This window comes from Cohnella terricola, assembly GCF_007786475.1.
In the GTDB taxonomy this organism is placed as follows: domain Bacteria; phylum Bacillota; class Bacilli; order Paenibacillales; family Paenibacillaceae; genus Cohnella; species Cohnella terricola.
On sequence record NZ_VNJJ01000008.1, the window covers coordinates 1 to 55,453 of the forward strand.

59 protein-coding genes, 15 tRNA genes, 2 rRNA genes and 3 pseudogenes (1 of these 79 cut by a window edge) are annotated in these 55,453 nt (G+C 48.5%); 65 read left to right on the forward strand and 14 right to left on the reverse strand.

Annotation, left to right across the window (positions count from 1 at the left end):
* From FPZ45_RS14775 to FPZ45_RS14965, 37 genes are all read left to right on the forward strand, one after another.
* Window positions 1-87, forward strand: a 23S ribosomal RNA gene (locus FPZ45_RS14775); the annotation flags it as partial.
* A 104-nt stretch (window positions 88-191) separates the two neighbouring features.
* Window positions 192-308: ribosomal RNA gene (gene rrf / locus FPZ45_RS14780) — 5S ribosomal RNA — on the forward strand.
* Between the two features lie 23 nt (window positions 309-331).
* A tRNA-Asn gene (locus FPZ45_RS14785) sits at window positions 332-407 on the forward strand.
* Window positions 408-410: 3 nt separating this feature from the next.
* A tRNA-Ser gene (locus FPZ45_RS14790) sits at window positions 411-502 on the forward strand.
* An 18-nt stretch (window positions 503-520) separates the two neighbouring features.
* Window positions 521-595, forward strand: a tRNA-Glu gene (locus FPZ45_RS14795).
* A 101-nt stretch (window positions 596-696) separates the two neighbouring features.
* Window positions 697-773: transfer RNA gene (locus FPZ45_RS14800), tRNA-Met, on the forward strand.
* Between the two features lie 34 nt (window positions 774-807).
* Window positions 808-884: transfer RNA gene (locus FPZ45_RS14805), tRNA-Asp, on the forward strand.
* Window positions 885-966: 82 nt separating this feature from the next.
* Window positions 967-1,042 (forward strand) — tRNA-Phe (locus FPZ45_RS14810).
* A gap of 20 nt (window positions 1,043-1,062) precedes the next feature.
* Window positions 1,063-1,138: transfer RNA gene (locus FPZ45_RS14815), tRNA-Thr, on the forward strand.
* A 19-nt stretch (window positions 1,139-1,157) separates the two neighbouring features.
* Window positions 1,158-1,241 (forward strand) — tRNA-Tyr (locus tag FPZ45_RS14820).
* A gap of 16 nt (window positions 1,242-1,257) precedes the next feature.
* Window positions 1,258-1,331, forward strand: a tRNA-Trp gene (locus FPZ45_RS14825).
* 23 nt (window positions 1,332-1,354) lie between these two features.
* Window positions 1,355-1,430: transfer RNA gene (locus tag FPZ45_RS14830), tRNA-His, on the forward strand.
* Window positions 1,431-1,452: 22 nt separating this feature from the next.
* A tRNA-Gln gene (locus FPZ45_RS14835) sits at window positions 1,453-1,527 on the forward strand.
* A 7-nt stretch (window positions 1,528-1,534) separates the two neighbouring features.
* A tRNA-Gly gene (locus FPZ45_RS14840) sits at window positions 1,535-1,609 on the forward strand.
* A 16-nt stretch (window positions 1,610-1,625) separates the two neighbouring features.
* Window positions 1,626-1,699 (forward strand) — tRNA-Cys (locus FPZ45_RS14845).
* A 15-nt stretch (window positions 1,700-1,714) separates the two neighbouring features.
* A tRNA-Arg gene (locus FPZ45_RS14850) sits at window positions 1,715-1,791 on the forward strand.
* A gap of 18 nt (window positions 1,792-1,809) precedes the next feature.
* Window positions 1,810-1,894 (forward strand) — tRNA-Leu (locus tag FPZ45_RS14855).
* A gap of 134 nt (window positions 1,895-2,028) precedes the next feature.
* On the forward strand, window positions 2,029-2,514 hold the full coding sequence (locus FPZ45_RS14860) for an RrF2 family transcriptional regulator (protein ID WP_144703235.1): 486 nt from the start codon (window positions 2,029-2,031) through the stop codon (window positions 2,512-2,514).
* Between the two features lie 65 nt (window positions 2,515-2,579).
* Window positions 2,580-3,287, forward strand: coding sequence for a DsbA family oxidoreductase (locus FPZ45_RS14865; RefSeq protein ID WP_186438409.1), 708 nt, complete (start codon window positions 2,580-2,582; stop codon window positions 3,285-3,287).
* A gap of 131 nt (window positions 3,288-3,418) precedes the next feature.
* Window positions 3,419-4,336, forward strand: a complete 918-nt coding sequence (locus FPZ45_RS14875) for an NAD(P)/FAD-dependent oxidoreductase (protein WP_144703241.1) — start codon at window positions 3,419-3,421, stop codon at window positions 4,334-4,336.
* Window positions 4,333-5,769, forward strand: a complete 1,437-nt coding sequence (locus FPZ45_RS14880) for an MDR family MFS transporter (RefSeq protein ID WP_144703244.1) — start codon at window positions 4,333-4,335, stop codon at window positions 5,767-5,769. The genes FPZ45_RS14875 and FPZ45_RS14880 overlap by 4 nt, the downstream gene beginning before the upstream one ends.
* Before the next feature lie 56 nt (window positions 5,770-5,825).
* Window positions 5,826-6,716, forward strand: a complete 891-nt coding sequence (locus tag FPZ45_RS14885; protein WP_144703247.1) for a class I SAM-dependent methyltransferase — start codon at window positions 5,826-5,828, stop codon at window positions 6,714-6,716.
* Between the two features lie 88 nt (window positions 6,717-6,804).
* The gene (locus FPZ45_RS14890; RefSeq protein ID WP_144703250.1) at window positions 6,805-7,428 is read left to right on the forward strand and encodes a carbohydrate-binding family 9-like protein; all 624 of its coding nucleotides are present in this window, start codon (window positions 6,805-6,807) and stop codon (window positions 7,426-7,428) included.
* Window positions 7,429-7,755: 327 nt separating this feature from the next.
* Window positions 7,756-8,337: a beta-class carbonic anhydrase gene (locus FPZ45_RS14900; protein WP_144703832.1), complete on the forward strand. Its 582-nt coding sequence runs from the start codon at window positions 7,756-7,758 to the stop codon at window positions 8,335-8,337.
* A gap of 188 nt (window positions 8,338-8,525) precedes the next feature.
* Window positions 8,526-10,298 (forward strand): glycoside hydrolase family 2 protein, encoded by a 1,773-nt coding sequence (locus FPZ45_RS14905; protein WP_144703253.1) that lies wholly within the window; start codon window positions 8,526-8,528, stop codon window positions 10,296-10,298.
* Window positions 10,299-10,444: 146 nt separating this feature from the next.
* Entirely contained in the window at window positions 10,445-11,380 is a 936-nt protein-coding gene (locus FPZ45_RS14910) for a carbohydrate ABC transporter permease (RefSeq protein WP_144703256.1), read from the forward strand.
* Window positions 11,381-11,395: 15 nt separating this feature from the next.
* Window positions 11,396-12,229 (forward strand): carbohydrate ABC transporter permease, encoded by an 834-nt coding sequence (locus FPZ45_RS14915; RefSeq protein ID WP_144703260.1) that lies wholly within the window; start codon window positions 11,396-11,398, stop codon window positions 12,227-12,229.
* Between the two features lie 103 nt (window positions 12,230-12,332).
* Window positions 12,333-13,706: an ABC transporter substrate-binding protein gene (locus tag FPZ45_RS14920; RefSeq protein ID WP_144703263.1), complete on the forward strand. Its 1,374-nt coding sequence runs from the start codon at window positions 12,333-12,335 to the stop codon at window positions 13,704-13,706.
* 80 nt (window positions 13,707-13,786) lie between these two features.
* On the forward strand, window positions 13,787-15,559 hold the full coding sequence (locus tag FPZ45_RS14925) for a cache domain-containing sensor histidine kinase (protein ID WP_144703266.1): 1,773 nt from the start codon (window positions 13,787-13,789) through the stop codon (window positions 15,557-15,559).
* Window positions 15,534-17,120, forward strand: coding sequence for a response regulator transcription factor (locus tag FPZ45_RS14930; protein WP_144703269.1), 1,587 nt, complete (start codon window positions 15,534-15,536; stop codon window positions 17,118-17,120). Before FPZ45_RS14925 ends, FPZ45_RS14930 begins: the two co-directional genes overlap by 26 nt.
* 173 nt (window positions 17,121-17,293) lie before the next feature.
* Window positions 17,294-17,593 carry a LiaF transmembrane domain-containing protein gene (locus FPZ45_RS14935; RefSeq protein WP_144703272.1) on the forward strand — a complete coding sequence of 100 codons (300 nt, stop codon included), beginning with the start codon at window positions 17,294-17,296 and terminating at the stop codon, window positions 17,591-17,593.
* A gap of 44 nt (window positions 17,594-17,637) precedes the next feature.
* Window positions 17,638-18,303 carry a PspA/IM30 family protein gene (locus tag FPZ45_RS14940; RefSeq protein ID WP_144703275.1) on the forward strand — a complete coding sequence of 222 codons (666 nt, stop codon included), beginning with the start codon at window positions 17,638-17,640 and terminating at the stop codon, window positions 18,301-18,303.
* A 6-nt stretch (window positions 18,304-18,309) separates the two neighbouring features.
* Window positions 18,310-18,807: a PspC domain-containing protein gene (locus tag FPZ45_RS14945; RefSeq protein WP_144703277.1), complete on the forward strand. Its 498-nt coding sequence runs from the start codon at window positions 18,310-18,312 to the stop codon at window positions 18,805-18,807.
* 4 nt (window positions 18,808-18,811) lie between these two features.
* Window positions 18,812-19,492 carry a PspA/IM30 family protein gene (locus FPZ45_RS14950; RefSeq protein WP_144703280.1) on the forward strand — a complete coding sequence of 227 codons (681 nt, stop codon included), beginning with the start codon at window positions 18,812-18,814 and terminating at the stop codon, window positions 19,490-19,492.
* Window positions 19,493-19,634: 142 nt separating this feature from the next.
* On the forward strand, window positions 19,635-20,273 hold the full coding sequence (gene liaF / locus FPZ45_RS14955; protein WP_144703283.1) for a cell wall-active antibiotics response protein LiaF: 639 nt from the start codon (window positions 19,635-19,637) through the stop codon (window positions 20,271-20,273).
* Window positions 20,274-20,295: 22 nt separating this feature from the next.
* On the forward strand, window positions 20,296-21,339 hold the full coding sequence (locus tag FPZ45_RS14960; protein WP_144703286.1) for a sensor histidine kinase: 1,044 nt from the start codon (window positions 20,296-20,298) through the stop codon (window positions 21,337-21,339).
* Between the two features lie 4 nt (window positions 21,340-21,343).
* Entirely contained in the window at window positions 21,344-22,000 is a 657-nt protein-coding gene (locus FPZ45_RS14965) for a response regulator (protein WP_144703289.1), read from the forward strand.
* Here the strand turns inward: FPZ45_RS14965 and FPZ45_RS14970 are convergent.
* A complete protein-coding gene (locus tag FPZ45_RS14970) occupies window positions 21,997-22,332 on the reverse strand; it encodes a hypothetical protein (RefSeq protein WP_144703292.1) in 336 nt (111 codons plus the stop codon). The two genes, FPZ45_RS14965 and FPZ45_RS14970, sit on opposite strands and share 4 nt — an antisense overlap.
* Window positions 22,333-22,527: 195 nt before the next feature.
* Between FPZ45_RS14970 and zwf the strand changes: the two genes are divergently transcribed.
* Both zwf and FPZ45_RS14980 read left to right on the forward strand, forming a co-directional pair.
* Window positions 22,528-24,081 (forward strand): glucose-6-phosphate dehydrogenase, encoded by a 1,554-nt coding sequence (gene zwf, locus FPZ45_RS14975; protein ID WP_144703295.1) that lies wholly within the window; start codon window positions 22,528-22,530, stop codon window positions 24,079-24,081.
* A gap of 20 nt (window positions 24,082-24,101) precedes the next feature.
* A complete protein-coding gene (locus FPZ45_RS14980) occupies window positions 24,102-24,725 on the forward strand; it encodes a cyclase family protein (protein WP_144703298.1) in 624 nt (207 codons plus the stop codon).
* A gap of 88 nt (window positions 24,726-24,813) precedes the next feature.
* Here the strand turns inward: FPZ45_RS14980 and FPZ45_RS14985 are convergent, their stop codons facing one another.
* Window positions 24,814-25,062 (reverse strand): hypothetical protein, encoded by a 249-nt coding sequence (locus tag FPZ45_RS14985; protein WP_144703301.1) that lies wholly within the window; start codon window positions 25,060-25,062, stop codon window positions 24,814-24,816.
* 66 nt (window positions 25,063-25,128) lie between these two features.
* Here FPZ45_RS14985 and FPZ45_RS14990 point away from each other — a divergent pair, with 66 nt between their 5' ends.
* The 6 genes from FPZ45_RS14990 (at window position 25,129) to FPZ45_RS15015 (ending at window position 31,744) form a co-directional block, all read left to right on the forward strand.
* Entirely contained in the window at window positions 25,129-25,752 is a 624-nt protein-coding gene (locus FPZ45_RS14990; RefSeq protein ID WP_144703303.1) for a YhbD family protein, read from the forward strand.
* A gap of 12 nt (window positions 25,753-25,764) precedes the next feature.
* A complete protein-coding gene (locus FPZ45_RS14995; RefSeq protein WP_144703306.1) occupies window positions 25,765-26,451 on the forward strand; it encodes a hypothetical protein in 687 nt (228 codons plus the stop codon).
* Complete coding sequence (locus FPZ45_RS15000; protein WP_144703309.1) at window positions 26,444-27,115, forward strand: hypothetical protein; 672 nt, start codon at window positions 26,444-26,446, stop codon at window positions 27,113-27,115. The genes FPZ45_RS14995 and FPZ45_RS15000 overlap by 8 nt, the downstream gene beginning before the upstream one ends.
* Window positions 27,116-27,161: 46 nt before the next feature.
* Window positions 27,162-28,709 (forward strand): MDR family MFS transporter, encoded by a 1,548-nt coding sequence (locus FPZ45_RS15005; RefSeq protein WP_144703312.1) that lies wholly within the window; start codon window positions 27,162-27,164, stop codon window positions 28,707-28,709.
* 150 nt (window positions 28,710-28,859) lie between these two features.
* Window positions 28,860-30,446 (forward strand): peptide chain release factor 3, encoded by a 1,587-nt coding sequence (locus FPZ45_RS15010; RefSeq protein WP_144703314.1) that lies wholly within the window; start codon window positions 28,860-28,862, stop codon window positions 30,444-30,446.
* 95 nt (window positions 30,447-30,541) lie between these two features.
* Entirely contained in the window at window positions 30,542-31,744 is a 1,203-nt protein-coding gene (locus FPZ45_RS15015) for an alpha-D-ribose 1-methylphosphonate 5-triphosphate diphosphatase (protein ID WP_246120459.1), read from the forward strand.
* On the opposite strand, the gene sspI is transcribed toward FPZ45_RS15015, so the two are convergent.
* The gene (gene sspI / locus FPZ45_RS15020) at window positions 31,741-31,956 is read right to left on the reverse strand and encodes a small acid-soluble spore protein SspI (RefSeq protein ID WP_144703317.1); all 216 of its coding nucleotides are present in this window, start codon (window positions 31,954-31,956) and stop codon (window positions 31,741-31,743) included. The genes FPZ45_RS15015 and sspI overlap by 4 nt on opposite strands.
* Window positions 31,957-32,074: 118 nt before the next feature.
* Here sspI and FPZ45_RS15025 point away from each other — a divergent pair, with 118 nt between their 5' ends.
* The 3 genes from FPZ45_RS15025 (at window position 32,075) to FPZ45_RS15035 (ending at window position 33,896) form a co-directional block, all read left to right on the forward strand.
* Window positions 32,075-32,755, forward strand: coding sequence for a potassium channel family protein (locus FPZ45_RS15025; RefSeq protein WP_144703319.1), 681 nt, complete (start codon window positions 32,075-32,077; stop codon window positions 32,753-32,755).
* Window positions 32,742-33,557, forward strand: coding sequence for a TrmH family RNA methyltransferase (locus FPZ45_RS15030; protein ID WP_144703322.1), 816 nt, complete (start codon window positions 32,742-32,744; stop codon window positions 33,555-33,557). Before FPZ45_RS15025 ends, FPZ45_RS15030 begins: the two co-directional genes overlap by 14 nt.
* 123 nt (window positions 33,558-33,680) lie before the next feature.
* The gene (locus FPZ45_RS15035) at window positions 33,681-33,896 is read left to right on the forward strand and encodes an LOG family protein (RefSeq protein ID WP_342780063.1); all 216 of its coding nucleotides are present in this window, start codon (window positions 33,681-33,683) and stop codon (window positions 33,894-33,896) included.
* A gap of 66 nt (window positions 33,897-33,962) precedes the next feature.
* Here FPZ45_RS15035 and FPZ45_RS25365 read toward each other — a convergent pair whose 3' ends face one another.
* Window positions 33,963-34,124: a hypothetical protein gene (locus FPZ45_RS25365; RefSeq protein ID WP_186438410.1), complete on the reverse strand. Its 162-nt coding sequence runs from the start codon at window positions 34,122-34,124 to the stop codon at window positions 33,963-33,965.
* Window positions 34,125-34,219: 95 nt separating this feature from the next.
* A pseudogene (locus FPZ45_RS15040) lies at window positions 34,220-34,600 on the reverse strand (kanamycin nucleotidyltransferase C-terminal domain-containing protein); the annotation flags it as partial.
* A gap of 95 nt (window positions 34,601-34,695) precedes the next feature.
* On the opposite strand from FPZ45_RS15040, the pseudogene FPZ45_RS25765 reads away from it, so the two are divergent.
* Window positions 34,696-35,217 (forward strand): annotated as a pseudogene (locus FPZ45_RS25765) (IS3 family transposase); the annotation flags it as partial.
* 297 nt (window positions 35,218-35,514) lie between these two features.
* Here the strand turns inward: FPZ45_RS25765 and FPZ45_RS15055 are convergent.
* Entirely contained in the window at window positions 35,515-35,916 is a 402-nt protein-coding gene (locus FPZ45_RS15055; protein ID WP_144703334.1) for a winged helix-turn-helix transcriptional regulator, read from the reverse strand.
* 166 nt (window positions 35,917-36,082) lie between these two features.
* On the opposite strand from FPZ45_RS15055, the gene FPZ45_RS15060 reads away from it, so the two are divergent.
* Window positions 36,083-36,973: an NmrA/HSCARG family protein gene (locus FPZ45_RS15060; RefSeq protein WP_144703336.1), complete on the forward strand. Its 891-nt coding sequence runs from the start codon at window positions 36,083-36,085 to the stop codon at window positions 36,971-36,973.
* A gap of 409 nt (window positions 36,974-37,382) precedes the next feature.
* Here the strand turns inward: FPZ45_RS15060 and FPZ45_RS15065 are convergent, their stop codons facing one another.
* Window positions 37,383-37,613 (reverse strand): hypothetical protein, encoded by a 231-nt coding sequence (locus FPZ45_RS15065; protein ID WP_144703340.1) that lies wholly within the window; start codon window positions 37,611-37,613, stop codon window positions 37,383-37,385.
* Between FPZ45_RS15065 and FPZ45_RS26040 the strand changes: the two genes are divergently transcribed.
* The gene (locus tag FPZ45_RS26040) at window positions 37,602-37,925 is read left to right on the forward strand and encodes an SDR family NAD(P)-dependent oxidoreductase (RefSeq protein ID WP_144703838.1); all 324 of its coding nucleotides are present in this window, start codon (window positions 37,602-37,604) and stop codon (window positions 37,923-37,925) included. The two genes, FPZ45_RS15065 and FPZ45_RS26040, sit on opposite strands and share 12 nt — an antisense overlap.
* 294 nt (window positions 37,926-38,219) lie before the next feature.
* Here FPZ45_RS26040 and FPZ45_RS15075 read toward each other — a convergent pair whose 3' ends face one another.
* Both FPZ45_RS15075 and FPZ45_RS15080 read right to left on the reverse strand, forming a co-directional pair.
* Entirely contained in the window at window positions 38,220-38,714 is a 495-nt protein-coding gene (locus tag FPZ45_RS15075; RefSeq protein ID WP_246120470.1) for a GNAT family N-acetyltransferase, read from the reverse strand.
* 161 nt (window positions 38,715-38,875) lie between these two features.
* Entirely contained in the window at window positions 38,876-39,445 is a 570-nt protein-coding gene (locus FPZ45_RS15080) for a hypothetical protein (RefSeq protein WP_144703346.1), read from the reverse strand.
* Window positions 39,446-39,612: 167 nt separating this feature from the next.
* Between FPZ45_RS15080 and FPZ45_RS15085 the strand changes: the two genes are divergently transcribed.
* The 5 genes from FPZ45_RS15085 (at window position 39,613) to FPZ45_RS15100 (ending at window position 42,696) form a co-directional block, all read left to right on the forward strand.
* Entirely contained in the window at window positions 39,613-40,245 is a 633-nt protein-coding gene (locus FPZ45_RS15085; RefSeq protein ID WP_144703349.1) for a TetR/AcrR family transcriptional regulator, read from the forward strand.
* 157 nt (window positions 40,246-40,402) lie between these two features.
* Complete coding sequence (locus FPZ45_RS15090; RefSeq protein ID WP_144703352.1) at window positions 40,403-40,948, forward strand: glutathione peroxidase; 546 nt, start codon at window positions 40,403-40,405, stop codon at window positions 40,946-40,948.
* A gap of 520 nt (window positions 40,949-41,468) precedes the next feature.
* Window positions 41,469-41,909, forward strand: coding sequence for a helix-turn-helix transcriptional regulator (locus tag FPZ45_RS26045; RefSeq protein ID WP_425457005.1), 441 nt, complete (start codon window positions 41,469-41,471; stop codon window positions 41,907-41,909).
* Window positions 41,830-42,048 (forward strand): hypothetical protein, encoded by a 219-nt coding sequence (locus FPZ45_RS26050; protein ID WP_425457008.1) that lies wholly within the window; start codon window positions 41,830-41,832, stop codon window positions 42,046-42,048. Before FPZ45_RS26045 ends, FPZ45_RS26050 begins: the two co-directional genes overlap by 80 nt.
* Window positions 42,049-42,165: 117 nt before the next feature.
* Complete coding sequence (locus tag FPZ45_RS15100; protein ID WP_144703355.1) at window positions 42,166-42,696, forward strand: dihydrofolate reductase family protein; 531 nt, start codon at window positions 42,166-42,168, stop codon at window positions 42,694-42,696.
* A 189-nt stretch (window positions 42,697-42,885) separates the two neighbouring features.
* On the opposite strand, the gene FPZ45_RS15105 is transcribed toward FPZ45_RS15100, so the two are convergent.
* The gene (locus FPZ45_RS15105) at window positions 42,886-43,557 is read right to left on the reverse strand and encodes a DUF899 domain-containing protein (RefSeq protein WP_144703359.1); all 672 of its coding nucleotides are present in this window, start codon (window positions 43,555-43,557) and stop codon (window positions 42,886-42,888) included.
* 123 nt (window positions 43,558-43,680) lie between these two features.
* On the opposite strand from FPZ45_RS15105, the gene FPZ45_RS15110 reads away from it, so the two are divergent.
* The 3 genes from FPZ45_RS15110 (at window position 43,681) to FPZ45_RS15120 (ending at window position 45,497) form a co-directional block, all read left to right on the forward strand.
* A complete protein-coding gene (locus tag FPZ45_RS15110; RefSeq protein WP_144703362.1) occupies window positions 43,681-44,142 on the forward strand; it encodes a winged helix-turn-helix transcriptional regulator in 462 nt (153 codons plus the stop codon).
* Between the two features lie 180 nt (window positions 44,143-44,322).
* A complete protein-coding gene (locus FPZ45_RS15115) occupies window positions 44,323-44,742 on the forward strand; it encodes a MarR family winged helix-turn-helix transcriptional regulator (protein WP_246120461.1) in 420 nt (139 codons plus the stop codon).
* Window positions 44,743-44,876: 134 nt separating this feature from the next.
* Window positions 44,877-45,497 (forward strand): hypothetical protein, encoded by a 621-nt coding sequence (locus FPZ45_RS15120; RefSeq protein WP_144703365.1) that lies wholly within the window; start codon window positions 44,877-44,879, stop codon window positions 45,495-45,497.
* Between the two features lie 373 nt (window positions 45,498-45,870).
* Here the strand turns inward: FPZ45_RS15120 and FPZ45_RS15125 are convergent, their stop codons facing one another.
* The gene (locus FPZ45_RS15125; RefSeq protein ID WP_144703368.1) at window positions 45,871-48,204 is read right to left on the reverse strand and encodes an MMPL family transporter; all 2,334 of its coding nucleotides are present in this window, start codon (window positions 48,202-48,204) and stop codon (window positions 45,871-45,873) included.
* 77 nt (window positions 48,205-48,281) lie between these two features.
* Entirely contained in the window at window positions 48,282-48,395 is a 114-nt protein-coding gene (locus FPZ45_RS15130) for a ketopantoate reductase family protein (RefSeq protein ID WP_144703371.1), read from the reverse strand.
* Between the two features lie 208 nt (window positions 48,396-48,603).
* Between FPZ45_RS15130 and FPZ45_RS15135 the strand changes: the two genes are divergently transcribed.
* The 4 genes and pseudogenes from FPZ45_RS15135 (at window position 48,604) to FPZ45_RS15150 (ending at window position 52,105) form a co-directional block, all read left to right on the forward strand.
* Entirely contained in the window at window positions 48,604-49,161 is a 558-nt protein-coding gene (locus FPZ45_RS15135; RefSeq protein WP_342780059.1) for a TetR/AcrR family transcriptional regulator, read from the forward strand.
* Between the two features lie 81 nt (window positions 49,162-49,242).
* Window positions 49,243-49,386 (forward strand): annotated as a pseudogene (locus FPZ45_RS15140) (winged helix-turn-helix transcriptional regulator); the annotation flags it as partial.
* A 32-nt stretch (window positions 49,387-49,418) separates the two neighbouring features.
* Window positions 49,419-50,384, forward strand: coding sequence for a quinone oxidoreductase family protein (locus FPZ45_RS15145; protein ID WP_144703380.1), 966 nt, complete (start codon window positions 49,419-49,421; stop codon window positions 50,382-50,384).
* A gap of 161 nt (window positions 50,385-50,545) precedes the next feature.
* Window positions 50,546-52,105: an SAM-dependent methyltransferase gene (locus FPZ45_RS15150; protein ID WP_144703383.1), complete on the forward strand. Its 1,560-nt coding sequence runs from the start codon at window positions 50,546-50,548 to the stop codon at window positions 52,103-52,105.
* A gap of 50 nt (window positions 52,106-52,155) precedes the next feature.
* On the opposite strand, the gene FPZ45_RS15155 is transcribed toward FPZ45_RS15150, so the two are convergent.
* On the reverse strand, window positions 52,156-52,809 hold the full coding sequence (locus FPZ45_RS15155; protein ID WP_144703386.1) for an N-acyl homoserine lactonase family protein: 654 nt from the start codon (window positions 52,807-52,809) through the stop codon (window positions 52,156-52,158).
* 163 nt (window positions 52,810-52,972) lie between these two features.
* Here FPZ45_RS15155 and FPZ45_RS15160 point away from each other — a divergent pair, with 163 nt between their 5' ends.
* Together FPZ45_RS15160 and FPZ45_RS15165 are read left to right on the forward strand one after the other, a co-directional pair.
* A complete protein-coding gene (locus tag FPZ45_RS15160; protein WP_144703389.1) occupies window positions 52,973-53,569 on the forward strand; it encodes a hypothetical protein in 597 nt (198 codons plus the stop codon).
* A gap of 236 nt (window positions 53,570-53,805) precedes the next feature.
* Window positions 53,806-54,771 (forward strand): stalk domain-containing protein, encoded by a 966-nt coding sequence (locus FPZ45_RS15165; RefSeq protein WP_144703392.1) that lies wholly within the window; start codon window positions 53,806-53,808, stop codon window positions 54,769-54,771.
* A gap of 39 nt (window positions 54,772-54,810) precedes the next feature.
* On the opposite strand, the gene FPZ45_RS15170 is transcribed toward FPZ45_RS15165, so the two are convergent.
* A protein-coding gene (locus FPZ45_RS15170) for a class I adenylate-forming enzyme family protein (RefSeq protein WP_222430781.1) crosses the window boundary here: on the reverse strand, window positions 54,811-55,453 show its end. Its footprint extends 947 nt past the window's final position; 643 of the gene's 1,590 nt are visible here — the last part of the coding sequence; the start codon falls outside the window, past its right edge; the stop codon is at window positions 54,811-54,813.

Sequence of the window (55,453 nt, forward strand, 5' to 3'; positions counted from 1 at the left end):
TGGAAGAACACCAGGTTGATAGGCTCGGGGTGGAAGCGCGGCAACGTGTGGAGCTGACGAGTACTAATCGGTCGAGGGCTTATCCTAACAGGTTGGCCTAGTAACACAATGATACTTCACCTTTCTTTCGCTCCACACTTTTGTTTCGTATCCGGTTTTCAAGGCGCAAGTCCTTGAAATGAATGATCTGGTCTGGTGATGACGGCGGAGGGGTTCCACGCGTACCCATCCCGAACACGACCGTTAAGCCCTCCAGCGCCAATGGTACTTGGACCGCAGGGTCCTGGGAGAGTAGGACGTCGCCAGGCTGGATCACAAGTTTTGCTTACATTCCCTGATAGCTCAGTTGGTAGAGCACTCGACTGTTAATCGAGTTGTCACAGGTTCGAGTCCTGTTCGGGGAGCCATTTGGAGAGGTGTCCGAGTTGGTCGAAGGAGCACGATTGGAAATCGTGTAGGCGTCTAAAGCGTCTCGAGGGTTCGAATCCCTCTCTCTCCGCCATAGTTCCCTAGTAAGCAAGGCCCCTTGGTCAAGCGGTTAAGACACCTCCCTTTCACGGAGGTAACAGGGGTTCGAATCCCCTAGGGGTCACCAACTTCATAACGAAGTGTTTCCAGAAATTGAGGGTTGCAATACATAAGCGATATGAGTTATGATAAGAAATGTCGCTTTGATAGCAACTAACTCAACAACGACGCGGGGTGGAGCAGCCCGGTAGCTCGTCGGGCTCATAACCCGAAGGCCGCAGGTTCAAATCCTGCCCCCGCAACCAAACATTCATCTCGGCTCTTTACCGAGTATAACGCGGAGCCGTGGTGTAGAGGCCTAACATGCCTGCCTGTCACGCAGGAGACCGCGGGTTCGAATCCCGTCGGCTCCGCCACTCTATCCCCAAAAAGTGACGAAAACCTTCGAAGTTAATTCCGATTACTTTTCGGGGGCCCCGGACACAGGGGTGTCAGTAAGGCTCGATAGCTCAGCTGGTAGAGCAGAGGACTGAAAATCCTCGTGTCGGCGGTTCGATTCCGTCTCGAGCCACCATCAAGACAATTATAAAGTACGCCGACTTAGCTCAATTGGTAGAGCAACTGACTTGTAATCAGTAGGTTGGGGGTTCAAGTCCTCTAGTCGGCACCATTTCAGTACTCCTGATCGTGGAGGATTAGCGAAGTGGCCAAACGCGGGAGACTGTAAATCTCTTCCTTCGGGTTCGGTGGTTCAAATCCATCATCCTCCACCAGTTTTCTACTCGATATAGGGGCATAGTTTAAGGGTAGAACAGCGGTCTCCAAAACCGTTAGTGTGGGTTCAATTCCTGCTGCCCCTGCCAAACAGTTTTACAATGCGATCGTGGCGGTCGTGGCGAAGTGGTTAACGCATCGGTTTGTGGATCCGACATTCGGGGGTTCAATTCCCCTCGTCCGCCCCATTTTTTCAACAAGAAAGTTTGTTGGGGATTAGCCAAGCGGTAAGGCAACGGACTTTGACTCCGTCACTCCAAGGTTCGAATCCTTGATCCCCAGCCATTTTCATGCGGAAATAGCTCAGTGGTAGAGCATCTCGTTGCCAACGAGAAGGTCGCGGGTTCGAGCCCCGTTTTCCGCTCCATCTATATCTTGACTGTGGCGCCATAGCCAAGTGGTAAGGCAGAGCTCTGCAAAAGCTTTACCCCCAGTTCGAGTCTGGGTGGCGCCTCCAAAAACCTTGCAATATGCGCCCTTAGCTCAGCTGGATAGAGCGTTTGACTACGAATCAAAAGGCCAGGAGTTCGAATCTCTTAGGGCGCGCCAGTAAGATAAATTGAATATGCCGGTGTGGCGGAATGGCAGACGCGTTCGACTCAAAATCGAATGGGAGACCCCCGTGGAGGTTCGAGTCCTCTCACCGGTACCACTTAAACACAATGGTTCATTAGAGAAGTCTCTAATGGGCTTTTTTATATTTTGTAATTGCAAATCGGAGTTGAATCGCTTATTATGGATAACATAGGTCTACAATAAAGCTTATTTTGAGAAGGAGGGGAAAACATGCAGTTCTCCAAAAGCACGGATTATGCGCTGCACGCCTTGATTCATCTTGGACACTCGGAGCGTTGCAACAACGTCGGAATCAAGGAATTATCCGGGGCACTTGGTGTTTCCGAAAGTTACTTATCCAAAATCATGTCCAAGCTGAGGCAGGATGGAATCGTACGTGCTGTGCCAGGGGTGAAAGGCGGTTACGAGCTTGCACGGCCTGCGGATCAGATTACGTTTCTTGATGTGATTCAAGTAATTGAAGGAAGACAGCAGCTATTCGAATGCTCGAATTCGAGTTCGCGGCAGCATCTGTTGTTAGCGGAAGAGGGGGCTGCACAAGGAGATCAGGAACGTCCGGGAAAAAACGAATGTTTGGTTGAGAAAGTGATGAACGGCGCGGAACAGCATCTGTATCAATACTTGCGGGAACATACGGTTCAGTCGATATTGAATGAGGCGTTTAAGCGTTGCAAGCATGAGGCAAACAAGAAGTAATACACTTCTTGCGCTACAATTATGGATATCATAGATCTATGGAGTTATCACTGGAGGGATTGACGATGAGAATTGATGTTTGGTCGGATTTTGGATGTCCCTTTTGCGTGATAGGCAAAAGAAAACTTGAGAATGCACTGAGCATGTTTACGATGAAGGATAAAGTAGAAGTTGTATATCGCAGTTATCAACTCGATCCTAATGCAGCGAACAGAACGCTTAGTAACGAACAACTTGCTCGGGAAAAGGGAATGAATGTCGAGCAATTAAAAGCCAAGCAAGATCAAGTAGCCAATATGATTAAAAAAGAAGCCGGGCTCGATGTCAGTTATGATCAAGTAGTTATTGCTAATACTTTTGATGTTCATCGTTTGGTTCATTTTGCTGCTAAAGTGGGAAAAGGAGCGGAGTTAACAGATCGCCTTTTTCGCGCTTACCTTTCGCAAAGCATGAATATCGCCGACCGCAACGTACTTGTATCCTTGGGCAGCGAGGCAGGGCTGAATGAACAGGATGTAGCGGAAATGCTTAAATCTGATGCGTATAAAGATTCGGTTAATGATGACCTCGCCGAGGCAAGAGAGTTGAATATTGCAAGCGTCCCGACCTTCGTGTTCAATAACAAATACATGATTTCAGGTGCTCAGTCCGAGGAAGTTTTTTTAAGTGCTCTGAACTCGATCTGGGATGAAGAAAACAAGTTACAAAAAATAGAATTTCAAAATCAATCACAAGATGATGGTAGCTGCACTGACGGGGTTTGCAATGTTTAATTTAGTTAGCCAGCAGCTATTCGAGTGCTCGAAATCGAGTTCGCGGCAGCATCGGTTGTTAGCGGAAGAGGGGCTACACTTCTTGCGCTTTAATTATGGATATCATAGATCTATGGAGGTGCATATCAACAATGGAAAAACAACTTTTTGATGTGGTCATTATTGGCGGCGGTCCGGCTGGGTTGAACGCTGCCCTGGTGCTTGGGAGAGCAAGGAAAAAGGTGGCGGTGATTGATGAAGGCCGTCCGCGCAATGCGGTAACTCGCGAGGTTCATGGGTTTCTTACCCGCGACGGGATCAGCCCGAGAGAGTTTCGGCGAATTGCGAAGGAAGAGATAAGCGGCTATCCCTCCGTATCGTTCGTACCGGATACGGCGGTATCGATCGCAGGAACAGACGGCCGGTTTCAGATTGAGACAGAGCAAGGACAAACGATTGCGAGCAAAAAAGTATTGTTTGCCGTCGGCATGAAGGATAGGCCGCTCGACATTCAGGGACTGGCGGAGGTATATGGGAAAAGCGCCTTTGTCTGCCCGTATTGCGACGGCTGGGAGTTAAGGGATCAGCCGCTTGTCATCATCAATAAAGGCGCTGAGCTAATGCATTTCGCTCCGGTCATATCCGGATGGACAAACCGTTTTACCGTCTGCACGAATGGCCCCGATGAACTGACGGATTCCCAGCGTGAAGAGCTTCGGCGGAATCAAGTGCCTCTGTTCGACTCGCCGATCAGGCAGATCGACTCTAGCGACGGAATCGTTCGGCAAGTCGTTCTTGAAGACGGAACGATCATTCCAGCCAGGGGGATCTTTTTCAAACCGGAACTGGTCACGGGATCGGACTTACCGCGAACGCTCGGCTGCCAGCTTACGGAATGGGGGACGGTCGTCGTCGATGAATTCGGGAAAACGAACGTTCCGGGCGTCTATAGCGCCGGAGATGCGGCATCGCGAATGCATCAGGCCATAGCTGCGGCTTCGGCGGGCGCATTTGTCGCCGTGGTCATCAACAATCAACTAAACACAGAGGCTTGGGGGAGAAACGGATGAGTCGTGTAAGCGATATGAAACGCGGTCCGATCATGTTTGCCCTGATTATCGGCATGTTCGTCGCCGCTTTGAACGAAACGTTAATGGGCAATGCCCTACCCGAATTGATGAAATCATTTGACGTTTCTGCGGCAACGGCCCAGTGGCTTTCCACCGCCTACATGCTTGTCGTTGGCGTGCTTGTACCGGTGACGGCCATTCTGCAACAATGGTTTACGACTCGGCAAATTTTCCTGTCGGCGATGAGTCTGTTCTTCATCGGTACGGTCACTTCGGCGGTGTCGCCGGAATTCGGCGTGCTGCTGGTCGGACGGATTATTCAGGCGATCGGAACCGGCATGCTGCTGCCGCTGGTCATGAACGTCATCATGACCATTTATCCGCCGGAAAAGCGGGGAGGAGCAATGGGAATGTTAGGGCTTGTCGTCATGTTCGCGCCGGCGATTGGCCCGACGATATCGGGTTTAATCGTTGACGGGCTTTCGTGGCGTTGGCTGTTTTACCTTGTCATACCGTTTGCGCTGCTCTCCATTATTATAGGAGCCGCTGTCTTGAAAAATGTGTCGGAAGTCACCAAACCGAAAGTAGACTTCTTATCCATCGTGTTGTCGACGATCGGCTTTGGCGGAATCGTCTATGGGTTCAGCAGTGCCGGCGAACGCGGTTGGTCGGAGCCGGCAGTCATCTGGACTATCGTAGCGGGCGGGGTTTCCTTGATGCTGTTCGTCTGGAGGCAGCTATTGTTAAAGCAGCCTGTCATGGATTTACGGGCGTTTCGGTATCCGACATTTGCGCTTGTCGCGGTGCTGCTGTTTGTGCTCATGATGACATTTTTCTCATCGGCCATCATGCTTCCGATGTTTATGCAAGGCGTGCTCTTGGTAACGGCATTCAAGTCCGGTTTGATTCTCCTTCCCGGCGGGATTGTGAACGGGTTCATGGCCCCGATCTCAGGCAAGCTATTTGACAAGTTTGGGCCTCGCGTTCTGGTCATTCCAGGTCTGATCATTGCCGTCATCTCGTTGTGGCAATTCACCCGATTCAACGAGGGGACGAGTACCGGCTTCCTCGTCGCCGTTCACATCGCGCTGATGATCGGCATCGCGCTAGTCATGATGCCCGCACAGACAGCTGGGCTCAACCAGCTGCCAAGCCATCTGCACCCACACGGGACAGCAATCTTGAACACGTTGCAGCAAGTGTCCGGCGCAATCGGTACTGCCCTATACATCAGTATTATGTCGGGCGGACAGAAGCATTACTTGAGCGGAGCGAGCGATCCTCAGGCTCCGGCGGAAATCGCCAAAGGACTCGCAGCCGGGATCAACAACGCATTCTGGTTCGGCGTCATCATCGCGCTTGTAGCGCTCGTACTCGGTCTCTTTCTACGTAAAGGGAAATCGCCGGAGCATGAAAAACAGGCGGCAGGGTGAATCAGGATATTCCTTTAGGGGGAACCATAAATCATAAGGAATGGTGGGGAATACTCATGAACGATTTTTTTAATGCGGCCTTATGGGAAAAGGCGTGGAAAGACGAGTCCGATTTAAAAATCGGCAGGATGAAGAAAAATGGAATCGATCCTGCCAGATCTTTCGACCATAAGGCTAAGACCTTCAACGAACAATCGTTTAGCGAAGAGGGAAGAAAACGAACTAAACGAATCATGAATTGGCTGGAAGGACAGGGCGTGCAATTCGAGAACAGCTCCATTTTGGATATCGGCGCCGCATCGGGCGTGTTCTCGGTACCGTTCGCGGAGCGAGGGGCTCGTGTAACCGCCGTAGAGACTTCTCCCCCGCTGATCGAATTGCTGGAAGAAAATATCTCGGAATTCGCCGAAGGCCAGGTGAAAGTTGTACCCGCGCCGTTTGAAGATATCGACGTTGAGGTTAAAGGTTGGAATCAGGCCTTCGATCTCGTCTTTGCCTCGATGAGTCCGGTCGTTCACGATTGGGAGAGCGTGGAGAAGGTGCTCCGGTGCGCCCGCAAGTTCTGCTATATCAGTATGCCGGTTGTTCAAAATGAGCACAGCCTAGTGAAAGAGATTTGGCCGCTCGTCACCGGTGAACCTTACCATTCTAAACCTACGGAAATGGGATATCTGCTGCATCTGCTGTATCTTAAAGGCTATGCATACGAATCGCTGATCACGCAGGAAGGGAAAACGAAGGAGGTCTCCAGAGAAACGGCATTGCAGGAAGCGATGACTTGGCTTGGCCATCACCGACTGCCTGTTGATGAGCGGAATCGGGACATCATTGCCGACTATTTGGAGCAAGCCAATCCGTCCGGCCAAGTCGTCATCCAGGAGGGAGGACGTTATGGCAAAGTACTGATTCGATTGAAAGATCAGAACATGTATACGAGAGAGATTTGAGTCCGGTGGCGGGGCCGCTAGAAGCGGACAGAAACTAACGGTATAATCGTTTTATTGTTAGATTCTCGTATGCGATTGGGAGGCTTATATGTCAACGCTTCAGGAAATCGGAATTTATACGTGCGAATACGTTAATGATGCGGAGAGCGCGTGGCAGCGTATCGCGTCCGCAGATTTAGTGGACGTCGTGACCGGCGACGCCGTCCGGGAGGAAACCAAGGTTAAAGCTTGCTGGGATGACCGTGCCTTGTACGTAAGGTTCGAATGCGTAGACACTTACGCGATCACGCAATTTACGAACCGCAAAGACCCGTTGTGGGAGCAGGACGTCGTGGAGATGTTCATCGACGAAGAGGGCGATTGCAAACGGTACATGGAGCTTGTCGTCAGCCCGAACGTGGTGCTCTGCGATCTGATGATCGACCATCAAGACGACAGCAATCCGCTAAGTTTCAAGACCGATAAAGAGTGGGAAGTGCAAGGCTTCGAACAAACGATCGAGACCGAAGGGGAGCGGCGGATATACACGTTCAAGATTCCGTTCTCGAACTTCGCTAAGGCTCCCGAAGCCGGGACGGAATGGAGAATCAATTTCTTCCGCATCGACGAAGAACCGGACGGAACCCGTCACTATCAGGCATGGTCGCCGACGGGTGCCGTCAACTACCATATCGCTGACCGGTTCGGCAGGCTGGCATTCAGGAAAGCGTAGAAGGCAGGGCCAATACCCTCGCCTTCGGGGATTCCGTGAATACACTAATCCTAACGTATGATTCACGGACGAAGGAGGGTTGAGACATGGCTATTTTTCTTCCGTTTCCTCCTTGGACGATCCCGCAGGGACCGCCATTTATCCCGCCTATTCCGCCGGTTCCCGCCGTTCCTCCCGCGCCGCCTGCTCCACCTGCGCCTCCGCGCGGCCGAGCGAATAGCTCGCGTTAACATCGATTTCTTCTATTGTTTCGATTATCGAATCGGATTAATATAGAAACACAGATCGGAATTATATTTTATTATCTGAAGGGTGATCATGACCGCGATGTCCGTCGTTTCTGAGTTGTTACAGTACAATCGTCAATTCGTCGAGAACAAAGGGTACGAGGAGTACTTGACCGATAAGTATCCCGATAAGCAAATCGCCATACTGACCTGTATGGACACCCGGCTCGTCGAACTTCTGCCTAAAGCGTTAAATCTTCGGAACGGGGACGCTAAAATCATAAAAAACGCCGGAGCGATCCTGACCCAGCCTTTCGGCAGCGCCATGCGCAGCATTCTTATCGCCATCTACGAGATGGGGGTCAAGGAAGTATTCGTGATCGGCCACCATGGCTGCGGCATGACCGGTCTCAATGCGGATGGCATCATCGAGAAGATCAAAGCCCAAGGCATTCCGGATATCGTTCTTGAAACGCTGAACAAGTCCGGAATCAGAATGGAACGATTCCTTAAAGGATTCCAAACGGTCGAAGAGGGAATCATGCAAAGCGTGGAGATCATTCGCAACCATCCCTTGCTGCCCAAGACGATTCCGGTTCACGCCTTCGTCATGCATCCGGATACGGGCGAGATGGAATTGCTGTCGGAAGGCTATGAATATTTGAAGCAACGAGATGGGTAATGAGGAGACGCGGAAAATCCAAAGGCGATCAGCAGACAATGAGTTCTGCCGGCCGCTTTTGGATTTTTTTGCGTTGAGGGTCAAAACTTTTTCGAAAATGGTCAAATCTATTGCTTACGAGGATCGAAACAAAACGATGTAATGAATAGAGTGCTCATTTTATTTTGACTCAGCGAGGTGACTGGATCATGAATCCTGCAAAAAACTACGATGATGCGATTCACAACCAATCTTATGAAGCGCGATATTTAACGAAAAGAATTACGAACGAGAGCATGATTTATGACGCAGGTCGAACGAAAGAATCGCTGAACGGCTATTGGAGCTTCGGCATCGACCAATACGATACTTGCCTTCGGGCGAGATGGTTCGAAGAGAATTACGTGGACAAAGACGGACGTTACAATCCGATGGATTTCAGCTTCGATGAATGGGAGAAGATGCCCGTCCCGTCCTGCTGGAACGTGCAAAAGGAGAAATACTTCCTCTATGAAGGGAGCGCGGTCTACACTCGGACGTTCTTGTATCAAAACCACGGAGAAGAGCGGGTCTATATCAAGTTCGGAGCGGTCAATTACGATGCCAAGGTGTTCCTGAACAAAGAATATTTAGGCTGTCACAAAGGCGGATCTACGCCTTTTTATGTGGAGGTCACCGGGCTGTTGAAGGAACAGAACCGGATTCTCGTCGTGGCTAACAACACGCGCAACAAGGATCACGTCCCGACCGACAACACGGATTGGTTTAATTACGGCGGCATTTACCGCGACGTGGAAATCATTCGCTTGCCGGCAACGTTTATTAAAGATTTCACGATCGCGCTTGTTCCCGACGGCGGCTTTGATAAGATCCGGATCGGGCTAGCGATCGAAGGAGCCGAGAAGAACGGCACGGCCAATCTGAAGATCGGCGGACTCTCGATCGATCATACGGTCGAAATCCGCGATGGCTTGGGATCTGCCGTAATCGAGGTGCGCCCCGAACTATGGAGTCCGGACAATCCGAAACTATACGAAGCAAGCATCGAATTCGGCGAAGACATCATCCGCGAGAAGATCGGCTTTAGGGAAATTCGCGTCGACGGGCAAGAAATCTTACTCAACGGCAAGCCGATCTATCTCAAAGGCATAAGCGCGCATGAAGAAAGCGTGAAGAACGGGAAAGCCGTATCCGATGCCGAGATCGTCGAGAACATCAAGCTGGCGAAAGAAATGAACTGTAACTACATGCGGTTGGCGCATTACCCTCATACGGAACGGGCAGCACAAATCGCGGACGAAATGGGCATTCTTCTGTGGGAAGAGATTCCCGTCTATTGGTCGATTAATTTTCAAAATCAGAAGACGTACCGTGACGCGGAGAATCAACTGACCGAATTGATCCGCCGGGACCGCAACCGGGCGAGCGTCATCGTATGGGCGGTCGGGAACGAAAATCCGGACACGGATGCCCGGGTCGCATTTATGAGCGCGCTGGCGCGCAAGGCCAAAGAGCTCGATCCGACTCGTCTCGTATCCGCGGCGTGCATGCTGGATCATGTTAATCATATGATCGACGATCGGCTCGCGGATGAATTGGATATCATCGGAGCGAATGAATATTACGGTTGGTACCAACCGAATTTCGATAATCTGGTCAAGCTGTTCGAGAACAGCAAGCCGATTAAACCCGTCATTATTACGGAATTCGGAGCAGATGCGAAAGCGGGACATCGAGGCACTGTCGACGAAAAGGGTACGGAGGACTGTCAACACGAGATTTACAGGAAACAAGTCGAGGTCTTCAATCGAATCCCCTACGTGAAAGGTACGAGTCCTTGGATCTTGTACGATTTCCGTTGCCCGCGTAGACTGCACCCGATCACGCAAAATTATTACAATACGAAGGGCCTTCTCTCTGAAGACAAGTCTTACAAGAAACTGGCCTTCTACGTGATGCAGCATTTCTATGAAGGAAGATAGAAAAGACGGGGAGCAAGTTCCCCGCCTTTTTTATTTCTTAAAAAAGTAAAAATATTTTCAAACCGGTCATTTTCAGCCCTTATTGCTTCATCCGATCTCCGGTACGATTCAGATAAGGAACAATATCTTTGATTGGGGTGCAAGCTATGGACAACACAATCACGAAGACGGAAAAGAGCAAGCGAACGTCCGGCGTTCGTTCATCCATGAGACGAAGGGAGACCCTGTCAGGATATATATTTATCGGACCGATGTTAATCGGCTTATTGGTGATTACGATCATTCCGACCGTGTTAACGTTTATTCTCAGCTTTGCGGATTGGAGCTTTATCGCGGGAATCGATAAGATCAAATTCACGGGAATCAAGAACTTTACCCGGCTATTCAACGATGACGTATTCCTTATTTCCTTAAAAAACAACATCTATTTGTTGCTGGTCGTTCCCATCCAATTGATCATCTCACTGGTTTTGGCAGTCATTATCGATAAACTGGTTTATTTGAAAAGCTTCTTCAAAATTATTTTTTTCCTGCCCTATATATCGAGCATCGTTGCCGTGGCGATTTGCTTTCAGTTGCTTTTCCAGCCTTCCTACGGGCCTATCAATCAATTTCTGCGCGCGATCGGCGTAAACAATCCCCCGACATGGCTCGCGGATATCCATTATGCGCTGCCGTCCGTAATGGTCATTATGGTGTGGGTCGGGATCGGGTTCTGCCTGATCGTCTATATGGCCGCTCTGCAGGCGATCCCGAAAGATCTGTACGAATCGGCGGACATCGACGGAGCGGGAACTTGGACAAGATTCGCCAAAATCACGTTTCCGATGGTATCGCCAACGACGTTCTTTCTTCTCGTCACGGGTTTTATCAGCTCTTTCAAAGCCTTCGATATTATCAAAGTGTTGACCGAAGGCCGTCCGGCTTACTCGACTTCTGTCGTGACCTATTATCTCTACACGACCGCGTTCGAAAATCTTAAAACCGGATACGCGTCGTCCATGGCATTGATATTATTCGGATTCGTTCTGCTCATTACGCTCTTCCAAATGTACGGACAAAAGAAATGGGTTAATTATTAATCATCGGGGTGACTTATGGATAAACGTAAAACGGTAAGCAGGACAATCGCCACGATCCTGATGTTGGCGGCGGGGGTGGCTTTTGTCCTGCCTTTCATATGGATGATATCGGCTTCTTTCAAACCGGAGATCGACGTGTTCAAGTATCCGATCGAATGGATTCCGAAACATTGGAACGTCTACGAGAATTACCGGGAGGTATGGGTCGGGGAACATCCCTTCGCGATCTATTACTGGAACACGATTAAAGTCAGCGTGATTACGACGATAATCTCCGTTGCCGTGTCCAGCATGGCCGCCTACGGGTTTTCGCATGTCGACTTCAAAGGAAGGAACGCCATGTTCCTGTTGGTGCTCATGACGTTTATGGTGCCGAGCTATTCCATTATCGTTCCTCAATTCATGATTTTCCGCTGGCTGCAATTGTTCGATAGCCATCTGGGTCTCATCCTGATCGGATCGTTCAGCGCGCTCGGGACGTTTATGCTTCGCCAGTTTTTCCTGGGCATCCATAAGGATTATCTGGAGGCCGCTAAGCTGGACGGAGCGGGACACGCTAGAATATTCATGCAAATTACGATACCCTTGGTGAAGCCGGCATTGGCGACTTATGCGATCCTTCGGTTTATCTGGACCTGGAACGATTACGCGAACCCTTTGATATTCCTTCGCAGCGACCGTCTTTCGACGATCCAGCTCGGAATCCAGAAGTTCGCCTCGGAAAGCGGGGCATATTACTCCCTCATTATGGCGGGAACCGTCTCGGCCATTTTGCCGCTTATCGTGATTTTCATCATCGGACAGAAACAGGTGATCGAAGGGATTGCGATGGGCGGCGTAAAAGGGTAAAAATTTTTCCGAATAAGTAAAAATAGAAACTCCGAAGCCTCTATAAGAAAATGGTAAGTTTAGATTGCAAAAACAAAGAGCATCCAAATCGGGAGGTTATTCTATGAAGAAAAAATGGTTGTCGGTCGTCGCGGCAGCAACGCTCGCAACGAGTCTGTTGGCCGGTTGCTCCGGCAAATCGGAAAACAATTCGCCTTCATCTTCGTCAAGCCCGGATAGCAGCGTCGCGCCTAGCTCGAGCGAAGCTCCGGCGGCGAAAGATCCCGTTACGATCAAATTTCTAGGATGGGAGAAGCCGTCCGTCTATCAACCGGCGATCGATGCTTTTCAGCAGGCGAATCCCGATATTAAAGTCGAGTACGTCCCGGTCGTCGAGAACGATTCGAATGAAACCATTAAGAAAATCGATTTGATGTATGCTTCCGGAGACAACTTCGACGTATTTACCCTCAACTCCGCGCCGACATTCGCGCAAAGAGCGGCCAACGGAATGTTGGAACCGCTTGACGATTATTTGGCCAAGGAAGGCGTTAAATACGAGGACGAGTACAAAGCGGAGCAACAAAAATTAGACGGGAAACGTTACTCCCTGCCGGGCAAATTCGGCCCTTGGTTCATCTTGATGAACAAATCCGCTTTGGATGCGGCGAACTTGCCGGTTCCGACAAGCTGGACGTGGGACGAATTCAGAGACTACGCCAAGCAGCTGACGCAGGGCGAAGGAGCCAATAAGACGTACGGCGCTCACTTCCATTCGTGGAAAGATTACTTCCTGCTGAAAATGTACAGCGCTTCCAGCGATCAAGGTATTATGAAAGACGACGGTTCCACGCTGAACGACGATAACCCGTTGATGAAACAATCTTTGGAACTTCGTTATGAGATGGAGCACGCGGATAAGTCTTCGACGCCTTACCAAGACGTCATCACGCAAAAAATTCCTTATCGCGATCAATATTTCCAAGGAAAAGGGATTATGCTGCCTACCGGCCCTTGGATGATCTCCGAAGCGGGCGGCACGGAGAAAATCCCGGCAACGTTCGTGTCCGCGTTCGCGCCGTGGCCGACAAACAATAAAGGCGACGAAATGTACTCCTACGGCGGCGCCGATCCGCTCGTCATATCCACTAAATCGAAACATAAGGAAGAATCGTATAGATTCTTGCGTTACTTGTCTACGGAAGGCATGGCGCTGACCAAGCAATTGTCCGCCTGGAAGAAAGCCGATCTGAACAAAGAAGTCGACGAAATCGTTTCCGCGACTCTCTCGCCGGACATGATCGACAAAGCCTCGCTGATCAACACACTCAGCGCGACCAAACTGCCCGTACCGCCGATTACCGTGTCCTATGCGGGAGATATCGAAAACGCGTACATTGCGGAAGTCGATAAGTATATGCTAGGCGATTCCGATATCGACACGGCTTTAGCTAGCATCAAGAAAAATCTCCAGAAGATTATTGATGCAAACAAGTAATTGGAATCTTATAATGAAAAAGAGGATGCCCGGCGCGGCATCCCCTTTTTGCATTACCGCCCGCAAAGGAGTTAAAGGCCATGCGATTTCCATTGTTCAGTTGGAGACAGAAGCTGATTCTAACTTCGTTGTTATGCCTCGTTCTTCCGTCGGTCATTACTCTGATCATTACGGGAATCTATACGAAAGACGAGCTGAGGAACAAGGCGGTTACGAAGGCGGGACAATCGCTCGAAGTGGCCGAGCTGTACGAATCCAATATTATGAAAGACATGATCAACGCCTTTAATTCCATTCAATACGACAGCGAGATGATCACCCAGCTTCGCATTGCCTGGAACAAATATAAAAGCGACAATACGAGGTCCATCGATTTTTTTTCGTTTCGGGAAGTGGCCAAAAAGCTCGATCGGTTAACGTTCTTCGGAGGCGCGACTTATGTCACGATCTTGTTGCCGAACGGCCTTTACTTCACGAACTATTCTACCTACAATAATAATCTTGATTTTATGTACGAGGAATCTTGGATTAAGGATCTGGCGACCGAACCGTTGAATTCAACGATTTGGCTCGGCACGCAAAAAAACTATGTCCGTTCGGACGCGGAGAAGTTCCCGGATCTCGTCACGATCGTACGCACTTTCCAGCTTCACGCCAACAGTCCGAATGCTTACATTATATTAAGCAAGCCGGAAGTCCAATTTCGCCAAATATTCGCGGAATACGCGTCCGACCAAATCATGATGCTGCTCGACGAAGAAGGAAAGATTATCTCCCATACGAATTCGGACCAGATCGGACAAGTTTTTAAGGAGCCGGTTCCACAGGAGGACTCATACAATGTCGTGAATTGGAACGGGCATAAGTATATTTCGGTTAATCATCCTTTGCCTTACGCTGGTTGGAGCATGCGGAGCTTAACGCCTTATGAAAGCGTTACAAGTAAAATCGGCGCCATATTCAATTACGTTGTTATTCTTCAGATCGCATTTTTCCTGCTGTTCGCAATCGTTCTCTTTTACTTCCTGAATCAATGGACCATGCCGATCATGAAGCTGGCCAGAACGGCCATCAAAGTCGAGAAGGGGTTTCTTGAGGAGCGGTCGGAGGTTATCGGCCGCGACGAGGTAGGACATTTGGGCTTGGCCTTCGACAGAATGCTCGATCGCTTCGCGGAGATGATCAAGCAGATCGAATGGGAGCAAAGCCGGAAAAGAATAGCCGAGTTGGAGCTGCTCCAAGCTCAGGTTAATCCGCATTTCCTGTTCAATACCCTCAATTCGATCCGCCTTCGGGCGATTCTCAAAGGGGAGCACGAAATCGGCGAAATCATCGGTTCTCTCTCCACGCTGCTTAGGATGACCATTAACCGGAATAACGAATTCGTACCGCTACACGAAGAGGTAGCGACGGTTGAGCATTACATGCGACTAATGAACTATCGGCATTCCGAAGGCGTCGTTCTATCGGTTAACCTCGCATCGGACACGCTGCTCGAAGCGATTCCTCGTTTTACGTTGCAGCCTCTTGTCGAAAATGCGTATCTTCATGGTCTCCGGCAGAAGCAAGGAGTCATCTCCATCTCTTCTTGGAAGCAAGCGAACCTGCTCTACATCGAGATAAAGGATAACGGTATCGGCATGATGCAGGAAAAGATGCTGGAGATCAAGAACGGCGTTTCGCGTTCCGGCATCGGGTTGAAGAACGTCAGCGAGCGTCTGAAGATTATATATGGCGAGATGTTCGATATGGCGATGGACAGTTCTCCGGGAGAGGGCTTGACGATAACCTTAATCATACCGCTTAACGGCAAGGAGGAGAGCAGACATGTATCGGGTCATAGTGGTGGATGACGATGTGGCGGTGTTGGAGTTTTTGGAAAAGCTGATCCCATGGCAAGAGATCGGCTTTGAACTTACAGGAGCATTCACCAATGCATTTGATGCTATAGATCATTGCGGCACGGCGATTCCCGATCTGATCGTGACGGATATCGGCATGCCGGAGATGGACGGTCTCGAACTGATCCGTAAGCTGCGGTCGGAAGCCCAGGCAACACAGTTTGTCATCTTGTCTTGCCACGACGAATTTCATTATGCCCAACAAGCCGTAAAGCTGGGAGTTCAGGATTATATTCTGAAGGAGACGCTTAGCGTCGAGAGCATAATGGGCATTGCCGAGCAGACCAAGAGCAAAATCGACGATAGTCTTCGTCATAGGCACGAAATGGAGAAATTAACGGATCAAGCGCAAAAAAGCAAAGCGGTGAGGAAGGAAAAATGGTTTAGGAATCTGATGTTGAATCCGGTTACCGAGGACGGCTCCATGATGGAACAGCTTCGGGAGTACGGACTAAATCCGAATCTGGGACATTATATCCCCGTTCTATGGCGCATTCACAGCTTTAATGCCGCGATCAACCGTTACGAGAAGGAGGACATCGTGAAATTCATCGTGGAGAATGCGGCCGAGGAGTTGCTCTGCGAAGAACCTGATGTCGTGTTTTTCAGTTATTCCGCACAGGAGTTTTGTTTGATCTACGCGTTCAAAAAGGATCTGGCATCGAACCCTTACGATAAGCTGGTTCGGGTATCGCGAATGCTGCAGCAGGCATTCTCCAAGTATTTGAAGCTGGAATTTTCCGCGATCGTGGGGGAAACGGCCGCGAATGGCGCGGAGATCAGGCGGCAGCTGCCAGATCTTCTCTCCAACGCAGATCAATTTTTCTATTTCGACGAGCCGAAGATCGTGAGAAGCAAGGAGATCCCGCCTATAACGAATCAAGAGGACCTGTTCATGCATTACTTCGAATATTCGGAAAGGCTAAATCGCTTGCTGCTGGAAGAGAACCGGAATGTAGAGCAAGTCGTCGATTCTTTTATTCAATTTATCAAAAGCAGGAGATTCCAGCCTTCCAATGTCAAACAGATGGTCTGGAAGCTGGCGCTGGATATGCAGTTAAAATTGATCTTCAGCCAGGAATACGCCAAGGAGAAAGCGCAACAAAGCATCGAACGGATGTTAAACGTCAACGAAATCAGGAACTGGCTTCTTCAATTCATGAAGGAGGCCGTTCTTCGGGCGGAGCAGATATCCAAAAAGAGCAAAAAGACGGAGATCGTCGATGCCCAAAAATACGTCATGCTTCATTTGGACCGCAAAATTACGCTCGAGGAAGTCGCCGACCGGTTGCACCTGAACCCAAGCTACTTTAGCCGGCTTTTCAAAAAAGAAACGGGCGAGAATTTCATTGAATTCGTTACCCGAATGAAGATGGAGAAGGCGAAAGCGCTGATCGGCGAGTCCGGCAACACCGTAGAGAAAGTAGCATGGATGCTCGGATACGATAACAAGAGCTACTTTATTAAAGTGTTTAAACAGCACTTCGGGGCATCCCCGAGCCAGTTTGCATAAGGGCGAATCCGGCGGTTAGGAACCGGAAGTCCGACCCGGCAAGGTCCCGGGACCGTAGCGACCCTCGACTATAGTCGAGGGTCAAAAACATACGCGAGTCCGTTATGCGCAAGAGCGGAGAGGTTTACAATAAGGTCATAAGGTAAACGAGTTCCTGAAAAGAGGTGAAGCAAATGAAAAGCGGAAATGGTTTAGCGTTGTTGCTCATCGGCTTCGGAGGATTGATCATTCTCGGCAAATTGGGTTTCGGGCTAGGATGGTTCTTCAGTCTTCTCGTTCCGATTCTGATAATTCTGCTCGGGGGCGTGGCTTGGAATAATGGCAATCGTCTCCTGGGGGCCGTCATGGCGGTCATCGGTGGAATTATCCTCTTGGGCAAACTGAGCTTCCTGTTCGTATGGATCGCGGCAATCGCGCTCATCGTATTCGGAGTCTCGATGCTCGGTCGCAATAATCGCAATATCAGATATTAGTTTCATCATCAGCCGCAATCGCAGGAACGAGGAGGGAAACGGGAATGACCGTAATGAAAAGGGTACGAGATATGACGGTAGCTACGCTGAACGATCGGCTGGAGAAATCGGAAGATCCCGTGCGCGTCATCGATCAGTTCCTCTGGTCGACGCATCAAGAAATTACGCAGAGCGAAGCGTTGCAACGGCAATATGCGACGCATACGGACAGCCTGTATCGGCAGTGGAAAGACGCCGAGCAGTGGGCGAACAAGCGCGAACAGCAAGCGTTGACGGCTCTGAAAGCAGGCGAAGAGAACGTCGCCAAGCTAGCGCTGCAAGACAAAGTGATTCACGAAGAAAGGTCGGGTCGATACCGGGAGCTCTACGAGCAAAGCAAGAACGAGCTGAACGATCTGGAGCAGCTTCTGCAAGAGCTCCGGAACGAGTACCGGGCGGTGTACGACCGGCGCCAGTTCTACGTCGCGAGAATGGAGTCGCTTCGGCTTCAGCAAAGATTAAACGCCAGATTCGCGCCCGGCAATGCGGATACGTCCCAGATGTTCCGCAAAATCGACGACCGTCTGACGGATATCGAGCTTGAAACCCGTAGTCTTCGCGATCTTCGCCGAATGGGACAGGAGAGTCTGCATCATGCCGGAGAAGTCGTGAAAAACACGATCGAAAGAGAACTCGAGGAATTGAAACGCAAACTGCAACAAGGAGGTTAAACGCGAATGCGCAAACTTTATCGTTCAACGCGGGATCGCAAATTATTCGGAGTCTGCGGAGGACTGGCGGAGTACTTGGGCGTCGACGCGACGCTGCTGCGGATTCTGCTCATCGTCGTAGCCGTATTCTCCGCGGGTTCCGTCGTCCTGGTCTACATTATCGCAGGATTCGTCATCCCAAGAGAGCCCCACTACGGAGGCTTCGGACCTGGTCCCTTCGATCAAGGGTGGAAAAGTCAGGATCAATCCTTCAGCGGATACGGTCACCAAAACTGGCCGCCGTCGGGACATGGTCCCGGACCGGCTCCGCACAATTCGGGAGGTTATCATTCGGCAGGCGCACCGCGTCCCGGACCGACTTCGTCGACCCCCCCTTCATCCGGCCGTCCATCGCAAGGCATCGACGCGATGATGGAAGATATAGAAAAGAAGTCCATGCAAAAAGAGATTGAAGAACTAAAAGCAAGATTATCAAAATTCGAGAAAGAATCGAAAGGAGAATAACACAATGGGTGTATTCCAAAGAATTAAAGATCTGACAAAGGCGTCGGTACATGATCTGCTTGATAAACTTGAGGATCCGATCGTCATGCTTAACCAATATTTGCGCGACATGGAAATTGAAATCCACGACGCGGAAGTAACAGTAGCCAAACAAATGGCTTCCGAACGCCGAATGAAGCAACGTCTCGACGAATTAGTGAGACTCGGAGTCGACCGCGAAGGGCAAGCGGAACACGCGTTGCGTACCGGTAACGAAGCATTGGCCCGCAAGCTGCTGGAAGAAAAAGTCCAATACGATCAGCAATCGGCCAATCTGGCGGAACTGCACGGCCAAGCAAGCGTGCAAGTGTCCGAATTAACGACTCAGCTTCACGAAATGAAAGAGGAATATTACAAGCTTCGCAACAAGCGCAACGAGCTGTCCGCCCGTTCCCAGATGGCCAAAGCGCGCAAACAAATGGCGCAGATCAGCACGCTTCATACGATCGAGAGCGGCGCGGCTTCCCGCGGGTTCCACCGGATGGAGGAAAAGATTCTGCAAATGGAAGCGGAAGCCGATGTGGCCAGAATGCCTAGCGGATCTTACGGCGGAGTGACGAGAATCGATCCCGAGAAGGAATTCCGCGTAGAGCAAGAGCTTGATGCGCTCCGGAACCGGATTCAACCGAACTTGAACAAAGAATAAAGACTAGCTTTCTCGCTTGGCGCAAGATGTGCTATGATGTCGGATAGTGAATGTGAATAGAAGTCGAAGCCATAACGGTTCCCGTTCCGTTATGGCTTTCGATGCGAAATAGAGACGCGTTCGGAAGGAGGTGTGACCCGACATGAGAAGATCCAGTAACGCGATTTTGTTTATTGCAGCAGGCTTATACCTCGCGCTTGGCGCCGTGGCGGGTTACACGACGGTTAACGCGATCGTCCTGCTGCTTCTCGGCATCGATCGTTACCGAACCGATCGCTCGCGTTTATCGGTCATCGTCATTGCGATCAGCACGCTGGTGCTCATTATTACCCAAATCGCTTTTTTCGTCGTTATCGTGCTCGTCTCGCTAGGGATCTATTATTTCCGCTCGCGTCCCCCGGCTTTCGGGACTTATGTCAACAAGCACAAGCTGTTTTTGAATATGCGCCTCGACGAACAGTCCTGGGTGCTTCACTCCATGAGTTACTGGCATGCGATGGGGGAAATCCGGATGGATATGACGCTCGCGATGCCGGAAGACAAAGAAACGACGATTGTGCTTCAAGGGCTGGTTGGAGACTTGGATCTGATGATACCGGACGATTATGGCATTCAGGTGGATGCTTCCGTATTGATCGGCCAAATCTCGTTCCGGCAGATCCAGGAAGGCGGGATGTTCCATCGGTTGTCGTGGAAATCCCCTAATTATGACCAATGCGAGCAGAAGCTGAAACTTCAGTTATTCTATCTCGTCGGTGATATCAAAATACGTACAGTGTAAACTAGGAATAAGGGGGAGTCGCATGGAGTCTCGGAAGGTCACCAATATGGTATGGCGTCACATGGGCGAGGCCGTGTTGTACTCCCTGGGCGTTGGCGCTCTTGTCGTTTATTTGTTCATTCGTTACGGTATTGGCGGATCGTTCGATTCATGGGATAAGGCGATTTCCTTTACGCTGACCGCGATCGGCGTCTTGACCGTGACGGGAGTCGTGTACGGCTTCTGGCGGATTTATCCGATTCGAAGCCGGCTCGAGATGTTAAGGGAATCCATGGTTACGCTTGAAAAAGGAAGCCCGGCACTGCCCTTGCCGGACATGGGCAGAGACGAAATCGGACGTCTTGGCGAGCAATTGGCCAAGCTTGGACGCAAGTGGGAGGAGCAAGTCTCGTCGCTGCAGCGCTTATCCACCAACAACGCGGAGCTCGCCGCGCAAGCCCGGATGAGCGCCGTCGTCGAAGAGCGGCAGCGCTTGGCGCGGGAGCTGCATGATGCGGTCAGCCAACAACTGTTCGCGATATCTATGACGGCTACCGCGGTCGGTCGAACGATGGACCACGATTTCGAGAGAGCTCGCAGGCAAGTGGAACTGATCGAGGAGATGGCTTCGGCCGCGCAATCGGAGATGAGGGCGCTCCTGCTGCACTTGCGCCCGGTTCATCTGGAAGGCAAGCGCCTGGCGCAAGCGATACCGGAATTGGTCGAAGAAATGAAGGCGAAGGTGCCCGTCGATATCGGCATCGATATCGATCAGGACTTACCGCTTAACAAAGGCGTAGAGAACCATTTGTTCCGTATCGTTCAGGAAGCCTTGTCCAATACGCTGCGTCACTCCAAAGCTACAAGAATGGATATCGTGCTTCAACGCCGCGGGGAAACGGTGCGGCTTGGCATTAGAGATAACGGGATCGGTTTCGACACGCAAGTGAAGAAACAGGCTTCCTACGGCATGACGAACATGGAAGAACGCGTCAATGAACTCGGTGGTTCGCTGAATATCGCGAGCGCTCCGGGCAAAGGGACGAGAATCGAAATCAGAGTGCCCTTGATGGCGGAAGGCGGTTGATCGAATGGCGTCGGAACATAATCCGGTACGGGTATTGCTAGTGGATGATCACGAGATGGTCAGAATCGGGCTCGCGGCCGTGCTCAGCACGGAGGATGGGATCGAAATCGTCGGAGAAGCGGGCAATGGAATGGACGGGCTTCGCTTGGCTCGCGAATATACGCCCGATGTCGTTCTGATGGATCTGGTCATGGAAGGAATGGACGGGATCGAGACGACCCGTCGCATCATGGAAGAGATGCCGAGCTGCCGGGTGATCGTGCTGACCAGCTTTCTGGACGACGAGAAAATGTATCCCGTCATCGAAGCGGGAGCGTTCAGCTATCTGCTGAAAACCTCGCGCGCCACGGAAATCGCGGACGCGATCCGCGCGGCCGCGCGAGGCCAATCCGTCCTGGAGTCCCAGGTCGCATCTAAGATGATGAACCGTTTCCGGCGTCCTCCGCAGGCGGTGGCTCAGCCGCACGAAGATTTGACGGAGCGAGAGATGGAAGTGCTGAAGCTCATTGCCTTAGGCAAGTCGAATCAAGAAGTCGCGGACGAACTGTTCATCGGAATCAAAACGGTCAAATACCATCTGACGAATCTGTTCGGCAAGCTTGGCGTCGAGGACCGTACGCAGGCGGCAATCTATGCCCACCGCAACGGGCTAGCGGATTAGAGCGGAAACACGGCTTTAATGCGGGAGAGAGAAATGGTCGATTTCGACATGTCTAATAACGTCGGGGGATCAATGCTCAGTTGTCCCCAATACGGTAGTTCTTCAAATCCGCTTTGCTCGTTAGTTACGGCGCTGACGTCGACTTTCCGTTTCGTTTTGCGCGTTTTCTTCGCCGGACGAGCCGACCTCTCTCCGTTTAATACAAGCGACTTGGGACCGCATCCGGTCAGAACTCCCGTATGCCGAATATCGTCGTTCGTAATGACGCAAACCGCTCGGCCGCGGAAGGGCCGAAGGGATTGTTCATCAACAAGGAATTTGTCATCCTTCATGGTTCCATCCTCCTCGATATTGAACTATTTTTAAGCAGTGTATTCGGGCCGAGACAAACGCGCACGGGCGGTTACCCATCCGGGCGAAAAGACGGTTTAAAACGTGGCGTTGTCTTCCGAATTATGCTAAACTACAATTCATGAGATTTGACAAAATCGGTGTATCCCATTCTGTAAAGAAGAAAGATGAGGATCATGACGGACAATAAAAACGAAACGATTTCCGCTCCTGAAGCGGTCTATTTCATTTTCGGAGCGACCGGGGATTTGGCGCGTCGCAAACTGTTTCCGGCTTTATACAGCTTATATCGCGAAGGTAAGCTCGGAGAGCGGTTCGCGATCGTCGGTTTAGCCCGCAGACCCCGTACGAACGAACAGTTTCGGGACGACGTCCATGAGTCGATTCGCGAGTTTTGCCGTTACAAACCCGGGGAGAAGGATGATTGGAACGGGTTTGTAGATCGTTTTACATATATGTCTCTCGATACGGGCAACGTCGAAGCGTTCAAACAGCTCAAGGCGTATACGGAACAGCTTGAAGCGAGCAATGACATTCCGGGCAACCGCTTGTTCTACTTGGCGCTTGCGCCCGAATTGTTCGGCAGCGTATCCCGCAATCTCCGCGACGGAGGCATGCTGGAGAGCGAGGGCTGGCATCGTCTTGTCATCGAGAAGCCGTTCGGATACGACTATCCTTCCGCTGAGAACCTGAACGAAGAAATCCGCCAGGTATTCAAGGAAAACGAAGTGTTCCGGATCGATCATTACCTTGGCAAAGAAATGGTGCAGAATATCGAAGTCATTCGTTTCGCGAATGCATTCTTCGAGCCTCTATGGAACAAGAATCACATCGCCAATATTCAAATTACGCTTGCCGAGACGGTCGGTGTCGAAGATCGCGGCGCGTACTATAATAAATCCGGCGCGCTGAGAGACATGGTGCAGAATCATATGCTGCAGATGCTGACCATGATCGCAATGGAGCCGCCCGCGCGGCTGGATCCCGAAAGCATCCGCGACGAGAAGGTTAAGGTCATTCGCTCGGTCAGAAGGTATATGACCGCCGAAGACGTGCGTACTCAGATCGTCCGCGGGCAATACGCAAGCGGATCGCTGAAAGGCAAAGAGCTTAAGGGGTATCGCGAGGAGGATCACGTCGATCCGGCATCGGTCACCGAAACGTTCTTCGCAGCCCGTCTGTTCGTCGAGAATTTCCGCTGGGCGGGCGTTCCGTTCTACGTACGAACGGGCAAACGACTTCCGGTCAAATCGACGGAAATCGTCGTGGAGTTCAAGAACGTGCCGAACCATGTTCTCTTCGCAAGAAAGCAGGAGCTTCAGCCGAATCTGCTCGTCATTCGCGTCAATCCGATGGAAGGCATCTACTTCCGGATCAACGCGAAGAAACCCGGCAACGACATGAAGATTCAACCGGTCGCGATGGAATTCTGCCAAAGCTGCCAAGTCGGTATCAATACGCCGGAAGCCTACGAACGCTTGATTTTCGATGCGGCTCGCGGGGAAGGTACGTACTTCACGCGTTGGGACGAGTTGGCGGCCGCCTGGAAGATCATCGATCCGATCGCCGCGGCTTGGAAGGAACATGCCATCGAGCCGGCACTTTATCCGGCGGGATCGTGGGGTCCGGAAGAAGCGGATCGGCTGCTCGAAGAGGACGGCTTCCACTGGTGGCCGGTGAACGGGCAGGACGAGGATAACGTCGTTTGGGTGTCCAATACGAGCAAATAAGCGTACAGGGGGAAATACCGGTGCCTAAAATTTACGATATCAGCATGACGATCGAAGAAAGCATGCAAGTATGGAAAAGCTACGAGCATAAGAAGCCGAGCATAACGAACGTGCAAAATCATGACGAAGGCAAGCCTCACGAAAGCTTGCTAACGCTGAACACGCATACGGGAACGCATGTCGACGCTCCGCTGCACATGCTTGCAGGCGGGGAGACGATCGAGACTATCCCGCTCGAGCGTCTGGTCGGGCCGGCTCGCGTGCTTGATCTGACGCATGCGAAGGATTTCATTACGAAGGATGATCTCGTTCCTTTCGCCATCCAGAAAGGCGAGCGGGTCATTCTGAAAACTTCGAGCTCATTCAGCGAAGATTTTCTGTTGGACTTCGTTTTCTTGCGCGAAGATGGCGCGAAGTATTTGGCCGACATCGGCGTCGGCTTGGTCGCGACGGACGCACTCGGCATCGAACGCGCCCAAGCGGAATATCCGACCCATCGCACGCTGATGCGCAATGACGTCATCATCGTCGAAGGCCTGCGCCTGAAGGACGTTCCGGCAGGCAACTACACGCTGGTCATCGCACCGCTGAAGCTTACGGGAATCGACGGGGCTCCCGCGCGTGCGTTCCTTCTTGGCGACTAAAGCATAATCGCAAATAATAGGGTTGTTCCTCGGGTTCTTAATCGAACCCGACCGGAACAATCCTTTTTTGTTACCCGTGCAAAAAACGTCATACGTGCTCAATGTCGCTAAATGCGACAATGGGGAGACCCAAGCCGGAACTCAGCCGCTCAATGTCGCTAAATGCGACAATGGGGAGTCCCGAGCCGGAACTCAGCCGCTCAATGTCGCTAAATGCGACAATGGTTTGCCACGAGCCGGACTTCAGCCACTCAATGTCGCTAAATGCGACAATGGGGAGTCCCGGACCGGGTTTCAACCGCTCAATGTCGCAAACAGCAGCAATGACATTTTCCAAATTGACTAAATTCCCATTTACAACGTAACAATGTTATGTTACATTAATCTTGCAGGAGGGATGATTATGGAACGGGAACTGATATCGAAGAAGGAGCTGCTTGACGAGAAAGGCATTTCTTACGGGCAATTGTACCGATGGAAACGCAAGCAGCTCATCCCTGAAGAATGGTTTATACGAAAGTCTACTTTTACGGGACAGGAAACGTTTTTTCCGAAGGATCTCATTTTGGCGCGAATCGATAAAATTATGAACATGAAGGACGATCTGTCGCTGGATGAGCTAGCCGACAAGCTTTCGCCGCTGCTGCCGGCCTATGAGATGCGCAAGTCCGATCTTGAGAAACGGAACATTGTTTCGTCCATTGTGCTGCAGCGTTTCGCGTCGGAAGATGCAAGTGAGATCGTATATACATTCGACATACTGCTGTACTTCTATGTCGTCGATAAGCTTCTTCAAGCCGGAGAGATGAGCATGGAAGAAGGGGAACATCTGCTTCAGACGCTGCGGGAACATTTTCCGAAATTCGAAACGAAACCTTGCGATCTGGTGTTTATCCGCAAGATGGGCGTATCGTCGTTCGCATTGCTGTCGGTTCCTGTGGAAATGTATTTCGAGAACGGGGTTAAAGTCGTCGCGAGGTTGTCCATGACGGAATGCATCGAACAGCTGAAAGGAAAATTGGTCTAGGGGGGAAACCATATGGAATATTCCGAAAAACCGGATTTGGTCATTAACGGCGTCACGACGGCAAGCGGGGGAGATTACGGGAAAGTGCGAATTGACGGGGTCGGAACCGTGGAAGGAGACATCGTGGCAGAGAGTTTTGACGCCAACGGTATGACGAAGGTACGAGGAAGTCTCGCGACGGACGATATGGACTGCGACGGTATGATTACGATCGATGGCCACGTATCCGCCGGCAAATCGCTCGTCGACGGCTTAATGAAAATCAAGGGCTCTTTAAAGGCGGACAGATTTACGGTGAACGGGATGCTCAAAGTGAAAGGCGACTGCGAGATTGAGGAACTGCGCATGGACGGCGGGTTCACCATCGACGGAAGTATGAATGTCGGCAGATTATACGTCATGTTGAACGGCCAAGGCCGCACCAGAGAGATCGGCTGCGAGTCGATCCAAGTCCGCAGGAAACGGAGAACTCCTTGGGCAGCGCTAATCACTTGGGTTTTGCCGAGATATGCTATCGAGCTTCATACGTCATCTATTGAAGGCGACGATATCGATCTGGAGCATACCGAGACGGAGGTCGTCAGAGGCAACCGGGTCATGATTGGCAAGGGCTGCCGTGTCGACTTGGTGGAGTACCGAACGGAACTGAAAGTACATCCAAGCGCGAAAATCGGCAAAGGGGTGAAAATCGGTGGCTGAAGAGAATAGACGCGATTTGAAGATGATTGGAGAAACGAGCACCGCCGGAGGCATATTCCGAAATATTAAAGTGACCGGAGAAACTGTATTTAACGGTGATGTGGACTGTGTCAAGCTGTCCCATATCGGTGAGCTTGAAATCAAAGGCGGCTTGCGTGCGGAGGAGCTGAAAATTACCGGAGAATGCGACGTTCAAGGCGGTCTGGCGGTCGGTGCAGTGAGCGGACGCGGGGAATTGAAAGCGGAATCCGGGGCTCGGATCGAGAAGATCAAGTTTACGGGCAATATCGAAGTATCCGGGGATTGCGAGACGGGAACGCTTGAGTTAAACGGTGCATTTAACATTCCGGGATTGTTAAGCTCCGAGCGGATGGAAGTCCAAATGTTCGGTTCGTGTAAGGCAGCGGAGATCGGCGGATCGAATCTTCGGGTTAGAAGAAGCCGTAAATCGAAGTTGCTTCATCTGTTCAAACCCGGCGGCCCGATCGAGCTTACGGCCGACCTGATCGAGGGGGATACGGTGGACTTGGAATATACGATCGCGGAGGTCGTGCGCGGTAACCGGGTAACGATCGGACCGGGCTGTCGGATCGGACGCGTCGAATACCGGGGGGATTATACCGCGCATAAGAGCGCAAGCGTCAAAGAGTCAGTCCGTCAATGAATCGGCACAAGCAAAGAGATTCGATAGGATGAGGAGCGCGTAACACATGAAACAACCATCCAAGAGCAATCTGGGCATCGTCATTGCCGGCTTGCTGCTCGGGATATTAATGGCTTCCATGGACAATACGATCGTCGCGACCGCGATGGGGAACATCGTCGGAGAGCTTGGAGGTCTGGATCAATTCGTTTGGGTAACCTCCGCCTATATGGTGGCGGAGATGGCGGGTATGCCGATCTTCGGCAAGCTGTCCGATATGTATGGGCGCAAAAGGTTTTTTATCTTCGGCTTGATCGTCTTTATGGCGGGGTCGGCATTATGCGGAACCGCGCATTCGATTACGGAACTCGCCATGTACCGCGCGATTCAGGGAATCGGCGGCGGAGCGCTCGTTCCGATCGCATTCACGATCATGTTCGACACGGTTCCGCTGCAGTCCCGCGGCAAGCTGGGCGGATTATTCGGAGCGGTGTTCGGATTATCCAGCATTTTCGGACCGTTGCTTGGCGCTTATATTACGGACCATATCGCATGGGAATGGATATTCTATATCAACCTGCCGCTTGGCGTACTGGCTTTCGCGATGATCGTGTTCTTCTACAAGGAGTCGCACGAGCATTCCAAACAGCCAATCGACTGGATTGGCGCGGTTACGTTGGTCGGCGCGGTCGTCTGCTTGATGTTCGCGTTAGAGCTTGGCGGCAAGAAATTCGCTTGGGACTCTTCCACGATTCTGGGCTTATTCGCTGGATTCGTCGTGCTGGCGATCACTTTCCTGATCACGGAGACAAAAGTGGAGGAGCCGATCATCTCGTACAGTCTGTTTAAGAACCGGCTGTATGCTATGAGCATCGTCTGCGCGATGTTCAGTGGAGCGGCGTTTATCGTGGCTTCCGTCTACATCCCGATTTTTGTCCAAGGCGTGCTCGGCGGAACGGCGACGAATTCGGGACTCGTGCTCCTGCCGATGATGGTCGGGTCGGTCGTGACGGCATCCGTCGGCGGCTTTCTGATGACGAAGCTTCCCTACCGGAATCTCATGATTCCAACGCTAGCCATTCTCGTTGCGGGAATCGCGCTCGTGGCCACGCTGACTTCGGAGTCGACCCGGTTAATCGTTACGTTATACATGGTGCTGATCGGACTCGGCATTGGTGCCTCGTTCTCGGTGCTCAGCAACGCCGCCATACACGGCTTGACGGCACGGCAGCGCGGGACGGCGAGCTCAACGCTTAATTTTATCCGCTCTCTAGGCATGACGATCGGAATCACGACGTTCGGGATCATCCAAAGCCATTCCTTTACCGGCAAGCTTACGAACTTCTTCTCCGGCGGGCAGAATGCTGCGGGCGGGCAAATGCCGGAAGGTCTGGACTTCAAAGATCCTCATTCGCTGTTGAATCCCGAGCTGAGAGCGAATATTCCGCAAGAAATACTGGAACCGATCAGAACGATGCTTTCCTCTTCTATCGTCTACACTTTCGCTTGGGCCATCATTCCGGCTCTGCTTGCGCTGATCGCGTCCTTTTTCATGGGTCGCACGAAGCTTGACGCATCCGCGGAAGGCAAGGAAGATTACGCCTCAGGCCATTAATCGAAAACTCCCGAGCGTCAAGAAACTCCGCTATCCTATGGGAAACGCGGAGTTTTCATTCTGTTTCCGACGCGTATCGAGAATATCCTAGAGAGATTTTCTTATGTTATAATGATAACTGTTATTTTAACGTGAAGGGAATATCGCCGGATGAGCCAGAAAATGAAAGACGAAATACGGCAAGAAGTGGAAAAGCGCCGTACGTTTGCTATAATTTCGCACCCCGATGCGGGGAAAACGACATTGACGGAGAAGCTGCTCCTGTACGGAGGAGCGATCCACACCGCGGGTTCGGTTAAAGCACGCAAGGCCGCGCGGCATGCAACAAGCGACTGGATGGAGATCGAGAAGCAGCGGGGAATTTCGGTTACGTCCTCGGTCATGCAATTCCAATACGACGGCAAGCAGGTCAACATTCTGGATACGCCTGGTCACCAAGACTTCAGTGAAGACACCTATCGGACGCTGACGGCCGCCGACAGCGCGGTCATGCTGATCGACGTCGCCAAAGGCGTCGAGGCCCAGACGATCAAGCTGTTCCAAGTGTGCAGCAAACGCGGAATTCCGATCTTTACGTTCATCAACAAGCTGGACCGCGAAGGGCAAGATCCGTTCGAGCTGCTCGAAGAAATCGAGCGCGTGCTTGGCATTCGCTCGGTTCCGATGAACTGGCCGATCGGCATGGGACGGGAGCTGTGCGGCGTATACGACCGCATGAAAAACCAGGTCGAGCTATTCCAAGGCAAAGATCATTCCCAGATCGAGGTTCGCAAGACGGAAGGTTACGAAGACCCGATCATTAAAGAGATGGCGGGAGATTACCTCGCGGATAAGCTGGCCCAGGAGTTGGAGCTGCTCGACGTGGCCGGTGATACGTTCGACTATGAGAAAGTAAGCACGGGACAGTTGACTCCGGTATTTTTCGGCAGCGCCGTCAACAACTTCGGCGTGCAGACATTCCTCGAGAACTTCCTGGAGCTCGCGCCGCAGCCGGCAGAGCGCAAGACGCTGGAAGGAACGGTCGATCCGCAGGAAGAGAAGTTCTCGGGTTATGTGTTCAAAATCCAAGCGAACATGAACCCCGCGCACCGCGATCGTATCGCGTTCCTGCGTATCTGCTCGGGCAAATTCCAGCGCGGGATGAGCGTACGCCACGTGCGGGCGGGCAAAGAAATCAAGCTGTCGCAGCCGCAGCAATTCCTGGCACAAGACCGGGATATCGTGGAGACCGCTTATCCGGGAGATATTATCGGCTTGTTCGATCCGGGCATCTTCCGTATCGGAGACAGCTTAAGCGAAGGCCGGGATGTCGTATTTAACGAACTTCCGACGTTCTCTCCGGAGATTTTCTCCAAAGTATCGATCAAGAACGCCTTGAAGCAAAAGCAATATCTAAAAGGGCTCGATCAACTGACAGAAGAGGGCATGGTGCAGGTATTCCGCTCCGTCGGCGCGTTCGAGGACACATATCTCGGCGTCGTCGGCCAGCTTCAATTCGAAGTATTCGAATACCGGATGAAAAACGAATACGGCGTCGACATCCAATTGTTCAGAACGCCGTTCCAATTCGCTCGCTGGATCGTCGGAGGCAAGGTCGATCCATCCAAGTTCCGCATCAACTCGGTTCTCGTCAAGGATAAGAACGACATCAACGTCGCCCTGTTCGAGAACGAATACGCGATGAGAACGGCGATGGAACGCATGCCGGAGCTTGAATTCCTAGAAGTCGCGCCTTAATAGAAACCGCATGAATTAGCCTGTCGCGGCAATCGCGGCAGGCTTTTGGTTGTGCGCGGACTTCATGAAATGTAAAATATAAGGATACTGAATCGATGAAAAGGGCGGTTATGATGGGGAAACGAATGATCATTAAGGGAGGAACGATCGTCCTTCCCGAAAGCGTGATTCGCGGGGATATCGTCGTCGAGAACGGAGCGATCGCCGCTATCCGATCGGGTTCCGATCTGGATACGGATCGTTTCGATGCGGACGATCTTTCGGCAGAAACGATCGACGCGAATGGGGACTGGGTGCTTCCGGGCTTAATCGATATGCATTGCGATGCCATCGAGAAGGAAGTAGAGCCTCGTCCTAATACGCTGTTTCCATTGGAGATGGCTTTCCTGCAATTCGAGCGTAAGCTCGCGGGGCACGGGATTACGACGATGCTCCATTCCTTGTCGCTCGGCGTGGGCTTGAGCTTGCGCGGAGAACATCTCGTAGGAGAAATGATCCGGCTGATCGCGTCCATGCGCGAAGAGAGAGCGGTGATTCGGCATGGCGTGCATTTGCGGTATGAGGTTTCCCACCTGACCGGCTTCGATCTGGCGCAACGTCTCATGTCGGAGGGGCTGCTGGATTACGTGTCGCTCATGGACCATGCGCCGGGACAAGGCCAATATCATCGTCCCGGAGCGTTCGAACGATACGTGATGAAAAATCAAGGAGTTGGCTTGGAGGAAGTCGTGACCATCGTGGAGGAGCTTCAGGAGAGAAGGGCGCGCGTAGATTGGAACAAGCTAAAGGCGTTAACGGCCCAAGCGCGCGAACACGGGATCGCCGTCGCTTCTCACGACGACGATAGCGCCGAATCCGTACGCAGATCGCTGGATTTCGGAGCGACGGTGTCCGAGTTCCCGCTTAATCTCGAAACCGCGAGTTACGCGTATGCCCGAGGGATGGGCGTGTGCATCGGCGCTCCCAATATCGTTCGCGGCGGCTCCCATGACGGGAACTTGAAGGCGTCGCAAGCTGTTCGCGAGGGCGTTGCCGACATTTTGTGCTCGGACTATCATCCGGCTTCCTTGCTGCATTCCATTTTCGTATTGGAATCGGAAGGAATACCGCTCTCGCAAGCGGTGAACATGGCTACGCTCAACCCGGCCAAAGCGTTAGGACGTTCGGAGAAAATCGGTTCTCTTGAACCAGGAAAACAGGCGGATTTAATCGTCGTGCGGAAAGTCCGCGATATTCCGCTCGTCCGGCATACGATCGTCGGGGGTACGTTAGTTCATGCGACGAGGGACATGGGCTAAGCTTGAGTCGGAGGCAGTTGCTTGCGAAGCACGCTGATCATCTTTTTTCTTGCGGCCTCGGTGCTGTTCTGCCAGATCATTTCGAAGAGTACGCCCAATCCAGGCAAAGCCATGTCTTCGGTATGGATCGAGCCTTCGATAATCTCGGACAATTCATCTTCGTTCTTGCCTTGAACGCGATTCACGATCGCTTGTCTTAGATCTATTTCCACGGATATTCCTCCCGCAAGTGGATTACCCGTGTAGATTTCCCTGTCGGAGCGGCAATTATGCCGCTTGCCGAATGTGATATAATGAGCCCATTGGAAACGAACGCGGAGGTGTGAGCGGTTGGCAAAAAAACCGTATGGCAAAAAACAATTCGCCATTATCGGATTGGGCCGGTTCGGCTCAAGCTTGGCGAAATATTTGGCGGAAATGGGTTACGAAGTGTTAGCCGTGGACGAGAACGCCCAGCGCGTACAGGACGTGGCTCATGCGGTGACGCATGCCGTCTCAGCGGATTCGACGGACGAAGAAGCGATGACCGCCCTTGGCATCCGCAACTTCGACGTGGTTGTCGTGGCGATCGGGCAAGACATTCAGTCCAGCATTCTAACGACCTTAATTCTAAAAGATCTCGGCGTGCCTTATATAATCGTCAAAGCTCAGAACGAATTGCACGGCAAAGTGCTGGATAAGATCGGAGCCAATAAAGTCGTATTCCCGGAGCGAGACATGGGCTTGCGCGTAGCCCATCATCTGATCTCGCCCAATATCCTGGAGCACATCGAACTATCGCCGGAATACAGCATCGTGGAAATGAAGCTTCCTTCCGTCATGGTCGGCAAAAACTTGAAACAACTCGATATTCGCCAAAAATACAACTGCAACGTTCTCGCCGTAAAGAGGAATGGAGAGATGAACATTACGCCTCGCGCGGACGAGCCTCTCATTCATGATGACGTTCTCGTTATCGTCGGCAAGAACGAACAATTAACGAAGCTGGAGCAAGAAAATGCGGAACCTTGAAGATTATATCGAATCGGTTGCCAATCCGAGAGCGAAAGAATGGGCCAAGCTGCTCGAGCGCAAATATCGGGAACGTACGGGAAAGTTTCTGTTAGAAGGCGTACACTTGGTCAAAGAAGCGTTGGATGCGAAGTGGCCGCTCGAGGCGATCGCGTTTGACGAAGGATCGGGTGTGTTGGTCCAATTCGAAGAATATCTCGGTGAAATGGATGGAACGAGCGGGCCTGCCTGGATTCCCGTGTCCCCTGAGATCATCGCGAAATGCAGTGAAACGGAAACGCCGCAACCGATCTTTGCTGTGGCACGGAAACGTCCGCCGAGCGCGGAAACGCTATTCGCCGCCGAGCGAGGCTTAGTCGCGGTGCTTGACGGCGTGCAGGATCCCGGCAACGTCGGCACGATCGTCAGAAGCGCGGCAGCGAGCGGGGCGACGGCGGTCGTGCTGGGCAAAGGAACGGCGGATTTGTACAATCCGAAGACGATTCGCTCGACGATGGGGGCGTTGTTTCACGTTCCCGTACTTGAAGCGGATTTGCGAGAATTGCTGCCGGAAGCGGCCGAACGCGGCATCGCCATCGTCGGGACAAGCCTGCAGTCGGCCCGTTCATGCTATGAATACGACTTTGCAAGCCGCAGCGTCTGGCTCGTGCTGGGCAACGAAGGCAGCGGCATGTCACCGCAGGTTTCCGCTCTGGCGGAAACGAACGTCATCATTCCGATGAGCGGCCGCGCGGAATCGCTTAACGTCGCTATGGCGGCGACGGTGCTATTGTTCGAGGCTCAGCGGCAGCGGATTTTTTAAAGTCCAACCCCATAATCAATAAAGACTGGAAATCGCACGGGCTTGCCTAGCGTTTCTCCAGTCTTTTTTCATTTTGCTCTTCCCGGAGGACACCCGGGACAATGGAAGAATTTTTCGAAATTTTTGCCTGGGGTCAGTTGGCTTTACATAACAAAGCCATGTGGTCTTCTAAATATTAATCAATATTTCGATCCGATTGTGTCCATGTTTGATGTTATGCAGCGCGAGCAATTTATGCAGCCTAAATATCGTTCGATGGTCATCGCAGATCATACTCCTGAAGGACGCTTGAAGAAGTTCTCGATCTATACAGCTCCTTCAGTCAAAACATATCAATAAACGATAACACAAGGCTGCCGCGGAATCGTTGGGCAGCCTTACTCAGTTAACTGGCAGAATAGTTGATCATACGCGGGGAACCTTATCATAAGTAGGGCGAATAATGTTGTTTTTAATCAGCGTGATGAATGTCACCACAAGTCGTTGACCATTAACACCACCGAGCGTCGCAGGGGTTCCGTCCCGGCGAAGGTTTTCGACGTCCTGTTGGTTGCTGATGGTTCGCATGTTCATCCCTCCTAAAAAAGTTGAAGACCCCTCGTGAAAGGGGTCTCAAGCCTATCAAAATCATAATATATTATTGTAAATGTCGCATTTGCGGGTCAAAATGGGATTCTTATTGTACTTATTACGTAGTCATGTTCGGCTGCCCACTTCACGAGGCCATTCCAGAAATCTTCACAGGCTGAAATGATCTTTGAAGGTTCTGATAACTCTCCGGACATAGCCATTCGCACAACATCGTCGAATCCTTCTGGATGGCTAGGCAGTTCCAAAGCTTCCGGTAAAACCATTGAGCCAGTCGAGAAATGTTTTTGGTTGTGTAACCCGACTAACATAGCTCCGTATTGGGCAAACTCCACTGCCAAGTATGGCAAGTAGGTGTGTGGGCCATTTAGATTGACATTCCTAAGTTTCCCAACAAATTCGTACATTTCCCCTACAAGGACTTCGTTGATTGAAAGTCGGAAATCTTGGATCGTCTACACTTAGTTGGACAATAAAAATAAGGGCTTGTAGAATAAACCTATCATCCTAAGGAGCGGAACTCTACAATGCCAAAACAACAACGACGTACTTTACAGCACATTTCAAAAAACAAATGGTGGGACTCTATGAAAACGGTAAATCCAGAGCAGCAATTGTGGAAGAATATGACCTCACCGCCTCCGCCTTAGACCGCTGGATCAAACAAGCCACGACCACAGGATCCTTCAAGGAGAAGGACAATCGCTCGTCAGAAGAAAATGAGCTGCTTGCTTTACGAAGAGAAAACCAACGTTTGAAAATGGAGGTGGATATTTTAAAGCAAGCCGCGCCGATCATGGGACGAAAGTAGCTATCATCCAGAACAACCGTGATAAATACTCGGTATCAGCAATGTGCGACGTCCTGCAAATCGCAAGAAGTACGTTTTGAAGCGAAAGAAAAAGCGAACGAAGAAGATGTCACCGAAGCGATTGTGGACATTTTCCATAAGAATCGAAAAGCTTACGGTACACGCAAGATCAAAGTCAAGCTCCAGGAGCGTGGTTTCGTCGTCTCCAGGCGTCGAATTGGTCGGATCATGAAAGAGCATGGGCTTGTTTCCACGTACACCTCTGATTTACTGTTGACAATCCACTAATTACAAACTTGACTTCGGTGAATGATTTGAGAGGGACTATGAAGGAATTGCCCGGTTGCTTTGGCTCTCGTGGTTTTTGGTAGTAATTCGGTTACTTTGCAGAGCTTACAAACAGTCACTTATAAGCTCGGAATGCCGTCACTGCGCTGTTAAATTAAGCTAACGGGCAGGTTAATTCAGTGCCATTTTGTGAATCACAGATGTAACTTTCATTGATTGACAGCGTTATCAATAAGGAGAAACATCTTATAGGTTCTAGAATAACTAATATTAGAGCTTGGTTTTTTTCTCAAAAACCACCCTATTTGTGCTGTAGTTGCTACCATCGACGTTCTCAGGATACTCCCCCCATTTTTTACCCCACAAGCGCATTTGTCGAAGGACAGGTATATAATCACGTCCTTTGTCCGTTAGTGAGTATTCAACGGTCACAGGAACTGAAGGGAAAACTTGACGATTAATGACATTATACTCCTCTAAATGACGTAAAACATCCGTTAGAGACTTGATACTAATATTGTCTAAATTTCTTCGCATTTGATTAAAACGTTGAGGGCCCATATCGAGTAAGGCTAGCACCAAAAAAGACCATTTTCCGCGCACAACCTTCAAAGCTTCCCCTATAGATATTAGGCATAGTTCCTCCTCTGTATGTTCATTCAAGTCTTCCATCTCCTTACTTAAATATAGATAGACTAATAAATGAAACTATATAAAAATAATGTGTCTACTTTCAATTATATAGTTCATGATTTAACATAACAATAGATTATATCTCACTGCTTTGGTAAAGCCTAGCAAGATAAAATCTTATCAATTTAAGAAGGGATCTGATTATATGAACGAAAAGATAATATTAGTTTTTGGAGCGACTGGACAGCAAGGAAGTGCAGCAGTTAAACATTTAATAACATCAGGGTGGAAAGTACGAGCTTTTACTCGCGATGTATCAAGCGATAAAGCTTTGAAACTTAAACAATTGGGGGCTGAACTATTTCAAGGCGACATGGAAAAGGTATCCTCTGTTAACTTGGCTATGCAAGGGGTCTATGGGGTATTCAGTGTCCTTCCCCCTAGCTGGGAGCCTACTCCTGAGTCCGAGGCCGATGAAGAGCGTATAGGGAAATCAATAGCAGATCTAGCACAAAAAAACAATATTCAACACTTCATTTATGGGTCTGTCGGCGGTGCAGATGCTCAATCCCATTTTCGCAGCATGCCCAAATGGGCAATAGAGCAGTACATTCTTTCACTTGATTTGCCTTCCACTATATTACGACCTGCAACATTTATGGAAAACTACTTAAACCCCATGACCGCAGGCGTACAGAATGGTACCATTGCCCAAGCCTTTGATTCTAATCGAAAGATTCCACTCATAGCTGTAGATGACGTAGGGGCATTCGTCGCATTAATATTTAGTCGTCCAAAAGACTATTTAGGTAAAACTATTGAACTTGCTGGTGACACGTTAACTCCTTTGCAAATTGTTGACGCCATAGGCCGCGCAACCAATCGAACCATTCCTTACGTCCAAATTCCAATGGAAACGTTACGCCAGCATAATGAGATTTTGGCTGGGGTGTTTCAATGGTTAAACGACAAAGGTCACGAAGTCGATATTTCTGTTTTGCGTGCGCAATTACCGAAGCTTAAAGATTTCCATATGTGGATTGATGAGAATGGAAAAGAAAAGTATGAAAATTTATTCCAGACAAAGATTTCATGATTAATTTATTCACAAGGATTTAATTAGGACATTGCAATTATTATCAACCAAACGGATAGGTGGTCATTATCCTTAAGCCATTATTGCGCTGCAATCGTTTCAATCAGTTGATCATCACGCTATAGGGCCGCATTACGCTAACTGGGAACGATAGTTGAATCATCAATAATAAGGCCGCCGATTACTTCGGCGGCTTTCTGTGTAGAGTTATGAAAGCAGAATCGGATATTGAAAGGTTCACAACTATGCGCCGCGGCAGCTCCTTTCGCACTTCTCGCCGATAGCCCCGTTAAGCTGAACCGTATCACAAGTGAAGCGAAATTTTTTTTGAGATTTGGCTCAAAATCCTGAAAAAGTCGAAGACCCCTTGCGAAAGGGGTCTTATATTCTGCAAACATTGTCTGTACGTTTAGTTGGATTCTTGTTGTTCTGCTGCTTCCAGCTGTTTGAATAAATCGAATTTATGGTCGATTTTCTCAAGCGTTTCTTCAAATTTCTTTAATTGCTCAACAACCTTGCGGCGATAATCCTCTAAAAATTTGCGACGCGCCGAAGTTAACGATAAATCACTATCATGGCGGCTATTAAACTGCTGAAGCTCCTTAATGGGTGAGCGCGGGATGAAGACATTGGAGGACATTGCACGAAAGACTGGAAACGAGAAAGGGAGTTTTTGGTAGCCGACCTATCTCTACAATCATCGATCAGAAAAGTTAGTGAAGAATTCAAGAAGAAATATAGTGATTTGCATGTATTAGGCAATCTTGGGAGGCTTCGTATTTGGGAAAAGCAATTGACCCAACAAGGGGTAGAAAGGATGTTTGTGGTCAATATGATCAGTCATTTCTTACTGATGAATGAGTTGCTGGATATATTGAAGAAGCGCTGCCCATCACGAGTGGTCACCGTTATAGGGAACCCGGCATTTCTTAAGCACCCGAATATTAATTGAGGATCTACAGCTTGTAAACCATTTTAGAGGTATGCGTGCATTGTCTCAAACTTTATACGCCAGAACTTATTTTGCTTTTGAATTGGCTATAAAGGCTGCGCAGTCCGTCCATGCCCCTCTGCCTTTGGGCCAACTAATCCATAATTATTTTTGCTGAAGGAATGGCCCGTGGTTATGGTGAAATGGATTGGACGGCTTTAATCCGTTGTCTAGAGCATTCTTCTTAAAAGTTAGGTTTGACCTAGCAGGTAAGCGGGACAATGACCTTCATGCAAGTTGCCGTTCTGTCTTGGTTTAGTTCGGCGCTGACATGTAAGAACTGTTTTTTTGATAGAACATGCAGTAAACAGGCAAATAGTTGAATTCCGTCTCTCTGCTTAAGGCAAATCCGAATCTTCGATATATATTAACGTTCACTTTATTCTCCGTATCCAACGCGACTCCCAATGAATTCTGATCCGTACTTACCGTGTTCAACAGATGCTTCAGCAGCGCCTTACCGACTCCCCTTCCCTGACTCTCCGGCTCTACGCCAATCAAAATAAGGTAATGATGCGTCCATGTGGGGGCAGCAGATCTTGTGACTCGCATATAGCCGTTAAGGAGACGCAGCGTTTGCCAGGATAACAAAAACAACAAAGGAAGCACTCTCCCGATTAGAAACAATCCTCCTCTTATACTCTGAAGCTTGTTTGCGTGCGGCTTTTCTACGACATATGCGCCGAGAAGCTTCTCATTTTCAAATAGGCCCAGTACTTCTTCATGAAGTAAAAAGCTTTTATCAAACATAAAGGACACAAAAGCTGTCATCCTTCTGTTTGCTTTAAGGTCATGCTCGGGATCACCGAACAAATGCTGAAATAAGGGATCCCGAGAAAATGCTTTGCTTATTAGTGCTACGAATGAGGCTTTATCTGATTTAGACAGCTTAGAAATTCTGAACGAAGTATTCATGCTGCTTCACCGGAGTCATGTTGTGCTTTGCCATAATGATCAACGGCGAAGCTAAACAGTACTTTAAGCATAAACAATAGGCCGATGATCAGTACATACGGCGGTATTCCCGGTAACATAGGCATGGAGCCGAGGCCAGCAGACAAGAGTAAACCCGCAACGAATAGCTGCGAACGCTTGCCGATAAGAGCATTTACGATAAATGCGCCAATAATCGTATATGCCCAAATCGCCAGCGAATGCCAAATGCCGCAATGGAGAAGAAGCGCAACAAGCACGATATGGAAATGTATTGCAATGAATACGATTCGGTTCGTTTTTCTCGCCGCATAAAAGTTGCTGGTTGAAGCCGAAAAATTCGCTATGCATCCGGAAAAAATATCGAATATCAACAATAACGATACAGCGCTGCGCCACACCGGCAAATTGTTCGTCATTTCAGGGAAAACCCAATATAGCGCAGCAGTCAGTATTCCGCCAAAAAACAGTATCGCCAGAATAGACCCAATGGTCTGTTTTTCTCCAAAAACATCATGCAAATAAGAAGGAATCCGTATTTGTTTCATTTCATCACACTCCCATCACAAATTAATGTCCGCAATATATTATGTACTGAATGAATCGTATTACTACAAAATTATTATAACTACATAAGTTTATCATTTCAATGTTTTATACTCTTTTACTTGAAATACTCTACAAATTTGGTTACATTACATATGAGGTGAAGATAATGGACGGCTTCGAACGACGAAAACAGAAAAAGATGGAGCAAATATACAACGCAGCCTTTGAGCTTTTTTTCAAGCACGGCTTTCAGAGGGTCAGCGTAAATGAGATTGCGCATAAAGCGAAGGTTTCCCCTGCTACTATATATAACTACTTTGGTACGAAAGAACAGCTCTACACCGATTCGCTGATGAACTGGATGGACAAGCAGCTGGCAGTGTGTGAGGACATTCTTGATTCCGAATTATCCTTTCCTGAGAAGACTAAAGAAATCATGCTGTTGGAGGCCAAGAACATTAAAATTGTAGCGGATGAGCTTCCGAAAGCCCCATCCTCCGAGTTAAGCGGATTGATGCAAATGATGGAAAACTATAGCGAGCAGAAGGTCGCACAATTCGTTAGGAAGTTTGTCGCCCTCGGGAAACAAGAGGGTTATATTCTTATAGATCAGACAGAAGAGATAATGATGCGCTACTTTACGATGTTCAAGAATGAATTGGGCCGGCATTGGGAGGCATCGAATCAAGAACGGACAACCCTAAGCATGGATCAATTGATAGAGTTGTTTTTCTATGGGTTAGCAGGACGGGGGCAGCAGCAGGCGCAGGACGAAAGTCAAAACGGATCCACATTTTAAAGATACGGTGTAAATTTACCACAAATAAATTGGAGGATTTAGGGCGAGTCCTTTATTGGTTTAGTATATATATATTATTTTTATTATGTATTTTACCAATAAGGATTTCTCATTTATGATTCAGTAACAGTACGGAATTCTGAGGAGGTAGGATAGGATGTCGATTTATAATTTCCAAGTAAACACAATTGACGGCCAGCTCGTTAAATTGTCCGCCTATCAAGGGAAAGTTCTTCTTATTGTAAACACGGCAAGCAAATGCAGCTATTCTCGCCAATTCGTCGATCTGCAAAATCTTCACGATGTTTACTGTGAGCAAGGGTTAGAAATACTCGGTTTCCCTTGTAACCAATTCAACGATAAAGAGCCCGGCAATAACAATGAAGTGCAACAATTTTGCAGGAGCACTTTTGGCGTGACGTTTCCGATGTTCGAGAAAATTGATGTTAGAGGACGAAATGCGCATCCAATATTTCAATATTTAACGCAGCAAGCGCCATTTCAAGGCTTCGATATTCAGACTCCGAGCGGTCAATCGATGAATAATTTTTTGCAGGGTAAGTACCCGGAGATATACGCTGGAGATGGGATCAAGTGGAACTTCTCTAAATTTCTGATCGATCGCAAAGGACATGTACAAGCTCGTTTCGAAACGACAACGGAATTGATAGACATAGAACCGGTTATCAAATCGTTGATCTAGTTTGAAGGCATAGATTATCGAAAACAGTGCGACGGGAATCACCATAGAATAGCCATCGCAGGTGCAATGTATCGGTGGCCAGACCGGACAAAGCTGAAAGTGAAGGCACTCTAAACAAGAGGGCCTTTTTCGCCGATAGACCCGTTAAGCTGAACCGTACCATAAATAAGGGCAAGTATTTTTGCGGAATTCCTTGTGGGGCATGGATTGCGGACGTGGTGTGTTGGCTTTTGGTCAGTCAGTAGGTACGAGAGATTCTCTACAAGCAGGTCAGAGAAGGGTTCCGCAGCTACGAGCATTACCCAAATGTTCATCCAGTTGCATTTGACACCGGTTTTAAACTAACTGGAAGGATTATTCCATATTCACGTAGAATAAATTATGTAAAAATTCGGTTGATATAGGGGGCTTGAGAGGGGGCACGACGTTGACGAAGCGAATCTTGGAAATTGACGAAGCCGTCGCCTACATCCACCGGCATCTGAATGACCAATTGTCGTTGTCTCGTTTGGCCAAGCATGTGGCCTACAGTCCATACCACTTCTCGCGATTATTCAGAGAACAGGTCGGACTGTCGCCGCTATATTATGTGTCAGCGCTAAGGCTACAGAAGGCGAAGGACTTGCTTATTCACACCGACTTTAGCATTCGCGATATCGGCTTAGAGATCGGTCAGATGAGCTTAGGCACTTTCACGACTCGATTTTCGGAGTGCGTTGGCGTAACGCCATCCGAATTTCGGCGTTCTTTACCGCGCATTGATACGTTGAAGGATTCTCTAATCAGACTCGGGGTATGGCGAGAGATCGAGCCTCATTCAAGCGCTATCTGGTCCGGGAGCATTCGCTTTAACAGGAATCAAGCCGGGTGTTTACTATTTGATGGCAACCGCCATTCCGTGGGAGTCCAAAGAGCGCGATTTTCTTCTTCACCATGCTTCCCTCCGTACCCGAAGCCATAAGCCGCTCATCGTGAATCCAAACGGCAGAGTCGAGCACCAAATGGTTATGCTCCATGAGCCTCGTCAGGACGATACGCCGATTCTGGTTTCCTTGCCACTGTTGATGAACAATTTCCTCAAGCGAGTGGGTCAACAATAACCGGTAGAAACTCGATCCGTTAAATTAAATTTGTATTCGGACAGGCCAGAACTGTGCACATGGAACGTGTAATCTTGATAATGAATGTGCAAGAAACTAAGGAGGAGAGTTAGCTGTATGGGAAAGATCGTTTTCGCATTGAACCAGTCTCTGGACGGGTTCGTCGACTTCACAGGATCTATGCCTGACCCCGTGCTATTCCGTCATTTCATCGACGACATGCGCAGCCTGGCGGGCTGCGTATACGGGCGCCGCATGTACGAGGGCATGCGTTATTGGGACGAAGACCGTTTGGAATGGGATGCGTCGCAACGGGAATACGCAGCGGCGTTTCAAAGCAAGCCGAAGTGGGTGGTGTCGAGGACGTTAAAGTCTGTCGGGCCGAATGCTTCTCTGATCGAGGGCGACTTGGCAGCGGCGATACATGAGCTGAAGGCACAGCATGAAGGAGAGATTGAAGTTGCCGGGCCGGAGTTGGCGCATAGTCTAACGGAGCTCGGTCTAGTTGATGAGTATCGACTCTATCTCCATCCAGTCGTGCTGGGTCACGGTAAGCCGTTCTTCGCCGGTCCGCGGCCGCCGCTACGCCTAGTGGCAAGCGATCGAATTGGCGAGAAGGTGATCAGGTTGACCTACGTTCCAACTTAGTTGTGCGGTTGACCCAGCGGCCTAAAGGGCACGTTACTTTAATAGGGATTCTCCAGCTGTAGCGGCAGCCAGAAGATCTGGAATTATTCGAACAACTGAAAGATTGTTGTAGGTAGCTTAGAGCAGAAAACGAGCTTCTCCTTACGCAATGGGGCTTTTCCTGACATAGGAAAAGCCCCCGTCTTATTGTTATTCTTCGTATTCGTCGTGCAGTCGCCACCACGTGTACGGCGGGGTTTGCGGCCACCCTTCGGGGGAATCTTCCCAGTCTTCTTGACGGCCGAAGGGTGTAAGGTCAAGGAGATTGAAATCGGCTCTGAGTCTGTCGACGCCGCGCGACGCCGTAAAATAGGTACGAAAAATTCTGTCATTGTCGCGGAGGAAGACACTAAGACCAAATCCTTTGCCGACACCGCAGTCTAAGTTAAAATCGTAGCCGTTCGAAGAGAACCATGGCACATTCCAGCCCATGCGTTTCTTATAGGGTTCGATTTGCGATAGCGGCGCGGGGGAGACAAGAACGAAGGTGGTGTCACGGGCGTGCAGATGGGCGAGATGACCGATGTTGTCGACGAAGGATGAGCAGCCGCGACAACGGTGATCGGAGCCGGGATCCATCATGAAGTGGTAGACGATGAGCTGGCGACGCCCTTCAAAAAGATCCTGCAGGCCTGCTGTACCCGTTGGACCCTCGAAGTCGTAAACTTTGTCGAAGCGGACCATCGGAAGTCTTCTACGCTCTGCGGCGAGCGAGTCCAACGCTCTGGTGAGCTCCTTTTCTTTGATAAGCAGCTTTTCGCGGGCAACCCGCCATTCGTCTTCTGAAACGATTAACGGAAGCGCTGTTCGATTCGTTGACATGATTCGTCCCCCAATTTACTTGAAAATAATGGGCATTCCCCTATTATCACCACAGAATAGCATTTTTACTTTTGTAATGCAAGTTAAATTGCTTTCATCATGCAAGCGTGTTATGCTGGGGCTATGAAACGATCCGATAATAAATCACATTGCCCGATTAATTTTTCGTTGGAGACTTTTGGCGATACTTGGTCATTATTGATCATCCGAGATATCGTATATTTCGGTAAGAAAACGTATGGAGAGTTTTTAGAATCCGAAGAAGGCATTTCGTCAAACATTCTTGCCAGTCGGCTTGTTCACTTAGAGCGGAAAGGCATTCTTGTTAAAGAGCCCCATGAATCCGATAAACGGAAAGAGATCTACTTGCTTTCCGAGAAAGGGCTTGACGTCATCCCGATTTTACTGGAGATGGCCGGGTGGGGGGCAAAGTACGATCCGGAGACCGACGCGCCGCAGAATTGGATTGCTATCGTAAATGCCGATCGTGAAAGGATGACCGGTCTGATTCGCGAAACCGTGCAAAACGGAGGTTCCATTTTTACGGGTCCCAATAGCGTAGTCAGTAAATTAGCTATAACTTAAGGAAAATGTTCAACGTAAACAGGGCCATCCCGCAAGGGATGGCCCAATAACTTGCCGTTACAGACAGCGCGGAGAACCTTACCATAAGTGACGGTTATCACTGGCTTTGACTTCCATACAGTCATTATATATATTTGAATAAATATAAGATTTAGATCTTAAATTAAAGGTGGTTGAATAGTGTCTGCACAAAGCGATGAGGATTTAGATATTCAAAATGTTATGAATGAAATGCGACAGGTTCAACAAAAATCGAAGGCATTCATAGAAGGTATAACATGTAACGATAAATTGTCCCAGAACCATATCATGCTACTGATGGATTTAAAGTTATCTGGCAGCATGCGGATAACGGACATATCCGAGCGTTTTTTTATTACAGCGGGTGCAGCAACCTCAATGTGCGATAAGCTTGAGGAGCAAAACCTGATTTGCAGAATTCGAACTAAGGAAGACAGAAGAGTTGTAATGGTTGAACTAACCAGCATAGGTGAAGAAAAATTGAAAACCATATTCAAGCGATTTTCTTCAGAGAAGCTTCGTACAATAGCCGGTGTTTTAAAGCAAGTAAACGTGCTGATGTCAAAAATAATTGATTGAGAGCTGTCCGCCAAAAGCGTGACAGCTTTTTTAGATACCTCCCAAATTAGTAAGTTTCACTTGACAAGAGACATTTCGCATTATATTTTAATTACAATATATTTTAACAATTAAAATACTTAAGGGGGGAGTATATGAACCACTCCAATTCTGATGTTATTCGAATTAATGGAATCGGGACCTACATCGAAGATGTTTATTCGAAAGCAATACGAGTCGTTGGACATGGTCAATTTAAGGGGATGATTCAAACCTGCAGCTTTAAAAACAATGGCTCTTGCAGTGTTAAATCAGATTGCATCGCTAAGGATTTTTCGAATATCGGACATGGACATTTTCATTCTATTACCGCTGAACACATCTATTCTGCTGGTTCAATACATGTTGACACATCAGTAAGCGTCGAAACGTTTCATGCGAATGGCTTGATTCATATCGAAGATACTCTATCTGCTAAGGAGGTACGGATTAAATTCCATTACAAGAGTTTTTTCAGACATATCATTGCAAAGAAGAATATTGAAATTTGCTCTGATCGTTTGTCATTCGCGAATTTGATCCGGCTAGGCAGAAGAAATGGAAAATGCACAAGTCTAAAGGGAAGACACATCGTTATTGAACATCTAGATGCCGATTTGGTTATCGGAGAGGATATTATTATTGGACCTGGTTGTAAAATTCGTGAAGTACAATATTCGAAAAGTTTGAGCGTAAATCCTCGCTCTTTAGTACAACATACTGTGCAAATTAAATGATGAGGTGTTGTCCATGCAATCTGTTCATAGAATGATACTGAAAATATTGGTTGGACTATTTGCTTTCCCTGTGTTCAGCGTGTTGACAGTTGGTTTGTTCATTTGTACTCTATTGTCATCGACAGCAGGACTGCTGCGGACATTCGGCTTTAAACTAGAAATGAATATCGCGATTTTCGAGGTCCCGCGTCTCTTAAGCTTGCCCTTCGCTCTCCTTTTCGGTGCACTATTTTTTTATTTAGCAATCGTCAGCTAGAGAATACTACGTTCATCCTATAGATTTATCAAATTGTAAAAATCTAAATACAGTATTACCAAAGGAAAACGAGTGAGCAAGAATTTATATTCTTGTTCACTCGTTTGGTCGTTATGCTCATTCCTGTGCATCAAGTTTAGCTATGAGTTTATCTCCTTCAATGTCCATATTCGGCAGCAGACGATCAAGCCAGTTGGGCAGTCCCCAGGCCTTGTCGCCGAAGAGAGCCATAACCGCCGGCACCAGTGTCATTCGGACCACGAACGCATCGATCAGAATACCGGCCGCTAACGCGAAGCCGATCTGTTTAATCATGATGTCGTGCGTGAATATAAAGCCGGCAAATACCGAAACCATGATTATCGCGGCGGCCACAACGACACGACTGGCTTGATTGTATCCATGAATAACGCTCTGTCTGCCCTTATGCCCATGAACATAGGATTCCCGCATGGAAGAGACGAGAAAGACCTGATAGTCCATCGCCAGCCCGTAAAGGATTCCCGTGACGATAATGGGAATAAAGCTCATAATGGGACCTCCGGTGTCAAATCCGAACAGGCTGCTCAGCCACCCCCACTGGAACACCGCCGTGGTAAGACCGAATGTGGCAAGGACACTCAGCAGGAAGCCGACCGTCGCTTTAATCGGGACGAGGATCGAACGGAACACCAATAGCAGAATGATCAGCGATAGGATGACGATAACTAGGATATAAACCGGGAATACTTCCGCAAGCTTGTCCGACATATCTATATTGATCGCGGTGAAACCCGTAACTCCAAGCGAGATGTCGTAGGTTTGTGCAATTGTCGAATCTGCTGCTCGCATATTCTCTACGAGGTTCTTGGTCTCCGGATCCGTCGGACCCGTCTTCGGAATAACGCTTAGAATCGCCATATTTCCATTCTTATTAACGCCAGCGAGAGAAGCGACTGAGACATTATCCATCTTCTGAATGTCTTGCGCGAGGCTGTTCAACGATTCCGGCGGGAACTTCTCCGAGAGATCTCTCGGTTCGGCGACAATGAGAAGCGGGCCGTTAAACCCTTCTCCAAAACTTTCGGAAATCGCGTCGTAGCTCTGCCTTGCGGAGGTGTCATAGTTGGCGGTCGCTCCGGAAGGAATGCCTAGCCCCATCTCGGCGACCGGTATAGCGGCAGTGCCAAGGATAGCGAGGATAGCCACAATGACGAGCCATCGGAGCTTTACGACCCCCTTCGCCCAACGGATTGCGATGCCGCCTTTTTCTTTGGCTGCCAAAGAACGACTCTTTTCTCGCGATTTGCGGGAGCAAATACGCTCACCCACCAGGCCAAGCAACGCCGGCAGCAACGTGAGGGCAATAAGCACGCTCAGGAGCACGGTTGCGGAGGCGACGAGCGCCATAATGCTCAAAAAAGAGATTCCGATAACAAGCAGTCCGCACAGTGCGACAATGACCGTAAGTCCAGCGAAGAACACCGCGCTGCCAGCTGTACCTACCGCTCTGCCCGCAGCTTCCCGTGCCGACAACCCTTGTTCCAGAATAAGACGACGCTGACGATTCACGATAAATAGCGCATAATCAATGCCGACTGCCAAACCGATCATCAGGGCTAGAATCGGAGTGGCGGAAGTCATGGTGACGAATTTGGAGATGGCAAACGCGCCACCGACGCCGATTCCGACCCCAAAGAGCGCGGTTACGATCGGCAAGCCGGCTGCGACTACGGAGCCTAGCGTTATAACTAAAACGATGGCAGCAATCAGGAGTCCATAAATTTCATTTGTTCCGAACGGAACTTCCTGCGCTTTCAGAGAGTCACTTGGCAAAACGATAATATCGGTACCGTTCACTGCATTCTCGACGGCATCTACGACAGATTCTGTGACGCCTGTGGACAGCGAGAGCAGTTGGACCGTAAACTGGAATTGGAACAAGGCGATTCTGCCATCGGACGAGATGATGACTCCTGGAACGGGAGTTCCATTGACCATGAGCGGGCCATAGGGAGGCATTTCGGCCGAGACGGTAGTGCCGGTATCGGAGCTGTCCGGGCCATGGAGAGCTCCATCCGGAGAATTAGGATCATTTTGGGTAACTTGTTTTTCTTGCATTGCTCCGCTTTCAGGTGCAAGCTCGTTCGGATTGACGACATCGTCCAAACTGTAGACGTTATCTGCCGCCTTACGAATCGCCGCGATAAGCTCCGGAGTATCTAGACGCTCCCCTTCAGGCGCTTTAAACAGTACACTCGCTTGACCGCCGGATACTTCTGGCAACTCTTGTTCTAACTTATCCAATACCTTCTGCGACTCTGTACCCTCTATTCTCAGATCAGAACTTACGCGCATCCCGTTGATACCCAACATCGTAATGACGATACTTAGAACGACTATCCAACCCGCTATGAAATACCATGGTTTATGGTAAGCCTTTTTGCCAAGTTTATATAAAAATGTGGACATTCGTTAATCCCAACTCCTCTTGTATTTGTAATTATCGGTTGACCATGGCATTAAACTGCTTTTCTAGAGCGTCCCAGTTAGGAGTAAGGATGCGGTCCTCTAGCCAATAAGCTCACATCATTGCCGCCCTGTTTCAGAATATGGGTCAAATAACTACCTATGACACCTGCGCCATAAACCAATGCTCTCATGTTTGGTCTCTCCCTTCTTCTTTAAAAACAAACAATCGTTGATTAAATGACGTTTGTCGCCTACTCTTAAAATAGCATCTACCCAAATTTCGAAACAATCGGCAATATATTTTGATCTGTTGCAAAACCAACAAAATGGACTTTGATTGTCTAAAAAGAGGTGAGGAAAGCAATGGACAGGCGCATTTTAAAAACGAGGCGGACTATTATGGAAGCTTTCGTTAGTCTAGTGGAGGAGCATGGATTTGAGAAGATCACCATGCAAGCAATCGCAGACCGGGCAGATGTAAACCGAGGGACTGTCTATTCGCACTTTACGGATAAGTACGATCTTCTGGACCAGTGCATCGAAACCTACTTGCAGCTATTGTATGAAAGTTGTATGCCTGACGGAGACCCGAGCAAGATCCCATCCAAAGCATTTCTGCTTCGCGCATTTGAGTTTTTGGAACGCCACGCATCGGTTTATTCCACACTTATGACAAACAAAGGAGTCCCCGCATTTCGAAAGCAAATGATGAAAATGGTGGAAAAAAGCATTAAAGAGCATATCGATAGCAGCGACGTCGGCCCGAGCATAAACCGGGAAATCCTCGTCCAATTTCTATCCGTAGCAGTGGCCGGTCTGGTAGAATGGTGGATTGTTAAAGGGATGCCGTATACTTCGACGGAAATGGTTGATCAATTGATGATCATCATAGAGCATGAATGGCCTTCTAAATGGAACTTGGCTCAAAATAAGGAGGAAGATGTGTGCTATTCATGATGTCAAAGCCTCGAAAAATTCGGAAGCCAGAAATCTCCCGAACTCAGAGCTCACAAAAAGGGCAAGTTATTTGGGGAGAAACGTGTAGGAGTCTGTAAATATGCGATGATTCAGGGGATAACACAGAAAATGCTGATCCAGCAATTAAGAGAACTTGAAGAAGACGGAATCATTATCCGAAAAATATACAATCAAGTCCCGCCAAAAGTTGAGTATTCAGCTACTATCGAAAAATATAAGAAGAGGAGTTCGTTCATTTGAAGGCACTTGTATTTAATACATTCGGAGGGCCGGAAGTATTAGAATATCTTGAAATTCCGGATCCGGTTATCGGAGCCGATGATATATTAGTAAGGATGAAAGCAATTGGATTGAATTTTGCAGATATTTATAGAAGAAAAGGGAACTATCATCTTACTGGTAATTCCCCGTATATTTTAGGTTATGAAGGGGCGGGAGTCGTTGAAAAGACGGGAGCTAATGTCCAAGGAATCAAAGTTGGCGACCCTGTTGCATTTGCCGATGTCCCATATGCTAACGCAGAACAAGTGGCTGTTCCGCTGGAAAAGGCAATTCCTCTTCCAGAGACCATTTCATTTGATAAGGCGACTTCCGTTTTACTGCAAGGCTTAACTGCCCACTATTTAACAAAAGATAGTTATGCGGTTAAGGAGAATGACATCATTCTAGTTCATGCGGCAGCAGGGGGCGTTGGACAGCTGCTCGTCCAAATTGCAAAGCTCCTCGGTGGAAGGGTCATTGGTTTAACGTCCTCTATGGAGAAGGCGTCTGCAGTTAAGAAGGCTGGAGCAAATCAGGTTTTCTTGTACTCGGATGATTGGAAGGGAAAAGTTTTGGAGGAAACAAACGGACAAGGCGTGGATGTTGTCTATGACTCAGTAGGCTCTACGCTCGAAGATAGCTTTACAGCGACTCGCATTGGGGGTACGGTCGTATTTTATGGAATGGCAGGGGGAGACCCTGCTCCAGTTGACCCAAGGATGTTGATGGATACGTCAAAGACTTTGACTGGCGGGGATCTTTGGAATGTCCTTACTTCCAGTGAGGAACGGATAGCCCGTTCAGCCGAACTGTTCAGCTGGATAGAAGAGGGGAAAATAGCGGTATCTGAGCCTACGGTATTTGCACTACGAGATGGTCGCAAAGCGCATCAATTTCTAGAAAGCCGCAAAAGCACGGGAAAAATTTTATTAAGACCATAAAAATCGTATGAGACGTACTGTGAGCTTCGAAGGACATCCGGTCGGGTGTCCTTAAATAGGGCGAATATCGGTGTGCTACAATGGTAATGATCGTAAGAAAGGTTTTTAATGAAATCAGATCATAGGTATCTCATAACTTTCAGAGGGCTGGTTAAGCTGTAATGACATTTAATAACAAACAACGCTACCGCTTTAGTGAAGCGCCTATATGGAATATTCAGCGGAAGTACTATGAAGAAGAAGGAACGAAAGCTTGGAAAAATGACCAAGTTCCTCAATATATAACGAGTAATCCGATGATCGCAACTTCATATGCCGAAATGATATTCGGGTTTCTTCAAGACCGGGCGAATATGGAATATAGTTCGGAACCTGTTACGATTGTGGAGCTTGGAGCAGGAGCGGGACGTCTTGCTTTCCATGTGTTATATGAGTTGTGCCAGTTAAGAGACTATGCTGGAACTTCATTACCTTCGTTCCGTTATATTATGACGGATTTGGCGATAAACAATGTTCGAGCCTGGAGGCAGCATCCTGCTCTCCAATCTTTTATTGCCGAAGGATTACTCGATTTTGCGCAATTTGATGCTGTTCATGATACGGTTCTGAACCTTGTCGTATCAGGCACAACGATTAATGAGGGAGATTTAAAACAACCGTTAATAATTGTTGCCAACTACTTTTTCGATAGCATTCCACAAGAGTTGATTTATGTAGGTGATGGTCGAATTTATGAAGCTGATGTTTTTGTCGAATATCCCGAACATCATGGTTTACTTAAACCATCAGATTTGTTAGACCAAATCTCTTTGCATTATGAGCATCGGCAGGCACCCGAGTATGAACAAGAAACCTATCCATACCGTGATGTCATTGCAATCTATCAGGAACAACTAGAAGATTCGCATATTTTGTTTCCTGTCGCTGGAATCACTTGTTTGGAGCGTTTGAATCGGCTATCTCAGGCGGCGGGATTCCTACTCATAACGGCAGACAAGGGAGACCATTTGCTTGATAACTGGAAATTCGCGGAACCGCCAGAGTTGATCCTGCACGGAAGTTTTTCTTTAACGGCAAACTACCATGCGATTCAGCATGTTTTTGAACGAAGAGGAGCCATGGCGTTATTTCCCCCGCATCATTATAAAAATATAAATGTGGGCTGTATTCTCAATGTGGATAAACCGATGGATTATTTCAATACAAGATTAGCTTATCGCCGATGTATTAAACGCTTTGGTCCGGATGAGTTTTTCAGTTTGAAGATAGGGGTAGATCGCAATCTAGATAACATGGGACTACAACAAATCTTGAGTTTTTGGCGCTTGGGCGGATATGATGCGGAATTTTTCATTCAAAGTACGAAGCGGATCTCTAGTCTGTTGCCGGATGCAAACGATGAAGAAAGGCAGGATATTTTGACAGGCATACAGCTTATGTGGTCCTCGCACTACGTAATGGAGCAACGCTATGACTTGGCGCTGGATGCTGGTTTAATATTGTTTGAGTCGGAAATGTACGAGGACTCCAAGCGTTTTTTGGAAATTTCAATGCATCAAGAACAAGGTGAGATCGTATCGACCGTATTTTATTGTCTGGCTATTTGTTGTTTCGAGTTAGAGTTAGACGAAGATGCTCTGGGATACGTGCGGAAATTATTAGAACTCGAGCCTGATCATGAAGAGGCATTGGCATTGTTAAACCAATTTGAGTTGGATTAGTCAAGTTCAATAAGTGTCAGCTCAGAAATGTTCCTCATTTTCTTGTAACCTCAAAAACTTGCTTCTTTGACGAGCGGGTCGTGATTGGCAATAACCGCTATGCAATCTTCTCTTTGGGAAAATTCACAAATCCATTGCAAGGTTTGGAAAGCCATTTCGTCATCGCTTGTATAACCGGGCAGAATCATTTCACTCCAAGATATCCTAGAATAGGCGGCATCGGAGGCGAGCAGTACCCAACCGTCCTGAACGCGCACCAGAACGGAAATCAACCCATCCGTATGGCCGGGAGTCAAGATGAGGTAAATGCTACCATCCCCGTACAAATCTTTCCCCAGTTTTAGGGGACCGAATGGAATCGGCTTTAGTGGAAAGGGGTGAATCGTGATCCCCTGGCATCTGGCCCTTTGATGTCCTTTTGCCCCATTCCATTCGAGCTCGCTAACAATAAAAGATTGCGCCCCTTCAAGATGATGAATACCACTGATATGATCGACATCCATGTGACTAATCAAAACATACCTGAGCTGATGAACCGGTTTGTTCTTTGCTTCTAATTGTTCTCGAATAGATTGTCCCGGGGGCAAAAGAGGATGGCAAATCCGATATGCGTAGGGTCCAATGGCCGTCTCTGGATCGGAACGAACCGCTTCGCTCCAACCTGTATCAATGAGAATATCCCCCTTGGGACTGATTCTAATTATGTTAGATTAATTTAATGATGTTAGAATACAAAAATGTGGAATACTTGTCAAGTTAAAGGTATAATTTTCAACTAGAAGTTCGAATATTCGACAAAACCTTTGAAGGACTGCGCTTATTCGGAATTCCCTGAAAATTTAATATAACGTAACGGTGGGGATAAGTTTGTTAAAGTTTAAACTAACTGATGGAAAAATGTTATTTGTCGACGGTTATGCAATTGCTGGTGGAGCTACTGGAGAGGTGACGGAAACATCCGAGTTAAAGGCTTTGGAAAAATCCCGTCATAAGAATTCTTTCTACATTGAGTTCAGTCAGATAAAGTCTATTCATAATATGGAAGAAAGCAATTCATCCGATATTACGATTTTTACTGTGGCTGATGAGAAAATAGAGTTTGAAATTGACTCAGCGCAGGAAGCACAACGATTTCTGTCTGAAACAGAAAGCTTGTTTAGGGAGAAAGGGTTTATGACAGAGAAGGAGGCAATGCCTACAAAAAGAGCAGTAATGAGCCCGCTAAAATATATGCTTGTGATGGCAGTATTATGTGGAATTATCACTTACGTAGTTTATGGATTTGAAAGTGGCACTTTATCATCTGTACGCGTACCATGGTGGATGGCCATTTTTTTATGGTTAGGAGAGGCCGTCGGCTCTTTTTGGGTACTCATTTGCTCAATCCTACTAGTATCAATTGGAGTTATTTGGCTTTTTAGAAGGATTGCAAACCCACCAATCGAAACTGTTATTCGCAAATAGATCTATACTTGGGTTGTACCCACTTAAAAGGCTTATTCCACTTATTGAAGATGGATTGAGCCTTTTTTGCATGTTACTAACCGAGCCGCTTGTGGAACAAGTATTGCAGATGTTGCCAACATTTAGGGGATTATGGTATGTTTGGGGTGCAAATTGTACTATTGAATGATTAAGTAGGCCAGGTCTTTGGTATTATTTAGCACGCTAATAGACAGAAATGTGGGAGGATTTATGAAATGCTAAAAAAAATAACGATTTTTGTTCTGGTATTATTACTTGCAGTACCTTATAGTCATTCCTTCGCTTTGAATGATAAAAGTACAATGATATTTGCCGATGGCAAAAGGGTAGTATTTAATATAGAACCGATAACAGAAAAAGGTATTGTATACGTTGAAGTAAAACCTTTGATGAAAGCTTTGGGAGCAACCCTATCGTACGATTCAAAAACAAAGAATTGGATTGGGAAAAACGATAAGTATACTTTTAGTTTTAAATCCGACAGTGATCAAATCATTATTAATGGAAAGAAAGATACAATAAATATGCCTAAAATAGTAGGTGGGTCAACGTTTATTCCAGTACGCATGGTAAAGAAACTAGGTCATGGCGTTACAACATATTATAACAGGATTATTATAGGACCATTTTATAAAACAGTTCACGATGATCTTTTGGACGTGAGCTGGGAAATGACGACTCAAGAAGTTAAAACTGTAAAAAAAGAAAAAATAGTTTCTGAAGTCAAGGACGGCAATGAAACGACAATCATTTATCAACAAAAAATCGGAATATTTGATTTTCCAGGAAAAGCAGCTTACGTTTTCATTAATAATAAATTAGAAAGTATTAGAGTTACTATTGATGATACTAGCTTCAATACTAATTATAAGGCGTATCTCGACTTTAACATTGAATATGGTGAACTTTATGGTTGGGCATATGATTACTTAAAATGGAATGATGAAATCACCAAAAAAGCATATTTTAAAGTATATGGTAATGACATTGAAGGTATGATTAGTGCAGCGATTACTGCAAGAGATCTTAAACTTTTTGAGTATCATGATTATCATGATACCCAGGTATCATTCAGCTTCTCGAATGTTGGGTCGATATATAAACCTCATTATATTACGCTGGTCCTTTTAAGCAGAAAAGATGTAGAATGGAGAGCTGTCGAGCAAGTGGACACCCCTTAAGTTGTATATAAGAGCTCCCTTATGGGGGCTCTTGGTTTTTTATGCTTTTATAATATACAGATCTTTATATATATTCCTCAATTCATGTTTTTGAATCTTTCCACTCGCTGTCATTGGGAATTCGTTCATAAAGACAACTTTTTTAGGCACTTTAAAACCGGCTAATCGTTCTTTGCAAAAATCAATTAACTCATTTTCCTGAACGGATTCTCCATCTTTTATTTTTGCGAATATAGTCACGGCTTCGCTCCAACGTTCATGAGGTAAACCAACAGCAGCACATTCAGCTACCTTCGCATGGCTTCTAACAACTAATTCGACTTCTACCGAAGCTACATTTTCACCTCCGGTTTTAATGATGTCTTTCTTGCGATCAACAAACCAAACCACATTTTCTTCATCAATATAACCACTATCACCTGAATGGAACCATCCATATTTAAATGCGCTTTCAGTTGCCTCAGGATCTTTGAAATAACAGGTCATCGATTGAGGGCCGCGGTATACTAATTCTCCAAGCTCTCCAGGGGGCAATATATTTCCATCGTCATCCATTGCTTTAGCGGTTTGGGCTACAACAGGCTCCCCCCACGCACTGCTTTTTGAAATCGCATGTTCGGGACGCTGTGCTGTATTCGGTGGCGTAAACTCCGTTTGTCCTGATATCAGTATAATAGTAGCA

Bases quoted from the DNA above. Each gene is read 5' to 3' on its own strand.
- FPZ45_RS14860 (WP_144703235.1), top strand. From the start codon at position 2,029: ATGCAGTTCTCCAAAAGCACGGATTATGCGCTGCACGCCTTGATTCAT.
- FPZ45_RS14865 (WP_186438409.1), top strand. From the start codon at position 2,580: ATGAGAATTGATGTTTGGTCGGATTTTGGATGTCCCTTTTGCGTGATA.
- FPZ45_RS14875 (WP_144703241.1), top strand. From the start codon at position 3,419: ATGGAAAAACAACTTTTTGATGTGGTCATTATTGGCGGCGGTCCGGCT.
- FPZ45_RS14880 (WP_144703244.1), top strand. From the start codon at position 4,333: ATGAGTCGTGTAAGCGATATGAAACGCGGTCCGATCATGTTTGCCCTG.
- FPZ45_RS14885 (WP_144703247.1), top strand. From the start codon at position 5,826: ATGAACGATTTTTTTAATGCGGCCTTATGGGAAAAGGCGTGGAAAGAC.
- FPZ45_RS14890 (WP_144703250.1), top strand. From the start codon at position 6,805: ATGTCAACGCTTCAGGAAATCGGAATTTATACGTGCGAATACGTTAAT.
- FPZ45_RS14900 (WP_144703832.1), top strand. From the start codon at position 7,756: ATGTCCGTCGTTTCTGAGTTGTTACAGTACAATCGTCAATTCGTCGAG.
- FPZ45_RS14905 (WP_144703253.1), top strand. From the start codon at position 8,526: ATGAATCCTGCAAAAAACTACGATGATGCGATTCACAACCAATCTTAT.
- FPZ45_RS14910 (WP_144703256.1), top strand. From the start codon at position 10,445: ATGGACAACACAATCACGAAGACGGAAAAGAGCAAGCGAACGTCCGGC.
- FPZ45_RS14915 (WP_144703260.1), top strand. From the start codon at position 11,396: ATGGATAAACGTAAAACGGTAAGCAGGACAATCGCCACGATCCTGATG.
- FPZ45_RS14920 (WP_144703263.1), top strand. From the start codon at position 12,333: ATGAAGAAAAAATGGTTGTCGGTCGTCGCGGCAGCAACGCTCGCAACG.
- FPZ45_RS14925 (WP_144703266.1), top strand. From the start codon at position 13,787: ATGCGATTTCCATTGTTCAGTTGGAGACAGAAGCTGATTCTAACTTCG.
- FPZ45_RS14930 (WP_144703269.1), top strand. From the start codon at position 15,534: ATGTATCGGGTCATAGTGGTGGATGACGATGTGGCGGTGTTGGAGTTT.
- FPZ45_RS14935 (WP_144703272.1), top strand. From the start codon at position 17,294: ATGAAAAGCGGAAATGGTTTAGCGTTGTTGCTCATCGGCTTCGGAGGA.
- FPZ45_RS14940 (WP_144703275.1), top strand. From the start codon at position 17,638: ATGACCGTAATGAAAAGGGTACGAGATATGACGGTAGCTACGCTGAAC.
- FPZ45_RS14945 (WP_144703277.1), top strand. From the start codon at position 18,310: ATGCGCAAACTTTATCGTTCAACGCGGGATCGCAAATTATTCGGAGTC.
- FPZ45_RS14950 (WP_144703280.1), top strand. From the start codon at position 18,812: ATGGGTGTATTCCAAAGAATTAAAGATCTGACAAAGGCGTCGGTACAT.
- liaF (WP_144703283.1), top strand. From the start codon at position 19,635: ATGAGAAGATCCAGTAACGCGATTTTGTTTATTGCAGCAGGCTTATAC.
- FPZ45_RS14960 (WP_144703286.1), top strand. From the start codon at position 20,296: ATGGAGTCTCGGAAGGTCACCAATATGGTATGGCGTCACATGGGCGAG.
- FPZ45_RS14965 (WP_144703289.1), top strand. From the start codon at position 21,344: ATGGCGTCGGAACATAATCCGGTACGGGTATTGCTAGTGGATGATCAC.
- FPZ45_RS14970 (WP_144703292.1), bottom strand. From the start codon at position 22,332: ATGAAGGATGACAAATTCCTTGTTGATGAACAATCCCTTCGGCCCTTC.
- zwf (WP_144703295.1), top strand. From the start codon at position 22,528: ATGACGGACAATAAAAACGAAACGATTTCCGCTCCTGAAGCGGTCTAT.
- FPZ45_RS14990 (WP_144703303.1), top strand. From the start codon at position 25,129: ATGGAACGGGAACTGATATCGAAGAAGGAGCTGCTTGACGAGAAAGGC.
- FPZ45_RS14995 (WP_144703306.1), top strand. From the start codon at position 25,765: ATGGAATATTCCGAAAAACCGGATTTGGTCATTAACGGCGTCACGACG.
- FPZ45_RS15005 (WP_144703312.1), top strand. From the start codon at position 27,162: ATGAAACAACCATCCAAGAGCAATCTGGGCATCGTCATTGCCGGCTTG.
- FPZ45_RS15010 (WP_144703314.1), top strand. From the start codon at position 28,860: ATGAGCCAGAAAATGAAAGACGAAATACGGCAAGAAGTGGAAAAGCGC.
- FPZ45_RS15015 (WP_246120459.1), top strand. From the start codon at position 30,542: ATGAAAAGGGCGGTTATGATGGGGAAACGAATGATCATTAAGGGAGGA.
- FPZ45_RS15030 (WP_144703322.1), top strand. From the start codon at position 32,742: ATGCGGAACCTTGAAGATTATATCGAATCGGTTGCCAATCCGAGAGCG.
- FPZ45_RS25365 (WP_186438410.1), bottom strand. From the start codon at position 34,124: ATGCGAACCATCAGCAACCAACAGGACGTCGAAAACCTTCGCCGGGAC.
- FPZ45_RS15055 (WP_144703334.1), bottom strand. From the start codon at position 35,916: ATGGAAGACTTGAATGAACATACAGAGGAGGAACTATGCCTAATATCT.
- FPZ45_RS15060 (WP_144703336.1), top strand. From the start codon at position 36,083: ATGAACGAAAAGATAATATTAGTTTTTGGAGCGACTGGACAGCAAGGA.
- FPZ45_RS15065 (WP_144703340.1), bottom strand. From the start codon at position 37,613: ATGTCCTCCAATGTCTTCATCCCGCGCTCACCCATTAAGGAGCTTCAG.
- FPZ45_RS15075 (WP_246120470.1), bottom strand. From the start codon at position 38,714: ATGTTTGATAAAAGCTTTTTACTTCATGAAGAAGTACTGGGCCTATTT.
- FPZ45_RS15080 (WP_144703346.1), bottom strand. From the start codon at position 39,445: ATGAAACAAATACGGATTCCTTCTTATTTGCATGATGTTTTTGGAGAA.
- FPZ45_RS15085 (WP_144703349.1), top strand. From the start codon at position 39,613: ATGGACGGCTTCGAACGACGAAAACAGAAAAAGATGGAGCAAATATAC.
- FPZ45_RS15090 (WP_144703352.1), top strand. From the start codon at position 40,403: ATGTCGATTTATAATTTCCAAGTAAACACAATTGACGGCCAGCTCGTT.
- FPZ45_RS26050 (WP_425457008.1), top strand. From the start codon at position 41,830: ATGGCAACCGCCATTCCGTGGGAGTCCAAAGAGCGCGATTTTCTTCTT.
- FPZ45_RS15100 (WP_144703355.1), top strand. From the start codon at position 42,166: ATGGGAAAGATCGTTTTCGCATTGAACCAGTCTCTGGACGGGTTCGTC.
- FPZ45_RS15105 (WP_144703359.1), bottom strand. From the start codon at position 43,557: ATGTCAACGAATCGAACAGCGCTTCCGTTAATCGTTTCAGAAGACGAA.
- FPZ45_RS15110 (WP_144703362.1), top strand. From the start codon at position 43,681: ATGAAACGATCCGATAATAAATCACATTGCCCGATTAATTTTTCGTTG.
- FPZ45_RS15120 (WP_144703365.1), top strand. From the start codon at position 44,877: ATGAACCACTCCAATTCTGATGTTATTCGAATTAATGGAATCGGGACC.
- FPZ45_RS15125 (WP_144703368.1), bottom strand. From the start codon at position 48,204: ATGTCCACATTTTTATATAAACTTGGCAAAAAGGCTTACCATAAACCA.
- FPZ45_RS15130 (WP_144703371.1), bottom strand. From the start codon at position 48,395: ATGAGAGCATTGGTTTATGGCGCAGGTGTCATAGGTAGTTATTTGACC.
- FPZ45_RS15135 (WP_342780059.1), top strand. From the start codon at position 48,604: ATGGAAGCTTTCGTTAGTCTAGTGGAGGAGCATGGATTTGAGAAGATC.
- FPZ45_RS15150 (WP_144703383.1), top strand. From the start codon at position 50,546: ATGACATTTAATAACAAACAACGCTACCGCTTTAGTGAAGCGCCTATA.
- FPZ45_RS15165 (WP_144703392.1), top strand. From the start codon at position 53,806: ATGCTAAAAAAAATAACGATTTTTGTTCTGGTATTATTACTTGCAGTA.